Origin of the sequence: Micromonospora sp. URMC 106, from assembly GCF_051386395.1 — a bacterium.
GTDB lineage: Bacteria > Actinomycetota > Actinomycetes > Mycobacteriales > Micromonosporaceae > Micromonospora.
The window spans coordinates 56,632-101,497 of sequence record NZ_JBPQTP010000009.1 but is presented as its reverse complement, the minus strand read 5'-3'; the positions used below and the strand labels follow the sequence as shown (position 1 = coordinate 101,497).

At 69.2% G+C, this 44,866-nt stretch carries 46 protein-coding genes and 2 pseudogenes (1 of these 48 cut by a window edge); 27 read left to right on the top strand and 21 right to left on the bottom strand.

Translation table 11 applies throughout. The features are described from left to right. Positions 1 to 187: 187 nt before the first annotated feature. The 3 genes and pseudogenes from ACSNOB_RS05130 to ACSNOB_RS05120 form a co-directional block, all read right to left on the bottom strand. Positions 188 to 400, bottom strand: coding sequence for a helix-hairpin-helix domain-containing protein (locus ACSNOB_RS05130; RefSeq protein ID WP_436685399.1), 213 nt, complete (start codon positions 398 to 400; stop codon positions 188 to 190). 811 nt (positions 401 to 1,211) lie between these two features. Next, positions 1,212 to 1,531, bottom strand: a pseudogene (locus tag ACSNOB_RS05125) (PrgI family protein); the annotation flags it as partial. A gap of 567 nt (positions 1,532 to 2,098) precedes the next feature. Beyond that, positions 2,099 to 2,791, bottom strand: a complete 693-nt coding sequence (locus ACSNOB_RS05120; RefSeq protein ID WP_436685397.1) for a hypothetical protein — start codon at positions 2,789 to 2,791, stop codon at positions 2,099 to 2,101. Between the two features lie 738 nt (positions 2,792 to 3,529). On the opposite strand from ACSNOB_RS05120, the gene ACSNOB_RS05115 reads away from it, so the two are divergent. Both ACSNOB_RS05115 and ACSNOB_RS05110 read left to right on the top strand, forming a co-directional pair. Then, positions 3,530 to 4,480 carry a hypothetical protein gene (locus ACSNOB_RS05115; RefSeq protein ID WP_436685396.1) on the top strand — a complete coding sequence of 317 codons (951 nt, stop codon included), beginning with the start codon at positions 3,530 to 3,532 and terminating at the stop codon, positions 4,478 to 4,480. 368 nt (positions 4,481 to 4,848) lie between these two features. After that, complete coding sequence (locus tag ACSNOB_RS05110; protein ID WP_436685395.1) at positions 4,849 to 5,223, top strand: hypothetical protein; 375 nt, start codon at positions 4,849 to 4,851, stop codon at positions 5,221 to 5,223. Positions 5,224 to 5,572: 349 nt separating this feature from the next. Here ACSNOB_RS05110 and ACSNOB_RS05105 read toward each other — a convergent pair whose 3' ends face one another. Next, positions 5,573 to 6,229: a TetR/AcrR family transcriptional regulator gene (locus tag ACSNOB_RS05105; protein WP_436685393.1), complete on the bottom strand. Its 657-nt coding sequence runs from the start codon at positions 6,227 to 6,229 to the stop codon at positions 5,573 to 5,575. 69 nt (positions 6,230 to 6,298) lie between these two features. Here ACSNOB_RS05105 and ACSNOB_RS05100 point away from each other — a divergent pair, with 69 nt between their 5' ends. Beyond that, positions 6,299 to 6,706: a RidA family protein gene (locus ACSNOB_RS05100; protein WP_436685392.1), complete on the top strand. Its 408-nt coding sequence runs from the start codon at positions 6,299 to 6,301 to the stop codon at positions 6,704 to 6,706. 201 nt (positions 6,707 to 6,907) lie between these two features. Here ACSNOB_RS05100 and ACSNOB_RS05095 read toward each other — a convergent pair whose 3' ends face one another. Further along, on the bottom strand, positions 6,908 to 7,879 hold the full coding sequence (locus ACSNOB_RS05095; RefSeq protein ID WP_436685391.1) for an ABC transporter permease subunit: 972 nt from the start codon (positions 7,877 to 7,879) through the stop codon (positions 6,908 to 6,910). Between ACSNOB_RS05095 and ACSNOB_RS05090 the strand changes: the two genes are divergently transcribed. The 8 genes and pseudogenes from ACSNOB_RS05090 to ACSNOB_RS05055 all read left to right on the top strand — a co-directional run bounded on the left by ACSNOB_RS05090 (position 7,878) and on the right by ACSNOB_RS05055 (position 14,306). Beyond that, a complete protein-coding gene (locus ACSNOB_RS05090; protein ID WP_436685412.1) occupies positions 7,878 to 8,546 on the top strand; it encodes a response regulator in 669 nt (222 codons plus the stop codon). The genes ACSNOB_RS05095 and ACSNOB_RS05090 overlap by 2 nt on opposite strands. 323 nt (positions 8,547 to 8,869) lie before the next feature. Beyond that, entirely contained in the window at positions 8,870 to 9,049 is a 180-nt protein-coding gene (gene rpmF / locus ACSNOB_RS05085) for a 50S ribosomal protein L32 (protein ID WP_436685389.1), read from the top strand. Next, entirely contained in the window at positions 9,046 to 10,272 is a 1,227-nt protein-coding gene (locus ACSNOB_RS05080; protein WP_436685387.1) for a GTP-binding protein, read from the top strand. The genes rpmF and ACSNOB_RS05080 overlap by 4 nt, the downstream gene beginning before the upstream one ends. A 2-nt stretch (positions 10,273 to 10,274) precedes the next feature. Further along, entirely contained in the window at positions 10,275 to 10,982 is a 708-nt protein-coding gene (locus tag ACSNOB_RS05075; protein ID WP_436685411.1) for a class I SAM-dependent methyltransferase, read from the top strand. Between the two features lie 227 nt (positions 10,983 to 11,209). Next, a complete protein-coding gene (locus ACSNOB_RS05070) occupies positions 11,210 to 11,416 on the top strand; it encodes a hypothetical protein (protein ID WP_436685386.1) in 207 nt (68 codons plus the stop codon). A 292-nt stretch (positions 11,417 to 11,708) separates the two neighbouring features. Then, a complete protein-coding gene (locus ACSNOB_RS05065; protein WP_254341126.1) occupies positions 11,709 to 11,966 on the top strand; it encodes a hypothetical protein in 258 nt (85 codons plus the stop codon). Between the two features lie 633 nt (positions 11,967 to 12,599). Continuing rightward, positions 12,600 to 13,403 carry a hypothetical protein gene (locus tag ACSNOB_RS05060; protein WP_436685384.1) on the top strand — a complete coding sequence of 268 codons (804 nt, stop codon included), beginning with the start codon at positions 12,600 to 12,602 and terminating at the stop codon, positions 13,401 to 13,403. A 142-nt stretch (positions 13,404 to 13,545) separates the two neighbouring features. Beyond that, positions 13,546 to 14,306 (top strand): annotated as a pseudogene (locus ACSNOB_RS05055) (transposase family protein). Between the two features lie 31 nt (positions 14,307 to 14,337). Here ACSNOB_RS05055 and ACSNOB_RS05050 read toward each other — a convergent pair. Next, positions 14,338 to 15,075: a TetR/AcrR family transcriptional regulator gene (locus tag ACSNOB_RS05050; RefSeq protein WP_436685383.1), complete on the bottom strand. Its 738-nt coding sequence runs from the start codon at positions 15,073 to 15,075 to the stop codon at positions 14,338 to 14,340. Positions 15,076 to 15,171: 96 nt separating this feature from the next. Between ACSNOB_RS05050 and ACSNOB_RS05045 the strand changes: the two genes are divergently transcribed. The 3 genes from ACSNOB_RS05045 (at position 15,172) to ACSNOB_RS05035 (ending at position 16,735) form a co-directional block, all read left to right on the top strand. Then, positions 15,172 to 15,402, top strand: coding sequence for a hypothetical protein (locus ACSNOB_RS05045; protein WP_436685382.1), 231 nt, complete (start codon positions 15,172 to 15,174; stop codon positions 15,400 to 15,402). Between the two features lie 170 nt (positions 15,403 to 15,572). Further along, complete coding sequence (locus ACSNOB_RS05040; RefSeq protein ID WP_436685381.1) at positions 15,573 to 15,992, top strand: hypothetical protein; 420 nt, start codon at positions 15,573 to 15,575, stop codon at positions 15,990 to 15,992. Between the two features lie 248 nt (positions 15,993 to 16,240). Beyond that, positions 16,241 to 16,735 carry a transposase gene (locus tag ACSNOB_RS05035; protein WP_436685380.1) on the top strand — a complete coding sequence of 165 codons (495 nt, stop codon included), beginning with the start codon at positions 16,241 to 16,243 and terminating at the stop codon, positions 16,733 to 16,735. Positions 16,736 to 16,801: 66 nt separating this feature from the next. Here the strand turns inward: ACSNOB_RS05035 and aztA are convergent, their stop codons facing one another. Beyond that, positions 16,802 to 17,464, bottom strand: coding sequence for a zinc ABC transporter ATP-binding protein AztA (aztA, locus tag ACSNOB_RS05030; RefSeq protein ID WP_436685379.1), 663 nt, complete (start codon positions 17,462 to 17,464; stop codon positions 16,802 to 16,804). 47 nt (positions 17,465 to 17,511) lie between these two features. Here aztA and aztB point away from each other — a divergent pair, with 47 nt between their 5' ends. The 3 genes from aztB to aztC are packed head-to-tail and all read left to right on the top strand — an operon-like array spanning position 17,512 to position 20,476. Next, on the top strand, positions 17,512 to 18,378 hold the full coding sequence (gene aztB / locus ACSNOB_RS05025; protein ID WP_436685410.1) for a zinc ABC transporter permease AztB: 867 nt from the start codon (positions 17,512 to 17,514) through the stop codon (positions 18,376 to 18,378). After that, a complete protein-coding gene (locus ACSNOB_RS05020; protein ID WP_436685378.1) occupies positions 18,375 to 19,565 on the top strand; it encodes a hypothetical protein in 1,191 nt (396 codons plus the stop codon). The genes aztB and ACSNOB_RS05020 overlap by 4 nt, the downstream gene beginning before the upstream one ends. Then, on the top strand, positions 19,562 to 20,476 hold the full coding sequence (gene aztC, locus ACSNOB_RS05015; RefSeq protein ID WP_436685377.1) for a zinc ABC transporter substrate-binding protein AztC: 915 nt from the start codon (positions 19,562 to 19,564) through the stop codon (positions 20,474 to 20,476). Before ACSNOB_RS05020 ends, aztC begins: the two co-directional genes overlap by 4 nt. Positions 20,477 to 20,529: 53 nt before the next feature. On the opposite strand, the gene ACSNOB_RS05010 is transcribed toward aztC, so the two are convergent. After that, the gene (locus ACSNOB_RS05010) at positions 20,530 to 20,700 is read right to left on the bottom strand and encodes a hypothetical protein (RefSeq protein WP_436685376.1); all 171 of its coding nucleotides are present in this window, start codon (positions 20,698 to 20,700) and stop codon (positions 20,530 to 20,532) included. Between ACSNOB_RS05010 and aztD the strand changes: the two genes are divergently transcribed. Beyond that, complete coding sequence (gene aztD, locus ACSNOB_RS05005) at positions 20,693 to 21,736, top strand: zinc metallochaperone AztD (RefSeq protein WP_436685375.1); 1,044 nt, start codon at positions 20,693 to 20,695, stop codon at positions 21,734 to 21,736. The genes ACSNOB_RS05010 and aztD overlap by 8 nt on opposite strands. Here aztD and ACSNOB_RS05000 read toward each other — a convergent pair. From ACSNOB_RS05000 to ACSNOB_RS04990, 3 genes are all read right to left on the bottom strand, one after another. After that, positions 21,711 to 22,178 carry an integrase core domain-containing protein gene (locus tag ACSNOB_RS05000; protein WP_436685408.1) on the bottom strand — a complete coding sequence of 156 codons (468 nt, stop codon included), beginning with the start codon at positions 22,176 to 22,178 and terminating at the stop codon, positions 21,711 to 21,713. The genes aztD and ACSNOB_RS05000 overlap by 26 nt on opposite strands. A 141-nt stretch (positions 22,179 to 22,319) precedes the next feature. Further along, a complete protein-coding gene (locus ACSNOB_RS04995) occupies positions 22,320 to 23,591 on the bottom strand; it encodes an MFS transporter (protein WP_436685374.1) in 1,272 nt (423 codons plus the stop codon). Positions 23,592 to 23,671: 80 nt separating this feature from the next. Then, complete coding sequence (locus ACSNOB_RS04990; RefSeq protein ID WP_436685373.1) at positions 23,672 to 25,060, bottom strand: MFS transporter; 1,389 nt, start codon at positions 25,058 to 25,060, stop codon at positions 23,672 to 23,674. Positions 25,061 to 25,147: 87 nt separating this feature from the next. On the opposite strand from ACSNOB_RS04990, the gene ACSNOB_RS04985 reads away from it, so the two are divergent. Next, positions 25,148 to 25,756, top strand: a complete 609-nt coding sequence (locus ACSNOB_RS04985; protein WP_436685372.1) for a TetR/AcrR family transcriptional regulator — start codon at positions 25,148 to 25,150, stop codon at positions 25,754 to 25,756. Between the two features lie 91 nt (positions 25,757 to 25,847). Here the strand turns inward: ACSNOB_RS04985 and ACSNOB_RS04980 are convergent, their stop codons facing one another. The 3 genes from ACSNOB_RS04980 to ACSNOB_RS04970 form a co-directional block, all read right to left on the bottom strand. Next, on the bottom strand, positions 25,848 to 26,168 hold the full coding sequence (locus ACSNOB_RS04980) for a hypothetical protein (protein WP_436685371.1): 321 nt from the start codon (positions 26,166 to 26,168) through the stop codon (positions 25,848 to 25,850). Between the two features lie 632 nt (positions 26,169 to 26,800). Beyond that, positions 26,801 to 28,057 carry an MFS transporter gene (locus ACSNOB_RS04975; protein WP_436685370.1) on the bottom strand — a complete coding sequence of 419 codons (1,257 nt, stop codon included), beginning with the start codon at positions 28,055 to 28,057 and terminating at the stop codon, positions 26,801 to 26,803. A 56-nt stretch (positions 28,058 to 28,113) separates the two neighbouring features. Next, positions 28,114 to 28,608: a cupin domain-containing protein gene (locus ACSNOB_RS04970; RefSeq protein WP_436685369.1), complete on the bottom strand. Its 495-nt coding sequence runs from the start codon at positions 28,606 to 28,608 to the stop codon at positions 28,114 to 28,116. A 111-nt stretch (positions 28,609 to 28,719) separates the two neighbouring features. On the opposite strand from ACSNOB_RS04970, the gene ACSNOB_RS04965 reads away from it, so the two are divergent. Further along, entirely contained in the window at positions 28,720 to 29,607 is an 888-nt protein-coding gene (locus ACSNOB_RS04965) for a LysR family transcriptional regulator (protein ID WP_436685368.1), read from the top strand. A gap of 223 nt (positions 29,608 to 29,830) precedes the next feature. Here ACSNOB_RS04965 and ACSNOB_RS04960 read toward each other — a convergent pair whose 3' ends face one another. The 4 genes from ACSNOB_RS04960 to ACSNOB_RS04945 form a co-directional block, all read right to left on the bottom strand. After that, the gene (locus ACSNOB_RS04960) at positions 29,831 to 30,811 is read right to left on the bottom strand and encodes an MBL fold metallo-hydrolase (RefSeq protein ID WP_436685367.1); all 981 of its coding nucleotides are present in this window, start codon (positions 30,809 to 30,811) and stop codon (positions 29,831 to 29,833) included. Next, positions 30,808 to 33,615: a hypothetical protein gene (locus ACSNOB_RS04955; RefSeq protein ID WP_436685366.1), complete on the bottom strand. Its 2,808-nt coding sequence runs from the start codon at positions 33,613 to 33,615 to the stop codon at positions 30,808 to 30,810. The genes ACSNOB_RS04960 and ACSNOB_RS04955 overlap by 4 nt, the downstream gene beginning before the upstream one ends. A gap of 773 nt (positions 33,616 to 34,388) precedes the next feature. Then, positions 34,389 to 34,931: an alpha/beta hydrolase gene (locus ACSNOB_RS04950; protein WP_436685365.1), complete on the bottom strand. Its 543-nt coding sequence runs from the start codon at positions 34,929 to 34,931 to the stop codon at positions 34,389 to 34,391. 449 nt (positions 34,932 to 35,380) lie between these two features. Next, positions 35,381 to 35,977: a CGNR zinc finger domain-containing protein gene (locus tag ACSNOB_RS04945; protein ID WP_436685364.1), complete on the bottom strand. Its 597-nt coding sequence runs from the start codon at positions 35,975 to 35,977 to the stop codon at positions 35,381 to 35,383. A 63-nt stretch (positions 35,978 to 36,040) separates the two neighbouring features. Between ACSNOB_RS04945 and ACSNOB_RS04940 the strand changes: the two genes are divergently transcribed. Both ACSNOB_RS04940 and ACSNOB_RS04935 read left to right on the top strand, forming a co-directional pair. Next, positions 36,041 to 36,781, top strand: a complete 741-nt coding sequence (locus tag ACSNOB_RS04940; protein WP_436685363.1) for a metallophosphoesterase — start codon at positions 36,041 to 36,043, stop codon at positions 36,779 to 36,781. Beyond that, entirely contained in the window at positions 36,781 to 37,368 is a 588-nt protein-coding gene (locus ACSNOB_RS04935; RefSeq protein WP_436685362.1) for a LysE family translocator, read from the top strand. Before ACSNOB_RS04940 ends, ACSNOB_RS04935 begins: the two co-directional genes overlap by 1 nt. A 77-nt stretch (positions 37,369 to 37,445) precedes the next feature. Here the strand turns inward: ACSNOB_RS04935 and ACSNOB_RS04930 are convergent, their stop codons facing one another. After that, the gene (locus ACSNOB_RS04930; protein ID WP_436685361.1) at positions 37,446 to 37,763 is read right to left on the bottom strand and encodes a hypothetical protein; all 318 of its coding nucleotides are present in this window, start codon (positions 37,761 to 37,763) and stop codon (positions 37,446 to 37,448) included. A 205-nt stretch (positions 37,764 to 37,968) separates the two neighbouring features. Here ACSNOB_RS04930 and ACSNOB_RS04925 point away from each other — a divergent pair, with 205 nt between their 5' ends. Together ACSNOB_RS04925 and ACSNOB_RS04920 are read left to right on the top strand one after the other, a co-directional pair. Beyond that, a complete protein-coding gene (locus ACSNOB_RS04925; RefSeq protein ID WP_436685360.1) occupies positions 37,969 to 38,343 on the top strand; it encodes an SCP2 sterol-binding domain-containing protein in 375 nt (124 codons plus the stop codon). Continuing rightward, on the top strand, positions 38,340 to 40,343 hold the full coding sequence (locus ACSNOB_RS04920) for an amylo-alpha-1,6-glucosidase (protein WP_436685359.1): 2,004 nt from the start codon (positions 38,340 to 38,342) through the stop codon (positions 40,341 to 40,343). Before ACSNOB_RS04925 ends, ACSNOB_RS04920 begins: the two co-directional genes overlap by 4 nt. A 134-nt stretch (positions 40,344 to 40,477) precedes the next feature. Here ACSNOB_RS04920 and ACSNOB_RS04915 read toward each other — a convergent pair whose 3' ends face one another. Then, on the bottom strand, positions 40,478 to 41,104 hold the full coding sequence (locus ACSNOB_RS04915; RefSeq protein ID WP_436685358.1) for a TetR/AcrR family transcriptional regulator C-terminal domain-containing protein: 627 nt from the start codon (positions 41,102 to 41,104) through the stop codon (positions 40,478 to 40,480). 128 nt (positions 41,105 to 41,232) lie between these two features. After that, positions 41,233 to 41,571 (bottom strand): hypothetical protein, encoded by a 339-nt coding sequence (locus tag ACSNOB_RS04910; RefSeq protein WP_436685357.1) that lies wholly within the window; start codon positions 41,569 to 41,571, stop codon positions 41,233 to 41,235. A gap of 906 nt (positions 41,572 to 42,477) precedes the next feature. Between ACSNOB_RS04910 and ACSNOB_RS04905 the strand changes: the two genes are divergently transcribed. The 3 genes in view from ACSNOB_RS04905 to ACSNOB_RS04895 are tightly spaced (each overlapping or abutting the next) and all read left to right on the top strand, a layout consistent with a single transcriptional unit that may run on beyond the window. Next, entirely contained in the window at positions 42,478 to 43,311 is an 834-nt protein-coding gene (locus tag ACSNOB_RS04905; protein WP_436685356.1) for a CPBP family intramembrane glutamic endopeptidase, read from the top strand. Next, positions 43,311 to 44,465, top strand: coding sequence for a sensor histidine kinase (locus tag ACSNOB_RS04900; protein WP_436685355.1), 1,155 nt, complete (start codon positions 43,311 to 43,313; stop codon positions 44,463 to 44,465). The genes ACSNOB_RS04905 and ACSNOB_RS04900 overlap by 1 nt, the downstream gene beginning before the upstream one ends. Then, positions 44,462 to 44,866 carry the 5' portion of a response regulator gene (locus ACSNOB_RS04895; RefSeq protein WP_436685354.1) on the top strand. The gene runs 255 nt beyond the window's last position, so the window shows 405 of its 660 coding nt (coding positions 1-405); its start codon is at positions 44,462 to 44,464; the stop codon falls past the right edge of the window. The genes ACSNOB_RS04900 and ACSNOB_RS04895 overlap by 4 nt, the downstream gene beginning before the upstream one ends.

Sequence of the window (44,866 nt, the reverse complement as noted above, 5' to 3'; positions counted from 1 at the left end):
CCCCCCCCCCCCCCCCCCCCCCCCCCCCCCCCCCCACGCCGAGGTATCACAACCCTCTCTGAGGTGGAGGGGTGTCGGTGCCACCGAGGTAATCATCGAGCCGCGGAACCGGGGCGGCGTCGGAGAGCTTGGTGTTGAGAGGCAGCACGGAGGCTTCAGTGCCCGGCTGGCATTTGGCCCATTGCCGTCAATCGGCAAAGGTTAGGCCATGCTCGGCCAGCGCGGTGGCCAGGATGCTGACCGCCTTCGGCCCGACCCCGTGCAGGGACAGTAGGTCGCTGCGGCTGTGGGCGGCCACTTGCGCAAGCGTCGTTATGCCGGCTTCGAGCAAGGCGCCGTTAGCTGGTCGCCCGATCGGCGGCAGGTCACCGATCTGCGCGGGCACATCGCGAGTACTCACGCCATCACGATAGTTCAGTCGGGTCCACCGATCCGCGAACCCGACATCACCACGCCTCGTCACGAGCATGGTGCCCCGACCGGCGGCATGAGCGTGCACCGGATCTGCGCGCCGCTCTCTCATGCAGCTCGTGAGCCGGACCGACAGGTCCAAGCTCGACCTGTACGGCAGGGACGTCCAGGTTCAGGGCGCCGCGGAGGCCAGGCGTCGCGGTGGCAGTATCTAATGATCCCGGCCGTCAGTTTTCTGGCGGCGTTCTCGCGCGGGTGGTTCAGGCTACGAGCAGGCGGAGGCCGAGCTCTGCGCCCCGCGCAGCGACCCGTGGCTGGGCGGCCCGCGCTGCGCGACGCGTTGTCGGCGCCGGAACCAGCCGGCGACGTCTCGGACACCGCGTCAACCGAAGTGCCGGCGTCAACGGCAGTGCCCGGCTCGACCGCGGCCGGTGTGGCCGCAGGGGGGCGCGGCTGCGGGGATGCGCCACCGCTGACCGATCGCGGGATGAACGCTTCGGCGGCGGCCGGTACGCGTCACCGGCCCGGCTTCGCTCCTTGACGACCACAGGGGCGACGGCCGGCCCGGACGCGTCAGCCGCCGCTGCCGGAAGCGAGGTGCCCGTGGTGGCGGTGGCAGCGCGACCGGCGTCGGTGAGCCGCCACAGCGTGGCACCGTCGCCGGTACGCAACCGCTCGGCCTGCCCGGAGCCCTCCCACGCCCGCAGCTTCGATGTGGTGGAGTAGCCCAATCCGGCCTGCTCGGCGACCACGGCAGCGGTGGCGTCGCCGGGCCTTCCGCTATAACAGGGTGGCCTGGCGTCGGTGGTTGACAGCGCGCGAGGGCTCCGTGAGTGGCGCGCGGCGGCGAGCAGCCACATGTCCAGGGACAGCCCGTCGCGGCGGCCGGCCGTAATACCGAAGACGATCCCGGCGAAGATGACGGCAGCGCCGACGATCACCGGCACTGGCACCACGTGCAGCACCCGTCAGGCACCGTAGACAGCGACAGCGACAGCGGCGACGGCAAGGATGGCCAGCTGCCGAAACGTCAGCCCGTAGAGACCTTGTCGGGGGCATCGACGTCGGCGGGAACCCGTGCCCTGCAGGGCCCGTCAGTCAAGGGTTTCTCCGAACTCATTGATGACCATTTACCCCTTCCATTCTCTGAACGGTCAGCGCCTCACCGTGTTGATCACCATGCGCACGTGCACGGGGCTGTGGTTCTTGGGTGAGGTCGATGGGAGGCGTCGGGTCACGGTGCGTCAGGAGTGGACGGATCGTGGTGTGTCACCGCCGTTGGATCGCCTCGCGGTTGATGAGCTGGTCGCCGCGCGGGCGTTGGTGGACGCCATCGGTGCGTCGCGCACAAACGGCGATAGTGGAACAGCGCCCGAACAGGAGCAGGACTGGCGTACGTTGCGCTACCCCCTGCACGGGAGTGGGCGGTACGGGTGCGTCTTCCCGCTCGTACACACCGGGCGGGTGGAGGCGTGGCAGCCCGCCAGCGCCCAAGCGTAGCCAGGGGAATTGGCCTGCGTGGCGACGGTGAGCCTCGCCGGGCACGGCTCGCAGCCATGACTCAACAAACTTGCCCGCCCGGCCCTAATTCACAACAGCACCGTCGGGGGTAAACGGCCACTTTCGCCTCGAGCGGTGAGTCGAGCACGGTGCGGCCTCCGTCGGCCTTGGCCGCGGCCCAGGGACTTCATTCGGCGGCGATTTGAAAAACGTCGCGGCAAAGCGGGCGGGATTGCGCACGCACAACGCCGGCGAGGGCGGGCGGCCAGATTGTTCGGAGAGACCACATGGCGTTCTGCAGGACGGCTGGGCTCAGGTCGCGACAATGAGACAGGTTCGCGGCGGTCACGTCCACAGCGATCTCGTCAAGGGCGCCAGCAAGCTCGCCGGTGATCGCGGTGATGCGGTCTTGGGTACTGGCTAGGCTACTGTCGCGTACCCGCACATACCACGGCTCCCGGCCGTGCAGCCGCTTCATCGCATCGGCGAGGTCGTCGAGCACACGACTGGCCGTGCGCAGCCCGCCGTCGCCCAGCAGCTCCCGATCCCGGACGCTGATGTAACCGCGGTACTGCTCGTGCCTGCGCAAACGACCGCATCGCCCGGTGTACACCTGCCGACGCGCCCTGTCGATCCGGTGGGCGAGGTCGTGTGCCTGCTCGCGGGCGGCGTCCAGTTGTCGGCTGACGTGGTATGTCGTGCCTCGCCCGAGCACGGTGGCCAGCGCACGCATTTCATGCCGCACCGACGCCAGGTCGAGAAGCAGACGGGCTGGGTCATTGCGAGCCAGCACGCACTGAACCCGCCCTGGCAGGCGCTCGGGTATCGACGATGGTGACGGTGCTCCGATGAAGGCGCTGCTGTTGTAGACCGGCTGCATGAAGGGGGGCAGAGGGGACGCGCGCCGCACTTGTTGCTGTCCCCTAGGTGGTCGCATACGCCGCTGCCACCGGCTGCGGTTGTCCGGCTGACTCATCGCGCAAACTCCCTCGGCTCGCAACACGATCGTATCGCCGATCCGAGATTGGTCTCAGGCGATCGGACGGCTGGCATTCGGTCCCTACGTGTCCGCATCCCGACAGCGCGGCCGCACGCTGATCGATGCCCGCCGGTCGGTGGTGGGAACGACCCCGCATTCGTAACACCAGGTGGAGGCGGGGCCAGCACCGGGTGGGATGCGGGACGGCGACGGCGGTGTGGTCGTCGGAGGGCCAGCGACGACAACATCGCCGGTCCGCCGTGGTGAGCGAGGCGGTTGGACTCGTTGGCGCCCGTTGCGCGACCGGGGCAGCAGGGCGCGAAGCCGACTGGCGAGGCGCATCGGTCGTCGCTGGCCCTGACCGCCTTTCGATAGTTCGGGGCAGAGCCACTCGTTGATCGCGACGACGTGGAGGGTGGCCTGGTAGCGCACGGCGAGCTTGTCGGATCTGGTGCCCCAGCTCGGTGGCGTTTGAGCTGGTTGATGCCGCATTCCATGGCGTGACGCTGCCGGTGGACGATGGGGTCGAAGGTCGGTGGCCGGCCGCGGAGCTGGCGACGCGTATGCCCGTGTACGGCGTGACGCTTCTCTGCCCGGTCCGGGGCGTGCCCCGTTGGTCGATGTGGCTAGCATCGCCTCGTGATCGAGGAGTTGATCGGCAAGGTGTCCGTCGGGGACGACGACGCGATCGAGGAGCTGTCCATCATCGCGGATACCGATCCGGGAAGGCTGACGCCGTACCTCGACTCCCTGCTCGAGCGGGACGTGTTGTGGCCGGGGAAGTTGTACCGCGCGGCGGACGCCGACGTGGTCCGCCGGGTCATCGAGCGCATCGACGGCGGCCGGACGCCGGACCGGCTCAACCAGCTGCTGATCATCCTGGCGCACACCGCCCACCCGATGGCCGAGGGCGCCATGCGTCGCTGGTCGACACATCCGCCAGCCGGCGCGGACAAGTTGTACGTCGGCGCGCTGACCTACGCGCGGGAGGGCGGCTGGACGGTCGGCCCGGACGGCCGCCGGCGAGACCTGTGCGGCAGTACCGCGTACCGATGGGTCATGCGTGAGACATCGCGACGCGCGGACGGTTCCACGTGTCCATGGTGCGCGTCGCCGCTGTGGACCGCCGCGGACCTCGACACCACGGACTCCGCCGTCGGCGCCGCGCTGATGCACACGGGCTGGTCCGGCCGGCTGGTGATCGAGACATGTCATTTCTGCGCCTGCTACACGACGCTGTACAGCCAGGTCACGCCGGCAGGTGACACCGTCTGGTGGACCGGCAACACCCGCCCGAGCTACCTCGGTTCCGCCGAGGCGGAGGATCCGCCGGCGCTGGTGCCGGTCCTCGGTGAGGCCCGGCAGAGCCCTTATCAGGCCAGCGCCTGGGATCGGGGCGGCTCGACGCTGGGCGGCCGGCCCGACTGGATCCAGGACGCCGAGCACGCCGACTGCCCTGGCTGCGGACAACCGATGGACTACGTGGGTCTGATCGGCGGCGCGGACCTGAACGACTACGGCGAGGGTGCCTACTATCTGCACCTGCACCAGCCGTGCGGGTTCGCCGCGGTGAACTACCAGCAGAGCTGACCGCCGGGGCGCTGCGTGGTGCACTGCTCGCACGTACACCATGGCACTGCCGCGTGCGAGTCAGATCCAGCCTTTTGTCCTGGCCGACCTGGCCTGGGGTTTCGTCCTCCAAGGGGCAAGGAGATTGGGCGCATGGCGCATCCGGAGGATTCCCCCGAGAGTCAGCCGGGTCGGGAGCCGTCCGGGAGGGGACTGTCCGCGTCTCGGGCCTCCGGCCGTTGGATGGCACGATGCGTGTTGTGAGCTGGCACTTGCTGGTGACGTCCCTGCATGCCGCGGTCGCGGACGGTCGGCTTGGGTGGGCAGCCGGGGTTGAGTCGTCCCTTGGTCTGCCCGAGGAGCCACCGTCGCTCCGTGGGTTGCCGACGGTGGCGCAGGTCCTGTCCGCGTTCAGGGAGGCCGGCTGTCACGGCGTGCCGTGGTTCCAGGTTGCCGGGCATGACCTGACCCGCGTTCTTCCGGGCTGTCCGGATCCGGCCTCATGCGCGGCGATGGGTGGCCTGGACCTGGGCGAGGTCAGCCTGGGCGTCGATGGTGCCGACGGTGATGAGCCAGTGGAGCTGGGCCAGGCTGTGACCGACATCGGGTTCCGAAAGCCGTCCGGCAGTGCGGTGTTGGCCGCAGTGGTGGCGCTGGCGTCGCGGGCCGGGCCGCTGCTGGTGTTCGATGACAGCGGCGAGCAGGTGTTTTTGGTGTCGCCGGGGGAGGATTCGACGCATCTGGCCGCGTATTGGCCGTGGTAGCCACAGCGTAGAGACGCCCTGCTTCCGGCTCACCGGGTCACGGAAGCAGCTCCACCGCCAGGACGTGCCCGGCATCGCCCGCCGCCGGTGGTTCACAGGAGCCCCGCCAACCTTCCGAATGCCGTAGCGGCAGAAGCCGCCCCGCCGCCGCAGACTCAGCGGATCTTGCGAAAGCATTCTGGACTGCCAGGGATCTCATCAAGGCAGCGCCGTCAGGTCCCGTGAACACCGCAAAATCAGATGTCCTCTTCTGCCGCCAAGCGAGCGCGCCGGTCTGGTGGACCGATATCGCTCTTCGTGTACGCGTGCCGGAGACGTTGAAAGACGCATGGTGATGGCGAAGAGCGGGTCAGGTGTTGGCGGGGGGTGGCTGGCAGGCCCGGGCCGGTTCGTGGTGTGGGTCGGGATGCCATCCGAGCTCGACTGACCGGCGGCAGGTGTCCGGGTCGTCGCCGCAACTGACGAACAGGGCGGTGAGCATGGGTGCGCCGTGGTCGAGTGCTTGGTGCGGTAGGGGACCGGTGGCCACCAGGGACACCAGTCCGTGGCCGATGGCCCAGCTCTGGGTGGCCAGGGCCAGGGCGTCGACGTCGTGACGGAACCGTCCGATGTCCTTGGCCCGCTCGATGGTGCGTACCAGGCAGTTCAGCGTTTCGTCTGCGGCTGCGGGGTCTTCCAGGTCGAAGCCGGCGTCGAACATGACCCGGTAGAGGTCGGGGTTGACCAGGGCGTTGGACAGGTATGCGGCACCTAGGGCGGCAAGGTCTCGTACCGGGTCTGCTGAGAGCGGGACCGTCTCGAGCTTGGCGGCCAAGCGGGTGAACCCCTCCTGACGCATCGCCTGCCACAAGCCGTTCATCCCGCCGAAGTAGGTGTAGACAGCCATCGTCGACACGCCGGTACCCGCGACGATCGAGCGCAGGGTGACTGGCTCCCGGGCTCGCAGCATCTGCGCGGCCCGCTCGATCAGGCGGGTGCGGACCGCGGGGTCTTTTGTTCTGACCATGGCGCCACAATACATAGCAATGCTATGTTTAGCGCGTCGATCTTATGTCTTCGCTGTGAGGAGTGCTTCGTGGCCGTGGAACTGGTCAACCCGGACGGGCTGCCGAAACCCGAGGTGTACCGGCAGTTGTCGATTGCTACCGGATCGAGGCTGGTGTTCCTGGCGGGGCAGGTGGCTCGTGACGCTGAGGGGAACCCGGTCGGCGAGGGGGATCTGGCCGCCCAGGTCGAGCAGGCGTACCTCAACATCGCCACCGCCCTGGCTGGCATCGGCGGCTCGTTCGACGATGTGGCGAAGCTGACCGTCTACGTCGTCGACTGGTCCCCTGACAAGATGCCGTTGCTGGGTGAGGGCGTGGCCAGGGCGGCCGCGAAGCTGGGGGTTGACCCGGTCAAGCCGATCACTTTGCTGGGAGTCGCCGCGCTGGGTGAGCCCGACCTGCTGGTCGAGGTGGAGGCCACCGCCGTCATCGACTGACCACCTGCCCTCACCCGGCAAGCATGCATCGTCCCCAATGCCGGAAGCGGCGACGCAGCTGGCAGATCACCGCATCGACTGCGGACGGGGGTTTACCGGGCAGGCGGTGAGCGGTACTCGGACGGTCGCGCAGGCCCGCGTCCGCTTCGGCCCGCCACCTGTAGCCGGTCGCCCGTGAGTCGCCGAGTTCTTGACCACGACCTAGCTGGCACGGCGCAGGATGCGCCACAGGCCGACGGCCGCGAGCAGTGCGCTGAGGCCGAGATACAGCGTCAGTTCGATCCATTGGAACGGCCAGAAGCGTTGGTTGGGCTGGTAGGCGACGTCGACGTGGAGGTTGAGTTTGCCGAGGCATACGGCGGTGTCACCGAATGTGCCGGCGGCACCGGTCTTCGGGGCGTTGTCGAGGCACTGGTTGAAGGCGGCGTCGGAGAGTTGCCGACCGTCGGGTGTCAGGAGCTTGCTGGTGTCTGTGACCCAGGCGTCTGGTATCTCTATTCCGCCGATGATGGGCCCGCCGGTGATGCTGCCCAGCGTCCGGGCTTGGTTGATGGCGTCGGCGCTCATCGCTACGGTGACGCGTTTGGCGGGCATGTAGTGCGGTCGCAGCAGGTTCGGTACGGCGAGCTGCACCGCGATCACGGCCAGGAACACGATCGCCATCGCTGGTAGGGTGCGGCGTACCAACAGCCCGGTGACGGCGCCGAAGACGAAGCCGAAGGCGGCGTACCCGATGGGCGCGATACCGCGTGCGCCGAACAGGATCGCGCTGAACCGGTCGCCGGCCACCTGGTCGACCGGGCCCGCCGCCCAGGTCGACAGCGCGCTGAGGGTACCGGCGACGGCCATGCTGGCAAGTCCGAGCACCGTCAGCTTGACCGCGAGCCACCGGCGGCGGGTCACGCTTTGGTTCCACGCCAGCCGATGGGTGCCGGTCTCCAGTTCCCGGGCGACGAGGGGCGCGCCCCAGAACGCACCGATGAGCGCGGGTACCAGACCGAAACCGGCGGCGAGGAACAGCATCGTCTGCCCGTACCGGCTCGGAAGCTGGGATGTCTCGCGCACGGCGCGGATGTCCCCGCCGAGGCGAACCAGGTAGATCGCGGCCAGGACCAACAGGATCGCTCCGACGAGCGCCTGGATACGGAACTGCCGCAGGCTCATCCGGATCATCGCGGCACCACCGCAGACGATCCGCGTACTGCTTGCCGACGACCAGGCGATGATCCGTGGGGGCCTGCGGCTCATCCTCGAAGACCAGCCGGACATCAGCGTCATCGCCGAGGCGTCGGACGGTGTCGACGCGATCGCGCTGGCCCGCCAACTGCGTCCGGACGTCTGCCTGGTGGACATCCGGATGCCCCGGCTCGACGGCATCGAGGTGACCCGGGCGCTGGCCGGGCCGGGCGTACGCCACCCGATGCGGGTCATCGTGGTCACCACGTTCGACCTCGACGAGTACGTGTACGGGGCGCTGCGCGGCGGTGCGGTCGGCTTCATCCTCAAGGACGCTGGCCCAGCCCTGCTCGTCGAGGCGGTACGCGCGGCCCACAACGGTGATGCGCTGGTCTCCCCGTCGGTCACCGTGAGGCTACTGCGCCACCTGACCGCATCGGCGCCGGAGTCCGGCAAGTCGCTGCCGTCGTTGTCGGTTCGGGAGATCGAGGTGGTTCGGGAGATCGCGCGCGGCCGGACCAACCTGGAGATCGGGGCCGAACTGTTCATCTCCCTGAGTACCGTCAAGAGTCACGTGTCGACGATCCAGACGAAGCTCAGCCTGCGCAACCGCGTCGAGATCGCCGCATGGGCCTGGGAGAACCGGATCGTCGAAACAACGTGAAGGGTAGCCCGGCAAGTAGCAGCATCAGTCCGCCAACGCCGGGAGTGACCACGAGTTCGGCCGAGCCCCCGGTTCTCCGGTGGGTCTACCCGCGTGCCGGGGCCCCTTGCTCGTGGTCGGCTCTGTCTGCCAGCAGCGAGCGATGCAAGAAGCGGTGCCCGACTGGGTCGATGCCAGCCGCTGGACCTTCCCGCCCTTGACGACTCGGGCGAGGAATCCGAGTCCTCATCCTGCACGGGGGTCGGTGGATGGCGAGGGATCGTTAGAAAACGAAAACCAATGCCGTTAAGCTGTGGCCTCGACCCCTCGACGAAGGAGATCTCGTGGCCGTACCGAAGCGGAAGATGTCGCGGTCGAACACCCGGCACCGGCGGGCGCAGTGGAAGGCGAGCGTGCCGCAGCTGACGCCGTGCCCGTGTCCGCGCAAGGAGATGGTGCTTCCGCACCGCGCCTGCGCCCACTGCGGTCTGTACAAGGGCCGTCAGGTGGTGGACCAGCTGTGACGGGTCGGTTGCCGGTGACCGTGCTGTCCGGGTTCCTCGGCGCGGGCAAGATGAGTCTGCTCAACCATGTGCTGGCCAATCGGGACGGGCTGCGGGTGGCGGTGATCGTCAACGACATGAGCGAGGTCAACATCGACGCCGCGCTGCTCCGCGACGGCGGGGCGTTGTCGCGCACGGATGAGCGGCTGGTCGAGCTGACCAACGGCTGCATCTGCTGCACGCTGCGCGACGACCTGCTCGACGAGGTGACCCGGCTGGCCCGGCAGGGCCGCTTCGACTATCTGCTGATCGAGTCCAGCGGCATCTCCGAGCCGATGCCGGTCGCCGCGACGTTCGCCTTCGGCATCGAGGACGGGCAGGTGCTCGACGACCTGGCCCGGTTGGACACCACCGTCACGGTGGTCGACGCGGCGGGCCTGCTGGCGATGATCGAGGCGGGCGAGAGCCTCGAGGCGCACGGGTTGGCCGCGTACGAGAGCGACGACCGGAGCGTGGCCGATCTGCTGGTCGACCAGATCGAGTTCGCCGATGTGCTGGTGGTCAACAAGACCGACCTGATCGGCGCGGACGCCCTGGCGGTGGTAGAGGCGCTGCTGACCCGCCTCAACCCGGCCGCCCGACAGGTCCGGGCCGTGCACGGCCGGGTCGATCCGGTGGAGATCCTGCACACCGGCCGCTTCGACCTCAAGCGGGCGGAGACCGCGCCGGGCTGGGTGCAGGAGCTCAACGGCGGGCACGTGCCGGAGACGGAGGAGTATGGCATCTCCAGCATCGTGTTCCGCGACCACCGGCCGTTGCACCCCCAGCGACTGTGGGACCTGCTCACCGCCGGCCTGGACGGCTACGGGGTCGTACGATCGAAGGGCTTCCTGTGGCTGGCCAGCCGCCCGGACGTCCAGGCGCTGTGGTCACAGGCCGGCCCGTCGGGACGGTGCGACCCGGTCGGGGTGTCAACCGTAGTGTCGGGGGAGTGGCCAGAGGACCCCGACGAGCGGGCCGAGGTGGAGTCCCGCTGGCATCCGGTCTTCGGTGACCGACAGCAGGAGATCGTCTTCATCGGCGTGCACCTCGACAGCGACGGCCTGCGGGCGGCCCTCACGGCCTGCCTGCTCACCGACGTGGAGATCGCCGCCGGGGAGGGCGCCTGGCGGGCGCTGCCCGACCCGTTCCCCGACTGGGACCTCGGCGACCTGCACGACCATGCCGAGCCGGTCCCGGCGTGACGATGCCAAGCGTCCTCAACCTCGAAGACGTCGCGCGGTGGCGTCGCGACTGGGAGACGATGATGCGCCACTACCAGCCCGGCCGCGAAGAACTCCTCGCTGCCGGTCTCACCGCCGCTGAACAGGTCCACGGGCGCCCGCCAGGGCGGGTGCTCGACGTCGGTGGTGGGCCGGGCACCACCGCCGAGGCGGTCCTGCGGCGGTGGCCCGACGCGCGCGTCACCGTGCTGGACATCGACCCGGCCCTGCTGGCCCTGACCGACACCGCCCTACCGCAGGTGCGAACGGTCCGGGCCGACATCGGCTCACCCGGCTGGCTCACACCGGCCGGCGGTCCGTACGACGTGGTGCTGGCCCTGATGACCCTGCACTATCTGCCTGAGGGGCGGGTCCGTGACTGGTACGCCGAGGTCCGGCATCTGCTCGTCCCGGGTGGGGTGCTTCTGGTAGCCGATGCCATGCCGGACGCCCCCGCACCACGGCGGAGCAGCGGGACCGATCGCTGGACCGCATGGTGGGCCGCCCTGGCCGAGGAATTGGTGATGGCACCGCTGCTACGCGAGCGGACGACAGCGCTCAATGGCCTGTACGCGGCGGAGTTCGTGGCACCGGCGGACTGGCACCGCGAGGCGGCCCGGTGTGCCGGGTTTACCGACACGACGATGCCCCACCAGCGCGCCGGTCATGCCCTGATGGTGGTCCGCCGATGAGCATTGCGTCACTGCGGGGTGTCCGCGTGACCATCGCCTACTGCGGCGGCCACCGCTGCCGCGCGCTACGCCACCGCACCTTGCCGTAAGCACCCGACAGGCCGGACTGCCTCGCCTGAATGCGACGATGAGGGCTCGCGGTTTTGCGGCCTTGGTCGCCGAGGCGGTGGTGGTCGCCGGGCGGCGCTGGTGCCCGCGGCGGCGTCGGCTGCCGAGAAGGTGGTGCTGTGTCCAAGGGGCACACCGACGCGGCCGGTTGCTCGTCGGCGACTGCGTCGTCTGGCGGGACGAGCGGCGCCGGCACGCTGGTGGTGGCCACCGCGGGTGAGCCGGACACCCTCAACCCGGTGTTGAACTACGGCCCCGTCCGGCCCGCACCGGGTGAGGTCGTGGACGCCGGGGACCGGCTCGTGCTCGCGGCCAACGAGAAGTAGGGGGACGGCAAACCGAAGAACTCGGGTGTGGTGGTGGCGTTCGTCGCCGACGATAACGTGCGCGCGCAGCGGACGCGGGCCGGTGAGTCTGACGCGGCCGAGCTGGCGCCGAAACTCCGCCGACTCCAGGTACTCCACTGTCCCCGCCGGTCTCTGCGGCGCGGGCTGGGCCGCCGCCACTGCGGCCAGGCGTCGCAACCTGGCGCTGGCCACTTCACTCCGGACGCCTGGCGCTCCCTGGTCACGAGCCTGCGGCGGCACGGGCTCGACTGAGTGCCCTACCCTCCCGGGCATGTCTCTCGTCTCACCGCAGCAGCTCGCCCAGGAGCGCGTCGTCAGCGCGGACGCCATCCTCGGCGGTCAGGTCGACCTGCGGGCGTACCCGCACCGGCACCTCGTGGTCACCGCCAAGCACTCCTGGGGACGCAGCGGGTTCCGGCCGCTCATGGAGGCGGTCGAGCACCTGTCCAACTACGGCTGGGAGCTGGTCAACGTGACCAGCGTCGGCGACGGCCACCACCTGTACGCGGCCATGCGCCGCACGGCCTGAACCGCGAATCTCGGACAGTAGGAGGAGACAGGTGCCGCCTGCACGGTAGTCCTAGCGGGTCACGTCCTGCGGGGTGGAGAGCCCTGAGTCTCTGCTCGTCCGTTCAGTGTCGGGGGTTGGGGTTTGCAGTCATGGGTTGGTGAGTGTCGTTGCGGCGTGGGTGATTTTTGCCATCGGGGTGGGTGAGGTAGTCGTTGTCGGGGGCGGTACGGCGAAGCCGAGGACTTCCCGCCACCGTCGGCGCGGACTCCGGTGGCCACGACGATGGCCCGGCACACACCCCGCGTGTCGAGGCGGGCCTCGCAGTAGGTCGTGTCGAGCCGGTACGACGGCAAGCGTGGTCATGCTGCGAATCCGGCAGCGACCGTGAACCCGGCCCGGCTGCCGTGTAGCACCGGCACCTCAAACCCCGTTCGCCCTGGCGGCCGACACCATGAGGCGTACCGGGTTCGCGTCGGTGCCTACGCACAGCGGCGCCATTCGCGTACAAATGTGGCGAGAGGAGCGCGCTGTGCGGAAGAAGTTGCCAACGATCGGAAGCGAGGTGGCATCGGTGCTGCGCTGCCGGCCCTTTATGCTCTGCCTGCCTCCCGACCGCGAGGCCCTTTTCCGCTGTCATGAGGTGACTCGGCTATGCAGACACGACGTTTTGCCGCCACCATGCTCGCCGTGGCCATTGGCGTGGGACTCGGTGTCACCGGCTGCGGGCCGGCTACCTCGAAGGACGACAGTGGCGGCCCGCTGCCCACCTGCAGTCCCACCAATGCGAACGCGGCGGGACGGCAGGCCGAGGGGAAAGCGGAACTGACCTCCGCCGCCGGGTGGGTCACCGAGCAGACCGTTCGCGTCGCCACCGAGGATACGGAAACCACCGGCGGGGCAGTAACCCATGCACAGGAGCGCAGCGGGTCGGTGCACTTCAAATTCCGCAAGACTGACCGGACGATCCTCATCACGGTGTTCGGGGACGACGTCTACTTCAACATGCACAACGTCCCGGGGATCAGCTTCGGGACGAGCTACACGCTGTCCAGGTCTCAGGTGCCGGTGGGCAGCCGCCTTGACTTCGCGCCGGAAGACCCTGGCAACGTCAGCCGGCTCGTCAATGCGGTAGTGGTTGCACGCCGTGACGGCGCAGGCAAGGCCAGAGGGAAGAGTGGCTTCGCCGGTGAGCTCGACCTGATGGCCACCCCACACGCCGATGAGGCCCTCTGCCGGAAGTACGGCCGCAAGGTCCATGCCGTTCCGTTCACCGCGGCCACGGACGACCGGGGCCGACTGGTCGAGTTCGCCATCCAGATGAACGCCCTCGGACCCGAACTGGGCACCGCGCGCACGACCTGGCATCAGGTCGACGGACAAACCAGCCCACTAAAGCCAAGAAACATCGAACCGGCTGGCGACGTACTCGCCCTGCTCAAGGCGCTAGAGAGCTAGCGCCGTAAAGACTACTGAGCCTTTTTCCAAGATGATCTTGCAGCTCAGGGCGGGTGCGGCGAGCCCCGGGATCCATGAGAGGGAGGCTCCAGGTAAGACAGCAGTCGACCAAGATCCGACGCCCCGACCGGGAGCCTCGCCTGTGCTGTCTTACCCCTCCACGATCTCGCTGTCCAGCCGAACTCTGAACCTGACCTTATCCGCCAGCACTGTAACGAGCATCGATCCCGGTGGCGGCGTCTCGGTCCGGGCCGACAGGCACTGCTCGCCCTGGCCCACCTGCGCAACGGTGACCCCTACACCCGGCTCGCCGCCGGATTCGCCGTCGGTGTCGCCACTGCCTGGCGCTACGTGCAGGAAGCGATCATGCTGCTCGCAGCGGTCGCCGAGGATCTGGCCACGGTGATGCGGCGCGTCCGGCAACTGGCGTACGCGATCCTGGACGGCACGCTGATTCCGATCGACCGCGTGGCAGAGCAGAAGCCGTACTACTCCGGCAAGCACAAGAGGCATGGCGTGAACGTGCAGGTCATCGCCGCAGGCCGGCTCGTGTGGGCCTCACCAGCACTGCCGGGCTCAACCCACGACCTCACCGCCGCCCGCATCCACGGCATCATCGACGCGCTGACCAGCGCGGACGTGATGACCTTCGCCGACAAGGGATACCAGGGCGCTCGAGGCAACGTGCGCACGCCGTTCAAGCGGCGCCGCTTCCGGCCGAAGCTTTCGCGCCGGCAGAAGGCGGTCAACCGAGCGCACGCGAGGATCCGTGCTCGTGGCGAACGCGCCATCGCCACGCTCAAGACCTGGAAGATCCTGGCCAAGCTGCGCTGCTGCCCGCGCCGCGCCACGGCGATCGTGCAGGCCATCCTCGTCCTGCACCACGTCGCAGTCGAGCGCTAGCCAGAACCAAGAAGCTGAGCGGTGCCCGTGGTCATTCCGGCGTCCCTGTCCGTGCTGCTGTCAGGAGAATGCCGTTGAGGCCCTCCTCGAACAGCAGGTTGTCGTCCCATTGGGCGCCGTCGAGATGGCCAGAGGCGTTGAGAGTCGGATAGGCGTTGGCGTTCGCGGCGACATAGGCGCGGGCTGCGGCTCTCGCGTCAGGGTCCGCGGTCTGGTGCCACGTGGCTTCCGTGAGTGCGGCGCCGATGACGTAGTTGGCCAGCATTCGCGTGGCCACCGCAAGCTGGAGTCCGCGACAGCCGCCGCGCACCAGCGCCGATTGCAGGAACTCGGTACGGGCTAGAACGTTGGGCCCGAGCATCGGACGTCCGACCAGCCTTGGTGCCCAGGGATGGCCCAGCATGGCGCCGCGCCAGCCTCGGACGAGGACGCGGATGTCCTCTAGCCAGTTGTCACTCACGTCCGGGATTGGCACGTCGCCGAAGATCCGGTCAACGGCCAGGTCCAGGACGTCGTCCTTCGTCCTCACGTGCCAGTACAACGCGGTCGCTGTCACGTCGAGCTGCTGGGCAAGGCAGCGCATTGTCAGCCCCTCGATGCCGTGCTCGTCCAGCAAGGTCACCGCTGTGTCCACGATGCGCTCGAGGGTCAGCGGCGGTTTGCGCCGTGCACGCGAGGGCTCCGCACGTAGCCAAATCGGCGGTGGAATGCGGCTGTCCCGTCGCCCTGCCGAGGTTGTGATCGGCGCACCTGGCTCTGCGGTGGTCATGGAACCAACTCTAGTCCGGTGGACAGGCAACTTAACATCGGTAAGCTAGTCGAACGTACGAAGGTTGGCCTTGACGGTCGGCAAGGAGATCAGCCCATGCCTCTGCTGCGAGTCCACCTCGACAGCGACCGGAGCACTGCCCGTCGCGTCCTGCAACTGCATCAAGAGGGCAAGATCCATCACGAGTCGCGAGAAGCGGTTCGGGAACAGGTGTGGCGCCAGGGCCGCACCCCGGCCGGTGACCCGATCTTCGTCGGCATCACGAACGGCCGTCGCAACGTGCAACTGCTCTACGACGTCGAGGTCTACTCCGACACAGTCCCTTGAGCACCCGCCAAGCTCGTGCCAAGCAGACGGTGATGAAACGTCATAAAGGCCACCTGGGCTGGTGGAAGACGGAGGATGAAAACGGCTCACTGATTCAACGCCAAGGCCACTGAGGGCCACCGCAGGGACTCTGGTGGAACCAGGCACGACTGCCGGCGGTCCAACCTGACATGCGCGCGGTCGTCTCCCTCAGTTCCGTCCTGTTAGGCCTGTTCGTCGGCGCTCTCGTACTGCGTGCCGGCTGGGAGCTGCCGGTGCAGACCTCCTGCTCAGGTGACGTGTGCACGTCCCAGTCGTGGATCGACGTCGACTGGGACCGCGTCAACTGGGAACTGAAGCCAACCAGAATCGCCTGCTTCGAAGCCAACCCGGCCAGCCACGACGTCCTGATCGGGCCCGGCGACGTATGCGTACGGTCCCGCGGCGGCGACGTCATCGAACACCAGGCCACCTATGAAGAACTACGTGGAGAGATCCAGCAACGGCGCACCCGGGCACTTGCGTTCGCCGGCGTCGCGATCACGCTGCCAGCGATCCTCGTCGAGGTGTGGTGGCGGGGTCGCCGCAGGCCGGCACCGACGGCACACTGACTCCACGCTCCCCGCCCAGATCGCGGCTACCTGTTAGCTGGTGGTGCGACCGCAGCCCGGCCAGGCCTGGTCGAGGTGACCGGTGGGGTCGCCTCCATCGCGGCTGCCCACCGCAGGTTGGTGTGGCTCTCGTCTGGCGTGCGCCCCGCCGGTCACCGCGGCGGAGAGAGGCTCAAGAGGGGACTGCCCGGCTCAAGGTAGCGCTGCCCTCCCCGTCGACGAACACCGTCGGATCGAGGGAGGACGCGATGGCCCAGGTCATCATCGGCGTGGACCGGATAAGCGTTCCGTCATCATCGAATCATCAACGGAGAAGGCGCTCGTGCAGGGCCGGTTCGGCACCGACCGCGACGGCTACCAGGCTATGCTCGCCGCCGGCCGCCAGCACAAGGACCGCCTGTGGGCGGTCGAGGGCTGCAACGGCACAGCAGGCCCGCGCCCTGCTGGCCACCGTGCGCCCGCGAGACGTGGTCGGCAAGACCCGCCGCCGGCTGGCCTCCGAGCTGATCGACGAACTCGTCGTCATCGGCAAGAAGATCAAAGTCGCGAAACAGGAGCTCACCGATCTGGTCGACAGCACCGGAAGCCGGCTGATCGACCTGACCGGCATCGGCCCGTCCGGCGCCGCCCACCTGCTCGTCGACATCGCACGGTTCACCAGCCGCGCCCACTTCGCCTCGTGGCACGGCACCGCACCGATCGGCGCCTCGTCCGGCGACCAGAACCGGCACCGGCGCCTGTAGAACCGGGAACCGGCGCATCATCCGGGCACTGTGAGCATTGCTCCGCTTTGTGCGACTGGTGCGTCTTCAGCGCTCATCCGTGTTGCCGGACAGCAGGGTGTCGGAACTGGGCCTGGCGCTCTCGAGGTGGATGACGCGTTCGGCGAGCGCGGCCTCGGCGGGGTCGTGGCTGGCGATGACCACGGCCGCGCCGGTGGCGACGCGCTCGGCGACCAACTCGTGGACTCGTTGCCGGCTCTGTGTGTCGAGGGCGGCGGTCGGCTCGTCCAGGACGTAGATGTCGGCGTCCTGGACGAGCGCCTGCGCGATCAGTGTGCGCTGGCGCTGACCGCCGGAGAGTTCGCGGAGCCGCTGGCGGGCCAGGTGGGCGATGTCCAGCCGATGCATGATCTTCGCCACGTAGGCACGGTCGTCACGGTTCGGCCGGCGAAGCAGCGTGAACCGCCCGATCTGCACGCATTCGGCGACGGTCAGCGGCAGGGCGTCGATGTCGCTGGTGCGCTGCGGCAACAGAGCGAGGCGGGTGTCCGGGCGCCGGACGATGCGGCCTCGGGTGGGTTGTGTGACGCCCGCGAGTAGGTGGAGCAGCGTGCTCTTGCCGCTGCCGTTCGCGCCGGTCAGGGCCACCAGGGACCCGGACTCGACGCTCAGGTTCACGTCGTGCAGGACGGGCACATCAGCGTAGCGGAAAGCCACATGCTCGGCGGCCAGGAGAACGGAGCTCAACATATCCCCTTAACGGTAACGATTATCATTTGACTATAGTGGGTCGGGTGATGTCGTCCCTGGTCGAGCCGTTCACCGTGTCCTTCGTCGTTCGTGCCCTCGTTGGTGGCGTGCTGTTGGCTGCGGCGTGCGCGCTGGTCGGCGTGTGGGTGATTGCCCGGGGGATGACCTTCCTCGGTGAGGCGATGAGCCATGGCATGCTGCCGGGCGTGGCGATCGCCTCGATCGTCGGCGGGAACCTCGTCGTGGGGGCCACCGCCAGCGCTTTCGCCATGGCGGCCGGTGTCAACGCCCTGCGGCACAGCCGGGAGTTCGGGCGGGACACCAGCATCGGGCTGCTGTTCGTCGGGATGCTCTCGGTCGGGGTCATCGTCGTGTCGCACTCACGGTCGTTCGCGACCGACCTGACGGCGTTCCTGTTCGGCGACGTGCTCGCGATCCAGCGGCCCGACCTGCTGATGCTGGGTGTCGCCGTGGCCGTGGTCGCGGCGGTCACCGCCGTGTGCTACCGGCCGTTCCTGGCGTTGACCTTCGACCCGCGCAAGGCCCGGACGCTGGGCCTGCGGCCGGGTCTGGCCAACGCGGCGATGCTGGCGCTGCTGACCGTCACGATGGCGGTCGCTTTCAGCGTGGTCGGCACCCTGCTCGCCTTCGGCATGCTGATCGCGCCGTCGGCGGCGGCCATGCTCGTGGCGCGCCGGCTGCCCGCGGTGATGCTGGTCAGCTTCGTGATCGGCTCGGCCGCCGCCGTGATCGGCCTGTGGATTTCCTGGTACGCCGCGACCGCCGCCGGCGCCACGATCGCCGCCGTCGCCGTGCTGATCTTCTTCGTGATCCTCGGGGCGCGCCGGGTCACGACCGTGCTGGGTCGACCCCGCCCGCCGCTCGCCAACCCCTCACTGAAAGGAAACTCGTGATCGCCACCAATGCCAGGCGCCTCGCCGGTGCCGCCGCCCTCAGCGTCACGCTCGCTGTCAGCGGGTGCGGCTCGTCGGGTGACCCGCCGGACGTCGAGGAGACGCCCCACGGCTACGTCGCCGGTGCCGAGGAGTTGGCCGAGCCGCAGCCGGCCATCGCCTATGCGACCCGCGGGGCCCGGCGGCTGCACCTGCTCGACCTGACCTCCGGGTCGGAGAAGAAAGTGGGCCTGTCGCTCGGTGCGGAGCGCATCACCGAGGACGGTCGTTTCGTCTACGCCGGGGACGGTGACCGGGGAATCGAGATCGTCGACGCCGGAGTCTGGACCGTCGACCACGCCGACCACGTCCACTACTACCGGGCTCCGGCCCGTTCGGTCGGCACGCTCACCCTCGACGCACCGGTCGCCACGGTCGCCGGCCACGAGGCCCACACCACCATCGGTACGGCCGACGGGAAGGTCACCGTGCTCGACCGGCGGGAACTCGAAGCCGGCCGGGTCGCGAGGCTGACCACGATCGACTCCCGCAGCTCCACCGCGCTGGCCGTGCCGTACGCGGATCAGCTCCTCGTGGCCGTCGGCGGCGATCCGACTCGGCCGGCGGACCGCATCGTCGCGATGGACGAGCGCGGCGAACCGACCGGCGCTCTGGAGGTACCGTGCGCCGCGCCGCGCGGCTGGGCCGTCCTGCGCGGCGGTGCCGTCATCGCCTGCGAGGGCAGCCTCGTCCGCGTCAAGCTCGAGGGCGAGAAGCTCACCGCGAAGACCCTGCCCAGTCCACGGACTCCCGTCCCGGCGGAACCATTCGGGTACCGGCCGCGGAGCAACGAGGCGGCGGTCGCCGATCGTGGCGGGATCTGGTCGGTGAACGCCGCCAAGGCGACCCTGCGATACCTCCCGGTGCAGGGCCGGGAGCTGGTGGCGGCGGCGTCACCGGCGGACGGGAGCACGGTGCTCGCCCTCGACCGGTCCGGCGCGTTGGTCAGCTACGACCTGGAGACCGGGAAGGTGCTGGCGCAGAAGTCGGTGCCGGCCTCGAGTTTGACGCTGGACGCCGACCGTGCCTACCTGGCTGAGCCGGCCGCCCGGATCATCCACGAGATCGACTATCGCGACGGGCTGCGTACCGCCCGCACGCTGCGGGTCGCCGGGCGACCGGATTTGGCTGTGGAGGTCGGTCGATGAGGGCATCGAAGCTTCTGGCAGCGCTGGTCGGCGCTGCCGTGCTGCTGGTCGGGGGCGCCGCCTGCGCCTCGCCGCAGCGCACGCGCATCGTGGTGACCACGAACATCCTCGGGAACGTCGTCGCGGAGGTCGTCGGCGACCAGGCCGAGGTCAGCGTGCTGATGAAGCCGAACGCCGACCCGCACTCGTTCGCCATCTCGGCGCGGGAGGCGCATGCCATGCAGGCGGCCGACCTGGTCGTCTACAACGGTCTCGGCCTGGAGGAGGGCGTGCTGCACCACGTGGCGGCGGCGAAGTCCGAGGGCGTCCGCACCGTCGAGGTGGGCGCGCGGATCGATCCGATGGAGTACCGGGACGGCGACGCCGCCGGCCATCCGGATCCGCACTTCTGGACCGACCCCGGGCGCGTCGTCACCGCGGTGCGACTGCTCGCCGAGGAGATCATCACCCACGTCGACGGGGTCGACGCCGACGTAGTCCGTCAGCGCGCCGAGTCGTACGCCAATGACGTGAGCGAACTGGACGCGCAGCTGGCCGAGCGTTTCGCCGGGATCCCGGCGGAGCGGCGGGTCCTGGTCACCAACCACCACGTCTTCGGCTACCTCGCCGACCGCTACGACCTCCGCGTCGTCGGCGCCATCATCCCGAGTGGAACGACCCTGGCCTCGCCGAGCGCCGCCGACCTCGCCTCGCTGGTCACCGCCATCAAGACGCACCGGGTGCGGGCCATCTTCGCCGATACCGCGCAACCCGCACGCCTCGCCGACGTCCTCGCCGCCGAGGCCGGCATCACGGTACGCGTCATCGGGCTGCACTCCGAGTCGCTCAGCGACGCCGACGGCGACGCCGCCAGCTACCTGGACATGATGCGCTTCAACACCGAGGCCATCATCGGCGGCCTGAGCGGCTGACCCCCAGTCACACCCGCACGGGCACCGCCATGTATGTTTATTGAAAACGATTGTCAGATCCATTTTGGGAGGGATGCAGTGAACCGAAACACACGAAACGGGCTGGCCGCGCTGGTGGCAGCCTCGCTGGCGCTCACCGCCTGCGGTTCCGAGGCGACGAACGAGACCGGATCCCCCTCCGCGTCGTCGACCACCGCTTCGGTGAAGGAACCGGTGGTGATCACCTACGACGGCGGCATCCACGTGCTCGACGGCGAGACCCTCAAGGTGGCGCACACCGTCGCCCTGGACGGGTTCAACCGGGTCAACCCGGCCGGCGACGACACCGGAGTGATCGTCTCCACCGAGGCCGGCTTCCAGGTGCTCGACGCCGCCGCCGGCCGGATGACCGACATCACCTGGCCCGGCGCGAAGCCCGGCCACGTCGTGCTGCACGGCGGCCGCACCATCCTGTTCACCGACGGCACGGGCGAGGTGCACAGCTTCGCCTCCAAGGACCTCGCCGACGGCAAGCCCAGCGGACGGCAGTACAAGACGGCGCAGGCGCACCACGGCGTGGCGGTCGAGCTGGGCGACGGCACCCTCGTGGTCACCCTCGGCACCGAGGAATCGCGCTCCGGCGCGATCGCCCTCGACAAGGACGGCAAGGAGATCGCCCGCAGCGAGGAGTGCCCCGGCGTCCACGGTGAGGCCGTCGCCCAGGGCGAGGTCGTCGGGCTCGGCTGCGAGGACGGCATGTTGCTGTTCAAGAACGGCGCCTTCGTCAAGGTCAAGAGCGACCGGGCGTACAGCCGCATCGGTAATCAGGCCGGCAGCGAGGCCTCGCCGATCCTGCTCGGCGATTACAAGATCGAACCCGACGCCGAGTTGGAGAACCCGGGGCAGTTCGCGCTCATCGACACCGCCACCAACTCGCTCAAGGTCGTGCCGATGCCCGAGGGCGTCAGCTACAGCTTCCGCTCGCTGGGCCGCGGCCCCAAGGGTGAGGGCCTGATCCTCGGCACCGACGGCAAGCTGCATGTCATCGACCCCGCCACCGGTGCCATCACCAACGCGTGGCCCGTCGTCGGCGCCTGGAAGGAGCCGATGAAGTGGCAGGAGCCCCGCCCGGCCCTGTTCGTCCGCGATGACACCGCCTACGTCACCGAGCCCGCCACCAGGAAGGTGCACCGACTCAACCTCACCACCGGCAAGATCGTCGGCTCGGTGGAACTGCCCGCGGTCCCCAACGAGATCAGCGGAACGCTGTCTGCCCACTGAGCACCAGATGGAAGGAGCCCGGACTGCGGAAACGCGGTTCGGGTCCTTCCCTTCTCCGGGCCTGGCGGGTGTGACGGCCCCGAACGGTTGGCGCCGACGCTGCTCGCCGTTCCCTCGCGCTGTCGTTCGCGGTCAGCGGGCGCGGTAACTGCCACCGGCGAAGGTGCGGGTGGGGCGACCAGTGCCTCGACCGCCCACGAGCCGTCGGGCTGAGGCTATGAACGTTGGTTGCCGGTTGGTGATCCGCTGCTGCCGGTAGGCGTCGGAGGTGAGCCAGTCCAGGGAGCCGTGGGGTCTGTAGGTGTTGTACTCGATGCGCCAGTCTGGCCAGTATCTGGACCTCGAGAAGGGTGTCGAACTGCTCGCAGGTGAGGAACTCGTCGCGGAAGCGGCCGTTGAACGATTCGCGGATTCCGTTCTGCCACGGTGATGCGGGGTCGATGTAGGCGGGGCGACGCCGGTGTAGCGCACCAGTCGGTCAACGCTCGTGCGGTCAGTTCGGGGCCGTTGTCCATGCGGAGGTGCTCCGGCCGCCGACCGAGCCGGGCGATCAGCTCACCGACGAAGAGGGCTGGCTGATGTGTCACTGCTGGGTGTTCGAGGGCACCGGATGGCGGTCCGGAACGGAAGCGGCGAGGCCCGGTATCCGTCTGCCGACAACCACATAGATGACAACGCTGGCCAGGGCAAACGAGCCGACGCCGAGGAACATGGTGGTGGCTCCGTAAGCAGCAAGGAGCAGCCCGCCGGTGAAGGGGCCGATGAAGACACCGATCTGGGCGAAGGTCTGGGCACCGAAGTAGGCACCACGGCTCTCTTCCGGCGCGATGCGGTCGATGATGGCGAACTCGGCCGGGTAGATGAGGATCTCGCCCAGCGAGAACACCACCATCGCAGCGACGAACTGCCAGAGCCCGTCCGCCACGGCGAAGCCCGCCATGCCGGTGACGGTCAGCAGACCTCCGACGGTGATCGACGTGACGGGATTGCGTTTCTCCATGAACCGGGAGACGAACACCTGCAGGACCACCACGGTTATCGCGTTGGCAGCGAGCACGTACCCCAGGATGGTGACGCCGTCGGTGAACCCGACGGACAGGTGCTGGGCGAGTAGGGACGAGATCCGGCCGTGCACAGCCTCCAGCAGTAGTCCGGCGAGGACGAGGAACAGCAGCCTGCGGTCGACCGCCACGATCCGCGCGCTGCCTGCCAGTCCTCGCAGCGCACTGCCGAAGTGTTGCTTCGCCGCGTCACTGGTGGCCGTCGCGGCGGTGGCGGCGGCAGGAGCCAGCAGCAGAACCACGGCTAGGCCGATCAGGTAGATGCCGTATCCCAGAGCGCCGACGAGGAACGCGAGCCGTCCGCCGGCCAGACCGACCGCCGCGCCGGCGACCGGTCCGACAGCGTAGCCGATGTTGGTGGCCACGTACTGGTAGGAGAACGTCTTCGCCCGGCGTTCCCGTGGGAGCAGGTCGCTGAGCAGGGCTTTGCCCACCGGGGCGAAGACTCCGCTGCTCAACGCCAACGTCGCGTTGCAGGCGAAGACCGTCGTCGCGCTGTCGGCGATGTAGAGGCCGATGAAGGAGCCGATCACACCGACCAGGGAGACCAGCAGCAGCCGGGCACGCCCGAGGACATCCGACAACGAACCACCGACGAACCCGGCGAAGATCGAGAAGAACACCGACGAGCCGATGATGAACCCGATCAGACCCGGTGGGAGGCCGACGCCCGTGCGCAGGAACACGGCCAGGAACGGGATGGTGACGGAGTTGGCGAGGCTCATGATGCCGGCGCCGATTATCAGCACCCGAGCGAGTACCGACAAGGGCACGGCGGTCGTGGTGGGGGTCATCGCGCTGTCGTAGCCCTTCCAGGTTTCGGATATCTCGGTGTCATGCCGCAGCGTCGTAGTCGTCGAGGAACCGGTGCTGGTCAGCTCTGCGGCGCCGGGCGGCCGGGGGTCAGCAGACCGGCGATGACGGCGGCGCCGGCTGCGGCTAGCGCCGCCACGAGGAATCCGTCGCGGAAGCCGTCGAGGCTGTCGCCCACGAGGCTGACGGCGGCGACGCTGGAGACGACGGCGGCGCCCACCGAGGCGCCGAACTCGTGGAAGGTACTCACGATGCCCGAGGCGATGCCGGCTTCCTGCGGGGCGACCTGTCCCAGGGCGGTGGCCGAGGCGATGACGAACAGGGCGCCGGTCCCCGCGCCGGCTACCGCGATACCGACGGTGACGGCGACCGGCTGCATCGTCAGGGCGGGGACCGCCATGCCGGCCGCTGTGATCAGCAATGCCACAACGGCGAGCGAGCGGGCCCCGAACCGGGCGATGATCCGTCCGGTCAGGTTCGCGCCCAGCATCGTCGCCACCGCGACCGGCAGGAACAGCAGCCCGGTGCGCAGGGCGCCGTAGCCGCGGGTTTGCTGGAAGTAGAAGGTGCCGAGGAAGAAGACGGCCACCATCAGTGCCGTCGCCATCAGGATGAGGAACGCCCCAGTCGTGACTGGGCGCCGGGCCAGCAGAGAGACGTCCATCAACGGAGAACGTCCGCGCTTCTGCCAGGCCGCGAACGCCGCGTAGCCGACCACGGCGAGCAGCACGAGCCCGCCGGTGACGGCGGTCAGCCAGCCATCGTCGCCAGCACGAACAAGCGCGTAGATCAGGACGGCCGACGAGCCGGTGACCAGCACCGCGCCCAGAGCGTCCAACCGCGGTCGCGGTTGCATCCCTGTGGTGGCAGGCAGCATGACGGCGAGCGCGACGGCGATCAGCAGACCGATGGGGACGTTGATGAAGAACACCCAGGGCCAGCCAGGGCCGGCCGTAATCAGGCCGCCGAGAAGAACGCCCAACGCTGCGCCGCCGCCGCCGAGCGCGGCCCACACCCCGAGAGCCCTGTTGCGCTCGTCGCCGGAGAACAGATTCACCACCAGCGACAGCGCCGCCGGCGACAGCAGCGCCGCGCCGACGCCCTGCGCGATGCGGCCGCCCACCACCATGTCAGCGGAGCCGGCCAGGCCGGTCACCAAGGACGCCCCGGTGAAGACCAGCAAGCCGGTCAACACCACCCGCTTGGCGCCGACCAGATCGGCGATGCGTCCGCCGAGCAGCATCAGCCCACCGAAGGTGAGGGTGTAGGCGCTCACCGTCCACGTCACCACGGCCCGGCTCAGTCCGAGGTCGGTCTCCATGTGCGGCAGTGCGATCGCGACCACGGTGACGTCCAGGATGAGCATCAGCTGGGCGATACCGAGGAAGGCGAGGATCCGCCAGCGCAGCGGATGCTGTGTTGTCTTCTCGTGTATGTCGTGCGTGGTCATGACACCCTCCACGGAACTCGTATACGACCGTACGACTTGCAACGGAGAGGCTAACTCGTACATTCCCGTACGAGCTAAAGTGGTGGCATGGTTCCTGCCGACACGCGTCCTCGACGGCGCGCCGATGCCGAGCGCAGCATCGCGCGCATCGTGTCCGCCGCCCGCGACTGCCTCAGCCGCGATCCGGACGCGACCGTCGAGGACATCGCGAAGGCCGCCGGTGTGGGCCGGATGACCGTCTACGGACACTTCCGGACCCGGCCCGAGCTGGTGGAGGCAGCCCTGACCGATGCCTTGCAGGCCGGCGAGCAGAGGCTCGTCGGTGTCGACCTGGACGGTGACGCCCGGCAGGCGATGAACCGGCTGCTGGCATCCAGCTGGTCACTGGTCGCCGAGTCCGCTGCGCTGCTGACCGCGGCGCAGGCGGTCCTGCCCGCCGGGCGCCTGCGCGAACTGCACACCGGCGCGGCCGACCGGCTGGAGCAACTCGTCCGCCGCGGCCAGCAACAGGGCGTGTTTCGGACCGATCTGCCGATCACCTGGCTGGTCAACGCGGTGCACTACCTGCTCAACGGCGCTGCCGAGGAGACCCGCCTCGGCCGTCTCGACCCTTCGAGCGCCGCGAACGTCGTCACTGCCACGGTGCAGTCGCTTCTCGCGACACCACCAGCGAACGACACGCAGCCGCAACCCTGAGGCCGCTACGGCAGTGGCCGGCGTCGTCAGCGTGGCGCCTCCTTGCAGTCTGCAGCTGCGGTGGCAACTTTCTGCGGGTGACTGCTGAAGGTCAGCCGTGGTGACGGGTGTGTTCGCCGGCCGGGGTGCAGTGGGACGGACCGGGCTGCGGTGCGTCGTCCCCAGCGCCGCGCAGTGCGGGACCGATCACCAGGGTTGACCCGGCGAGCATGGCCGCGAACAGCAGCACCGCGACGCCAAGCGCCCGCCGCGTGTCGAACCGACGCCGCAGTCGTATCAGCATCGGTGCCATCGTGGCCAGCCCGAGCACGGCGAACGCGGTGCCACCGAGCCCGGCCAGCAATGCTGTGCCGGCGAGCAGACCGACGTGATGCAACAGGTGCGGAGCCAAGCCCATCGCCGCCCCGAGCACCGCGCCGACGCTCCACCGTCCGGCGCGGCGCCGCGCTTTCCGTGGCACCCGCCGACGAGGCGTCACGGAAGTACCGCCTCAGTGCCGGGCGGGTAGTGCCATACCAGCCGCGGCTCCGGCTCGCCGCGGGGATTGCGGTAGGTGTCGTAGCGCACCGGCCCGTCGCGGTGCAAGCCCACAGCGGTGCCGATCGTATCCACGTACGCCTCCGACCAAGGGAGCACGGTCCGGGACACGGGGGAGCAGGTGTTCGCCACGCTGGCTAACCGCCGGCGCGGCAGCTGCTCGCTCCACCGCCGATCGCGGTCGTCCGCCCAGGCGTGTGCACCCGGGCGCCGGGCTGCACGGAGAAGGCCCGCCTATACCCGGGAAGTAGGGGGTCAGGTTCCGGCCGGCCCGCGACTGCAGGTACACCCCGTCCTGCTCGCGGAAGGCGAGGTGCAGGTCGGGTGCCGCAGATCGCGCTGGTGGTGATCGTACGATCGAATCTGTCGTGATATGGATCTTGGGTGCCGGAACATCCTCGAGGCTAATGCCCTCGATCCCGTGCCATGTCAATGCCTTCACGTACTCACTTCTCGGGCAGGGAAGTCCCTCGGTTCGGGCGACCGATGGCACCGACCAGGCGCTCCTCAGGACAGTCTCCTCATCGCCAGTGCGGCGGCCGCGAGGGGAAAGAGTGCCACCACAAGCATGGACAGCGCGGGTCCGCTCTGGTGTGCCAGCGCCGCCGCCAACGCTGACCCGGCGGCACCGCCCACGAAGCAGGTGAGGTTGAGCAGGCCGAGGCCCGATCCGCGCAGCGACGGGGGCAACTTTGCGGACAGCAGTCCGGTCAGGGTTACCTGGGTGACGGCGAACGCGGCAAGGACCGCCCACGCAGCGATCACCGCGGTCCAGGCAGCCCCGCTCGCGGCGCTGAAGAGGGCGAGGCCGGCGGCCGCGGCGCACCCGGCCAGCAGCCGGCGTTGGGCCCGGCTGTCGAGGCGCCCGATGATCCGCGACAGCGCAGCGCCCAGCGCGGCACCGGGCAGCAGGACCACCCCGACGGTGAGGGCGTCCCAGCCGTGCGCGTTCGTCAGCAACTGTGGCGCCGCGTACATGGTGGCGAACAGCCCGCCGAAGGTGCCGACGCCGATGGTGGTGGCGGTCCAGAACGTGCTGTCGGCCACGATCTGCCGCGCGAGGAAACCGGAGGGGTGACGCGCCGACCAGCGGGTCAGCAGAACCGTGGCGGCGCAGGCCATCATGGCGAGGGCGCAGACCACGGCCCAGTGCAGATGCAGCGTGCCCGCCTGGATCAACACGACGATTGGGCACACCACGATGGTGACCAGGAGCGCGCCGACCACGTCGAATCGTCGTCGGGCAGTGACGCGCTCCGCCAAAGGCAGGCAGAAGGGCACCGCAGCCACCGACAGTAGGGGGAGGATCAGGGCGAGACGCCAGGACCACCAGGCGGTGACGACACCACCGGCCAGCGTGGCCGTCGCGGCGAATGCCGCGATCACCATGCCGTAGGTGGCCAGTACCCGAGGTCGGTACGCCGGCGAGACGGCGGCCAGCAGGGCGCCGGCACTTGCGGCCGCAGCACCGGAGCCGGCGGCAAGCAGCAGCCGACCGGCGACGACAACGCCCAGTTCGGGCGCCCACAGACAGGCGAGGGCGCCGATCACCAGCAACAGCGAGCCGGCGCGAAGCACGGGACGGATGCCGTACGTGTCCGCCAGCCGCCCTGCTACCGCCGTGCCGAGGCCGAGTGCCAGCGCGTGGGCGGTGAGCACCCAGGCGACCGCATCCGGCGCCGCACCCAGTGCCGCGCCGACGCGGGGCAGGGCCACCCCGGCGGCGGTGACGCCGAACACGACAGGGCCGAAGAGCAGACCCACCCGTAGCGCGGTCGAACGCGCCGTCGTCTGCACGTGTGCCATCACTCGCGGGGCGGTCACGGCTGTCCCGCCGTGCGGCGGGACAGCCAAGCCGCAGGGTCCTGGAAGTGCACGTCATAGTGATCCTGCATCGGCAGCAGAGACGCGAACGGCTCGTCCCCGCCTTGGATTCGACCGAGTGCGCGGAAATACTCGAAGCGGTCGACACCGGGTGTGAGCACGATGAACAGGTCGACGCCCGTTCCTGGTGCGGCGCCGAAGGCATGCACCAGGTTCGGCGGGACGAGGACGACACCGCCGGCCTCGACACGGACCATCGTCCGGTCGAGCAGGAACTCCGCGACGCCCTCGACAACGTAGAACAACTCCGCCGACAACGCATGGTGGTGCGGGCGGGCGCCGTCGGCGCCGGCACCCAGCGTCAGGCGATTCGCGCCCAGCACGCCGCCGGTGTGTACGGCGTCGGCGAGCAGGTGAAATCCGCCCGTCGGCAGGGCGACGTACTCGGCCGTGCCGGGCCGCACCACCAACGCCTCGTTCGGATAAGCCATGGCTGCTCCTCTCAGATGCTGCTCCCATTCGACGGCCGGAAGATCGTTCGAACCAGTACGAGCTAGCGTCGGCAGCGATCACCGATCGCGATCGACCAAGAGGTGGACGAGGTGGAACTGCGTCAGCTGCAGTACTTCGTGACTGTCGCGGAGGAGGGCGGCTTCGGCCGTGCCGCACAGCGGCTCAACATCGTGCAGTCCGCCGTCAGCCAGCAGGTGCGCCGCCTGGAGCGCGGGCTCGGCGTGCCGTTGTTCGACCGCTCCTCCCGCCACGTGCGGCTGACCGCGGCCGGCGAGCGTCTCCTGCCCGAGGCGCGAGCCGTCCTGACGGCGGCCGACCGGACCCGCCGCATCGCCGCCGACATCGCTGCCGGGCACGACGGTGTCCTGCGGCTGGGTGTCGTCCACGGGCCCGGCGACCGCATCTACCGGCTCCTCGCCGAACTGGCCACGTCGGCGCCCGGGCTGCAGGTCCAGCCGCACCGGCTCTCCGCAGCGGACCGGCTCGCCGCTGTCCGGTCCGGCGACCTCGATGCGGCGCTGGTCCGGGCCGCCCGGCCGGTGGCCGGACTGGAGTTGCTGCACGCCTGGAGTGATCCGCTCTACGCGGCGGTACCGGCAGAGCACCCTCTGCCGTCCGGGCGGGATCTACATCTGGCGGATCTGGCCGGCCTGCCGTTGCGGCTGGCTTCCCGCGACGCCAACGCGCTGTTCCACGACTTGATCGTTGATGCTTTCCGCCGCACAGGAACAGAGCCGTTGCTCGGGCCGTCGTTCACCACCCTGCAACAGACGCTGACCGCGATTGCCGCCGGGCCGCCGTCCTGGACGGTCTTCTACGACGTCAACGGGCTGCCGTCGATCCCACGGGTGGCCATCCACCGGCTGGCGGACCTGACGGTGACCACGTCACTGGTCGTGCCGGCCGGGCCACCCAGCCCCGCCGTTCGCCAGTTGCTGCAGGCACTCCACCGCACCGCGCCCGACGTCGGCGCCTGACGGTACGGCGCGAGTCAGCGCAGCACGTGATGTCAACGCCAGCACGAGACGCCCGTCAGCCGCCTGCGGCAGCGGCACCGCCGCCAGAGCAGTACGTAGCCGGTCGACATCCAACCGTCCACACGTCAGAGCGATTAGCGAGGCGTCGAGTTCACGCGTGCCGTTGAGGCGGTGGAGCTGGTCGCGCCTCCACTGGCAATCTCGGTGACGTGTCGACGTTGGATTAGCGGTGCTGGTGCTGCTCAGGCAGATGGCTTGCCGGGTGGACCCACAGCAGGACGTTGTCGGGACGCGCGGTGCCCGTCTGCTTCCACTCCCGCCGGAAGAACGCGAGGATTTCCGGGTCCGAATGGCGCAGGCTGAAGTGGATGAGGACGAACAGCGTTCGTGGGTGCGCCTCGACCACGGGGCGTAGCTGGCTCCAGACCGTGTGCCCGACGCGATCCGCGCGTTCCAGTTGGGCATCGTCGAGAAAAGTGCATTCGGTGATGACGACCGGGTAGTCGAGCAGCCATGGGTTGCGCTGGAACACTTTGACATGTGTATCGCCGAGGAAGGCGAACAGCGGTCGGAAGATCTCCATGTCGACTTCGGCACCCTCGGCCCGTTTGCGTGCCATGATCCGGCCGAACTCGCCACCCCGACCCTCGCCAACCAGCTGGCGCCGCAGTTCGTCGTACTCCGGTCGGAGCGTCTTGCTCCGCTGGGCGAAGGCATATCCCACGCAGGGCACCTTGTGCTCGCACTCGACCACCCGCACCTGGTGCCCCCTGCGCCCGAAGGTGAACTCGTCGTCGTGCCGCACCCCGTGCAGCCGGTGGCCCTTCGCCAGGGCGGGCTCGAACGCCGCACCGTGGTTCAGCTCGGCGCTCGCACGGAGGTAGGACTCCACGTACGGCACCGCCTGCGCGGGCAGGTAGATGTCCACGCCGGCGGGATTCGTGGCCAGGTAGTCGAGGTCCTTGGCGTGATCGTGATGGGTGTGGGTCAGGAAGACTGTGTCCACCTGTCGTCCCTCGCACAGCCCTGCGTCGAGACTGCACCGCAGTTCCGGGATGTGGAAGAAGGTCTTGTCGTTAGCGCGGGAGTAGCCGGTGAGGGTCAGGCTGGTGCCGGGTATCCGCCAGGTCTTCCACTGCCGGAACGGGTGTCCTCGCTCCAGACGCGCCGGATGGTCGGCCGGCGTCAGGTCGGGTTCGGTCATTGCTCGGTTGTCCTCGTGTGGTTGTTCAGGCGGCGTTGTAGCGCCTCGATATCTGCCACGATCTGGCGGGATCCCTCGACCTCATCGTCGTCGATGGATCCTGCGCCCCGGTTCGAGGGCTGCCGGATTTCCCATTCGTCGAGGCGGAGGCGAGCGATGGCGTGCTCGTGGAGGACCGTGAGGAGGGACTGGCCGGAGGGCTCGACGGACAGTTCGCCGTCGTCGCCGCGCCGGTGCCATGGGACGCCGAACACGGTGCTACGGCCGACCGCGAGCTCACTCAGGCGGTAACAGTGGACCAGGCCGCCGTGGCGAACCACGTAGTGGCCGTGGTGGTGCAGTGCGACGAGCGGGACGAGGTCTGGGTTCCAGGCGAAGATCCGCCGCTGGGCCGGCCATGTCATCGCCGACGGCCTCAGAGCCGGTCCACCCGCTTCGAGCGGCACGCCCAGCCCCCACGGCAGGCTGGTCACGTCACCGGGGACCGCGTCGTGCGGATCTGCGTCGGTGAGCACGAAGAACTCGTCCGGGAACGCGACGCCGTAACACTCGGCCAGCACCTCACGCGGGCTCGAACCGGTGGCGTACAGGGCCCACGCCAGCCGGGCCATCGACCGGTAGTCGTCGAGGGACGCCTGGTCCCGGAGCCGGGCCAGCGTGCGGTCGGACACCGGTGTGGTGAACGGGGCGGTCAGCTCGGAGCGAACCACGCCCGGCGCTCCGGCCGGCAGCAGCGCCGCGACCCGGTGCAGCGCGGCGCGGTGCGCGGGAAGCGTGTCGACGTCACGGTGCTGCGGTGCGAGCCGCCGCAGTGCCTCCAGCCGGTCGACGACCGTCGCGTGGTAGTCGTGCAACACCGCCAGCAGCGACGGGCCGAGCTGTTCGATCCGCCCGGCGTCATCAGACGGGTCGGTGCCGAAGATCGTCGGCTCGCCGCGGGTGAGTTCCGTGAGCCGGTAGCACAGCACAAGGCCGCCGTACTCGGTGCGGTGGTCGCGCAACGGCAGCACCGGAACCAACCGGCGGTCGCGTTCGAAGACCCTGCGGTCGTTGTAGTCGTCGATGCTGCTGCCGGACGGCGGCACAGGACCGCCCCGGTCGGCCGGCAGCGCGAGTCGCCACACGTGACACCGCAGATCCTCGGGCAAGTGCCCGGGTAGCGGCAGGTGATCGGCGAGCGTGAAGAACTCGTCCGGGAACGGCGCGCCGTAGCATTCGGCAAGCACCTCGCGACGGTCCTTTCCGATCGAATACAGCGCCCAAGCCAGGTCGGCCATCGACCGATACTCACGCCGGAAGGCAGCTGCCCGCAGCCGGTCGACATCCTCGCTGGTGGGCTGGGGGCGACCCTCGGCCGGTGCGCCGGCCGAGCACGGGGCGCCCCGCTCGGCGCATACGTCGACCCCGCCCGCGTTGAGCAGCCGGCCGATCAGATCCTCGACCGGTTGCCGGGCGATCGATCCGGCCAGCCCCAGTTCACGCCTACGTACAGCGGCGGCGTGCAGTGCCGTGTGCCCCTGCAGGTCGACGGCGTTGATGTCCACACCGGCGGCGAGCAGTCGGGGAAGGAGCAGCTCGTGGTCGAGGTGGGGCAGCAGGTGCAACAACGTCTGGCCGGATCCGTCACGCACCAGCGGGTCGGCGCCGGCGTCGAGGAGCGCACACACGCCGGCGGTGTCGCGGTGAACCGCCCGCTCCATCAGCTCCGCGCCGCCATCACGCGTTGCCGCGGGCGCGGCGGGCCGGCCGGACAGGTCACCAGCGCCGGCAGGCCGCGTCGGGAACAGCGCCTGGGTGACCGCCGGGTGCAGCTCATCCGGCCCGACAAGCCCGAACCGCAGCAGGTCGAAATCGATCGGGTGGCGATACTCGGGGGCGGTGAGCAGGCGGGACTCCCCGGCTCCGGCACTACGCCGCCGCGCCGTGACCTGGCCGCCGTCGCCGAACGTCAGCTCGATATCGGTGCCGGCCTGGCCCTCGTCGCGGCATTCGACCCAGATCGTCCGGGCCGGGCACGTGCGCCGCTCCGACAGGCCGGGGTCGAACACGCCACTGTCGAGCACCCGTCGGGCATCGGCCACCAGCCGCTCGACCGCGACCCACGGGCGCTGCGGCCATCGGTCCTGTTGCCCGTCGGCGAGCGTGATCCCGCACGCGGCGAGGGCCTCGCCGGTGCGGCCCTCGTCCCAGAGCAGGGTCAGCCACTCCGTCATGGCGACCGGGTCGTCCGGACGCGGCCTGGCGGGGACGGTATCCAGGAGGCGGCCGTCGACGCCGTGGAACGGAATTCGGTCCGGCCCGCCACCGCAGAGGCCGCGCAGCTCGCTGGTGTACCGGACGTCCCAGTACGCCCGCGGCAGGTGGTATGTTCCCGGAACGCGGTCCGGCAGGTCCGTCTCGTCCGCCCGTCGAGTCTGCACCCACAGCTGCAGCCGGCCTGGCTGGTTCCTTACCGTACTGACCATGAGGTTCGCGCCGCCGCCGGCCGGATAGCGGCGCAGCAGGCCGGACCCGATGGGCGCGCCGTCCGCGTTCAGTTCTCGAGGCACGGTCCAGCGCAGCAGGTCCGGCGCGACGTGCCGCAGGTCGTCGATCACCTGGTCGGCCGTCTCGCGGCCGTGCAACCGCGTGATCGCGGCGACGTCGACGTCTAGGTCGACCCGGGCTGCGGCGCAGGCGCCCGCCACGTCCCCGGCGAGCCGCCGCACGGTGGCGGCCTCGACCATCTCCGCCGGGACGTCGCGCGGACGCGTCCGCCGATACATCTCCAGCACGTCCAGTCGCTGCCCGCGAACCATCGCCACTCGCGAGACGGTAACAGGCCTCGATACGCCGTTGAAGGATCATGCGTGTAGCAGGGCTCTGGGGATGTGAGCGGTCGTGGCGTCTGGGGTAGGTGTCGATGTGCTGCCAGCAGAGTTGCCAGGCGCATGGTCTGTCATTTCGGCCTCGCTGCCGATGAGGGCGGCCTTGTTGAGGGCGTGCGCGGCGTCGGGCATGCCGTGTTCGTCGCTTCTGGAGGGCGGTGTCCGCTGCGTCGATGATCTCTTTGATGCGGGGGCGATCGCAGGGCAGTTCGCTGTGCTGCGGCAGGTGGGCGGTGGTCGTGTTCGGGGCGTGGGCGCCGGGGAGCGGGAAGTGTCGTGCTGCGGCGGCGAGGGTGGCGTGAGGCATGGCTAGTGCGGTGTCCACCGGTGTTCGCGGCCGGGCTGCCCGTCGTAGGTCCACAGCGGCCAGCCGTCCGGGGCAGAGACGGCGTGGACGTAGCCGCCGTGGTGGCGGTGCGTGCCCCGACCACCACAGGTCTACTCCGGGCGTCGGCCCTGGGGTGGCGACCCGGTCAGTGGTGATCAGGGTGCCATCGAGGTTGACGTGGCTGTAGCCGGCGGCGCTTTCGCGGCCAGCAGCGCATCGTGCGAGAGGCACTGACGAACATCGCCCGCCACGCCCCACACGCCAACGGCGTCACCGTCGCCGCCGACCAGCACCCACCGGCGTCACGCTACTCTGCCCGGTCGGGGGTCAGCGGCGACTGCCCGACGAGGAGATCCGCTTCTAGGTGCCGGCAGCCGTGCGGCTACGGCTGGCTCGGCCAACCAATCGCGTCGAGGAACTCCTCTACGGCGAGTACAACCTGACTGAGCACTGCGATCGACTCGGTGAGCGGGCCGGGTACGTACATTCCGTGATCGGCGCCTTCCACCTCCAGCAGGTGGGGTGACAGCCGGCGGGCCAGGCCACTGTCCCAAACTTTGTCGGCAGTGCCACCCACGAGCAGGAACGGCGCGGTCGCACGGCCCAACGCATCAGCCACCCACGGCAGGGTGAGCAAGGGCGTGAGCCACACGGCGGGCAAGTTTCTTTCGGCGGCAATCGCTGCCGCGTTCGTGCCGAGCGACTTGCCGATCAACAGTGGGCGACCGCCAATGGCGTCGACCAACGGATCGATCTCACCGCGGACCCAGCTCTCGATCTCCGGCTGATCAGGCTTCGGAAACTCCTGGGACCACGAGTGTCGATGTACCGTCGCGCCCCGTTGTTCCGCCACGTCGCCGGCGTACATCAGCAGGGGAGCGCCCGGTCCGAACATACCGCCGGGAATCACGACAGCGTCAGTCATGCGACGACCCTACCTAACTTGATCTTCAACCTGTTTGGGCTTAGGCGTGGTTCGCAGGTCGTCGTCAGGGCCCAAGAACCTTGATCACGGTCGTCTTTGCCAGCGCCGGACGGACCCACAAGTGCGGTCATCCGGCCCTGTGGCACCCGCATCGACAGGCCGTCCAACACTGCGGCACCGTTGTAGCCGAAGCGCGCGTCGGTGCTGCATCCGCGGGCAGAGCGGAGATGGGGACCGGCGTGTATCGGCGGCCGGCTCCGGCTGGCCCCTTCGATCTGTCACGCGGTGCTGCGCCTGGCGATCCGCCTTCTGTTCAAGCGACGGGGGCATGAAGCCTCCAACGATCGGAGGCCGAAGTGCCGACAACCTCCGGCCGCTCTAGACCTGGCGGGACGCGCGGCGCGAGCCGAATGCCCGGTCGCACTGCTGTCACCGTCCGAGCGGAGAGGTCAATCTTCACGCGCCGCCGACAACTGCCGTTCGTAGTGCCGGGCCGCCCTGGCGCGGTTACTGCATGAGGGTTTGCAGAACTCCTGTCGTCCGTGCCCTTTGATGAAGTAGCGCACACAACGTGGCGCGGTGCAGGCGCGCAGGTCGGCGCGGCGCGGGCCGGTGAGCAGGTCGATGGTGGCGCGGGCGAGCCCCGCGAGCGTCGCCTCGTGTGGCTTCGCCCCGAACGGCGGGAGCAGGTGCGATGACGGGATGGTGTCCCAAGTCAGTACGGGAATGACCGGAGCCAGGGCGGCATAGGCGTTGATCGTGGCCACCGCGTCCGGCAGTGGCATCAGGCGGTGTGCGTCGGCACGGCTGGCCGGGCCGGGTTCGACCGCGCGGGCGAAGAGCGCCCGGGTCGCCGCGCGTACCTCGACGACCCGGTTGAGCAGGCCCGCCGTGGCCGGGACATCGGGCATGCCGACACGGGAAAGGAACGCGGCGAGCCCGTCGGTGGATGTCAGCTCGTCGAGGACGCCGCCGTTGCCGTCATGGCGGATAGTGCTGGCGAGGTCGAGCGCGAGCGACGTGTCCTCAGACCTGGGCTTGATCACATCTCCCACGATACGCTAGCGTCTCTAACGCCAAAACCATGTTTTAACGTTAGGAAGTTACTGGTGCTGCTCCTCGCCCAGATCAGTGACCTGCACCTCGACGGCTCCGAGCGAGCCTCCACACGGGCAGCTGACACCGTCGCCTACCTCAAGCACCTCCCACAGCCCGTCGACGCGCTGTTGATCACCGGGGACATCGCCGACACCGCCGCCCCCGCCGAGTACGACGAAGCCAGGAGCCTGCTCGCTGACTTCCCGGCTCCGGTGCTGTGGGCGCCCGGCAACCATGACGCTCGACCGGAATACCGCAAGGCCCTACTCGGACTGCCGCCGTCGCAGAGCCCCATCAACTCGCTCCACGTAGTCAAGGGCGTCGCGGTCCTGATGTGCGACTCCACCGTCCCCGGCAGCGACGACGGCCTGCTCGACGACGAGACGACGGCGTGGATCGACGAGACCCTGGACGGGCTCTCAGACATCCCGGCCATGCTCGCCTTCCACCACCCACCCGCCGCGATGCATCACCCGTTGCCCGACGCCTACCGCCTTCAGCGCGAAGACGAACTGGCCCGGCTGTTAGCCGCACACTCGAACGTTAAGGCCCTGATCACAGGTCACGCACACACGGCCGCGGCAGCGACGTTCGCGGGCCTGCCCGTGCTGGTCGGACCTGCAGTGACCTGGACCCTCCGGCTGCCTTGGGAAGGCCAGAAGACCGCTGACCGCGACGCGCCGCCCGGGTACGCGTATCACGTTCTGAGCGACGACGGCACGCTGACCAGCCACTTCCGCGTGCTCGCCTGATGGTCGCCGGGTTCCTGGTCGCGATCTTTCCTCTGATCGCGACCCCCGGAGCCAGCCTCGCGCTGCTCACCCAGAACATCGCACCGCACGGCCCACGCCGGGCGATCCCGGTGATCGCCGGCACGGTCACCGGGATCTACACACACGCACTGTTCGCCATCCTCGGCCTGTCCGCCGCGGTCATGCACTCCAGCCAGGCATTCTTCGTGGTGCGCATAGCAGGCGCCCTCTACCTGCTGTTCCTGGGGATCTGGACCTGGCGCACGCCCCGACCGAGCCCGTCAGGGAGCGGCCCGCCGCGGCCCGCGTACCGGCAGGCCTTACTGAGCAACGTGCTCAACCCGAAGGCCGCGTCCATCTATCTGACGCTGGTCCCGCAGTTCGTCGACCCACATCAAGCGCTCAGTCCGCAGATCGCCGTACTCGCCACGGCACACGCACTGCTCATCACCGCATGGCTGGTTGGATGGACCGCGATCCTCGTCCGGGCCGGCCGCACACTGCAATCCACGACGTGGGCGGTCGCAATTCGACGCGCTGCCGCCGCCGTCCTCGTATACCTCGGGATTCGCACCCTGGCGGCGTGAGTCGGGGCAGGTGTATCACCCGACCACTATGGCCACTACGTATTCTGCCCGCTCGGAACGGGCGGCGGTTCCCTTCCCTATGCACCGGGTGGCAGGCCCCCTACGTCGGCCGGAACCCGCATCTGCATCGAGAGAGCGCAGCTCTCTATGGCATCCCGCCGTCCGCGCCTGTCAAGATCACCGAAAGCGAGAGGTAGTCGAGCGTCACCAGCGCTCTTCTGCGCGGCGACCACGATCGCCGCATTTAGCGCGAGGAACACCGCCACGAGGGGGATGGCCACGCCGACGGCGTCGCTGAAGCCGAGCAGGAACACTCCGCCCAGGATGAGCAGCAGTACCACCGTGACCACGACGGCGGCGGCCGTGCCGTGCGAGAAGTGGGTGCGGCCGAGCACGGGGCAGCCGCAGGAGGCTGGTGTGGCTGATCCCCGAGGGGAGGTGGTCCGCCCTGGACGGGGAGGTTCATTCCTTTCGGGTGGTGCTGGCCTCACCCTGATTAGAGGCAAGCTCGTTTGCACCTGCGTAAAGGGGGTCTTCCCGGGCGCCCGTCCGCTAGACCGATTCGCCCGTTGTGGGGATGTCAACCGGAGGAGATAGCGGATGCCTGATCCGATCGAGGAGTTCTTCACCGGGGTTGGACACCGGACCCATGATCAGTACCGTCAGGTCGAGGGCACAGTTCGCTTGGATCTGGTTTGGGGTCATCAGCAGGTAGACCACTGGTTCTTTCGGATCAGCCATGGCCGGATCCACGTGAGCCGGGACGACCGCGACGCCGAGTGTGTGATCCGCGCGGATCGGGAGTGGTTCGAGCGGGTCGTCCGTGGTGAGGAGGATCTGCGATCGGCGTGGCTTCGCCACCGGTTGGCGCTCGTGGGCAGCCTGTACTGGTTGGAGATGTTCCAGAAGTTGCTTCCCGGGCCGGCTGGGGCGCGTGATCCGCGGGTGCTGGTGAACAGTGGGAGGCGCTCGTGAACGGCGGCGATTCGGTCCGGATCCTGAACGGCAACACTTTTGTGGTCAGCGATGGTTGCGGCGACATCGACGCGTCTCCCAGCATCCCGACCGGGCTGTTCGCTTTCGATACCCGCTACCTGTCGAAGTGGCAGTTGACCCTCAACGGAGAGAAGCTCCAGGCGCTGGCCGTGGATGACGTGCATTATTTTGAGAGCCGCTTCTTCCTGGTTCCGCCGGGGGCGAGTCACTACATCGACGCCAAGATGTCGATCATCAGGCAGCGGTCGATCGGCAACAGCTTCGATGAGGAGGTGAGGATCCTCAACCACACTCGCGAACCGGTCGACCTCAAACTGCGGGTAGAGGCAGCCAGCGACTTCGCCGATGTGTTCGAGATCAAGGATGTGCGGCAGAAGAAGGGGCGGACCTACGTACTGGTCGAGGACGGTCGCCTTCGGATGGGGTACGAGCGGGAGACTTTCCGGCGCGAGACGGTCGTTTCGGCCACGGTCCCGGCCGAGGTCGACGAGCAGGGCATGACCTTCGACGTCCATCTCGAGGGGCACGGGGAGTGGACCGTGTGCCTGCATGTACACACTCTCGGCGCGGATGGCCGCGACATCCGCTCCAGCCTGCTAGGCCAGCCCGGGCCCTCCCGGCCTCGGCTCGAGTACGAGTTCGATGAATGGCTCGCGAGCGCCCCCCGCCTCAGTGCGGACAGCGAGGCCCTGCAGCGGACGTACCGGCGCAGTCTTGTCGACCTCGCCGCGCTTCGGATGGTGCCGCTGGCGTTCGGCGGACCGAGTGTGCCGGCGGCTGGACTGCCCTGGTTCATGACCATCTTCGGTCGGGACAGCATCTTCACCAGCCTGCAGGCACTGCCGTTCGCCCCGGAACTCGCCCTGACAACGCTGCGGACCATGGCGTCGATGCAGGGCGGCAGGCTCGATGACTTCCGGGACGAGGAACCGGGAAAGGTGATGCACGAGTGGCGCTACGGCGAGTCGGCGGCGTTCGAGGAGTTGCCCTTCACCTCCTACTACGGCGCCGCCGACTCGACGCCGCTGTTCGTGATCCTGCTCGATGAGTACGAACGCTGGACCGGCGACGCCGAGGCGGCCCGCAGGCTGGAACCCGAAGCGCGCGCGGCGCTGGAGTGGATCGACACATACGGCGACCTGCTGGGTAACGGCTACGTCTGGTACCAGCGCCGCAACGAGCAGAGCGGCCTGGAAAACCAGTGCTGGAAAGACTCGTGGGACTCGATCTCCCACCGTGACGGCACGCTACTGAAAACGCCGCGCGCCACATGCGAGATCCAGGGTTACGCGTACGACGCAAAGAAACGTGGTGCCCGCCTGGCGCGGGAAGTCTGGAAAGACCCCACGTACGCCGACCAGTTGGAGCGGGAGGCCGCAGCCCTCAAGGAACGCTTCAACCGCGACTTTTGGGTCTCCGACGGAGAATACTACGCACTGGCTCTGGACTGCGACGGCAGGCCGGCGGACGTCTTGTCCTCAAACATTGGGCACCTGCTGTGGAGCGGAATCGTCGAACCCGACCGGGCTCCGATGGTGGCGCGGCACCTACTCGGTTCTCGCCTGTTCTCCGGCTGGGGCGTTCGCACCCTCGCGGAAGGGGAGGAACGGTACAACCCGGTGGGATACCACGTCGGAACCGTGTGGCCTTTCGACAACTCGTTCATCGCGTGGGGGTTGTGGAGGTACGGCTTCCGGAAGGAAGCGGGCCGGATTGCCGAAGGCATGATTGAGGCCGCCGAGTACTTCGATGGCCGCCTCCCCGAAGCGTTCGGCGGATACCGAAGGGAACTCACCAAGTATCCCGTCGAATACCCAACCGCATGCAGTCCGCAGGCATGGTCCACCGGAACTCCGCTGCTGTTGCTGCGGACGATGCTAGGCCTGCAACCCGACGGGGAACAGTTGGTGACCGACCCGGCAATACCGGACCGGCTGGGCAGGGTGGAGCTGACCGGCGTTCACGGGCGGCGGAAGTGAGCGATTGCGCCGACGCGGCACGCCTCGCCGGCTCGCAGGCGTGAAAGCGCAGCACAGGTGTGGCTGAGCCACTCGATGCCCAGCCGAGGCCGTCCGGGGAGTGCTGGCTGGCCCGCCTACCCGCCACCGGCGGTTCACCGCTCACGTCCGATGAGCGGCGTGAGCCCGTCCAGCATGAGCCGCAGGCCCAGCTCGAAGATCCGGTCGAGGTCGAGGTCGAGGGCGTAGCCGTCGACGGCGAAACTCGCCATGAGCCCGGCGAAGGCCGGGTACCGGCCGGTGGCGGCGATCTGGCTCATGGCAGGTCCCTGCTGCCGCATCCACTCGTCCTCGGACAGGCCGGTGGTGGCCTGGGCGTGCGCCTCCCGCTCGAGGTTCACGGCCAGGCCCTGCACGTAGCTGTACAGCAGCACCTGCAGGTCGAGGGTGGTGGCCGCGTCGAAGCCGGCGGCCCTCAGCCCGGCGAGGATCTGCTCGCCGTGCGCGAGAAGGTTCGGCAGCGGCAGTGGCCGGGTGAGCGGGCTCAGGTGGGCCAGCCAGGGATGGCGTCGGTGCAGCGTCCACAGCGTCCGCACCGCCTCCTCCACGCGACCCCGCCAGCTCTCGGTGTCCTGCGCCGTGGGCGGCAGCTCTCCGAACGCCGCGTCGGCCATCAGCATGACGAGGTCGTCCTTGCTGGTCACGTGCCGGTAGGCCGACATGGTCGACGCGCCGAGCCGCGCGGCGATCCCGCGCATCAACCGCACGATGACCGACTGCACCGCATCGGCGAACCTTGGCAGCTACAACGACAAGGCCGAGGACATTCACGGCTGACGCCCTGACCTTGATCGGCACGGCCTCGACCATCGGGTGGGTGGCGTCGAATACGCCACCCACCCGACCAGCGTCAGCGCGGCATCGCGGCGTACTCGGCGGCCAGGTAAGACCGGTAGCTGATCACCGCGGGGATCGTCACGTTCAACTTCCCCGCCGCCGTGGTCAACATCTGCTCATACCCCAGCAGCGCGCCGGTTGCGACGTCAACGATCACGGTGTACTGGGCAGGCAGGCCATGAGCGTCGGACAGGATTGCAAACGCCTCCCCGGGACGCCCGGCCCGGTCGGTGACGGTTCCGGCCGCTGTGATCCCCGGAAGGTCGGCCAGCAGCCTGAGCGCTGCCGCGCGTTGCGCCGGGTTCAACAGCCGCACACCGGCAAGCTCGGCGACATCCTCCAGATACTGCACCGGCGCCTCAGGCGCGGACGCGCCCGCCCTCAGCCATTGACGCAGCGCCCCGGCGTCCGTCGGCACCGCGCCCGGAAGCGGCTGTAGAAACCTCCAGCGGCGAAATCGCGCACCTCCTGCGACGCATCCTGACCAGGTCACTGGGGCGCATCTGCAGGTCGGCACCCAGCTCGGTCTGGCCGTGCACGTCCTGATAGCCCACGGGAATCCGGAGGTCACCGGCGGTTGGCGCGGCGGCCATCGCCGCTGCCGACCTGCGCGCCACCTCGCCGACGGGGCTCGCTCGGGACGCCGCACCCTGTACCGGGGGACTGCACAGCGCTGTGTAGCGCCATGACCTGTTCGTCCGGGGAGAGTCTGCCCTGCAGCGTCCCGCCGGGTCGTTGGTCTACCGTGCGGCCCCGCGCTGGCGGCCGGCGACCGCTGACGATGACCTGGTGCGCGACCTCAGCCGAGCGTTGTCGCAGAGGCTTCAGGCCGAGTGCCGCCAGCGTTGCCGCCCAGGCGTTTGCCCCGCCCGGCATGGCCAGGAGCGCCGGCAGGGGACAGCCGTCCGAGCCGGGCACCGTGGCCTTCGCACGGTAGGGCGGCCGGGCAATCACGGTGATGCACGCCGCTGGGTGCCGAGCGGCGAAGGCCCGTCGACCAGGTTGGGCGACTGCCGCCTCCATGCTGATGTCTGCGTAGCGTCTGGGGTGGTTCGGGTCGCTGGCGGCCGGGCCACCGGGCGAAGGCCCCGCTGAGACCTCTCTACGCCTGCCGTCTGGCTCTGCACAGCATCACGCTTGTCCCCCGCGAGAGCTACCCGCAAGTGTCCACCGCACGGTGACGATTCCCGGTCCGCGAATCCATAGCGTTCCAGGTGGACCGCGGCACCCCGGCCGCGCACCTCTAGAAGGAACCATCATGCGTGTGATGAAGCAGATCTTGGCCGTCGTGGCGGTCAGTCTCGTCGGCAGCCTGGCCCTCGCGACGGTGAAGAACAACCCCTGGCTCACCCTGGCCCTCGGGATGGCGACCGCCGTGGCCGCGCTCCTCGTGTACAGGTGGGTGGTGCGCCGTACCGAACGACGTGAGGTCACGGAGCTGGCCCGGGCCGGGGCCGGCACCCGGATCGCCCGAGGGACGTTGATCGGGTTCGCCATGTTCGCCGCCGTCATCGTCAACATCGCCTTGCTGGGCGGCTACCACGTGCACGGCCTGGGCTCGGTGACCGGCGTGGTGGGGCTGTTCGGGTTCATGGCCGCCGTGGCCGTGACCGAGGAGTTGCTCTACCGGGGCCTGCTGTTCCGTCTCGTCGAGGAACGCCTCGGGACCTGGCTCTCGCTGCTGCTGACCGGCGTGCTGTTCGGCCTGATCCACCTGCTCAACCCGGACGCCAGCCTGTGGGGCGCGACCGCCATCGCGGTCGAGGCGGGCTTCATGCTCGCCGCCTGCTACGCGGCCACACGCAACCTCTGGGTGCCGATCGGGCTGCACTTCGGCTGGAACTTCGCCGCCGGGGGGATCTTCAGCGTCGTGGTCTCCGGAAACGGCGAGTCGAAGGGGCTGCTGGACGCCACGATGTCGGGCCCGACGCTGCTCAGCGGCGGCGACTTCGGGCCGGAGGGTAGCCTGTGTACGGTGCTGGCGGGGCTGGTATTGACCGTGGTGTTTCTGCGGCTGGCCCATCGCCGCGGCCGCATCGTCCCGCGTCGCCGCGCGGTCGACGCGCCGGCTGCAGGCGTTACCGTCTCCTGATGGTCGACCTACGGATGCTCCCGGACCTGTGGCGGCGCTGGCCCGTCACGGCCCGGGATATCCCGCTGGCGCTGCTGATCGCCCTCGCCTCCGCGGTGCCGGTACTGCACGACCGCGGTACGCAACTCGGCAACCTGCCCGGCCGTCCGTTCGACGAGCTGGCCGTGGTGGCGATCGCCCTGGAGTGCCTCCCGCTCGCCATCCGCCGGCGCTGGCCCGGGATCTGCCTCGCCCTGGTGTCACTCGGCTTCACCATCGACCAGGTGCGCGCCTACCACACGGTCGCGGGCATCGCGTTGGTCGTCGCGTTGCTGAGCGCTGGAGTCCACCTGGAACGTCGTCGGCGCACCACCCTGGTCCTGGGCTCCGCCGCGTACGTCGCACTGGCCGTCGCCCTGCACCGGCAGGGGTCGACGGAGGGCGTGGGTGGTTTCCTCACCTTCTACCTGGCGTTGGCCCTCGCCTGGGGAGCCGGGGCCTGGCTGCGGCAGACCCGGGCCGCCGAGGCCGAGCGCCGCCACCACGCCGCCGCGGCCGCCCGCGCCACCGAACGCGCCCGCATCGCCGGTGAACTGCACGACGTCGTGACCCATCACGTGACGGCGATGGTCGTGCAGGCCGAGGCGGCGCGCTACCTGACGGCCAACCCGGACAGCCTCGACACCACCCTTACCGCCATCACCGACACCGGCCGGCGGGCCATCACCGACCTGCGGATTCTGCTCGACCTGCTCAACCCCGACCACGACGCCGAGCCGCGCGTGCCGTCCGTCGGCGAGCTGCACGCCCTGATCGAGCAGACCCGGCAGGCCGGGCAGCCGGTGGAGCTCACCCAGGAGGGCAACCGGGCGGCAACGACAGGCGGCGCGGAGGCCGCCGCCTACCGAGTCGTGCAGGAGGCGCTGACGAACGCCCTGAAGTACGCCCACGGCAGCCGCACCGCCGTGCACGTTCGCCACGGGGAGAAGGAGATCACGGTGGAGATCAGCACCGACGGCTCGGGCGCGCACGCCGCAAGCCCAGGTGGGAGCGGACGCGGCCTGGCCGGGCTGCGCGAACGCGTCACCGTGCTCGGCGGCGAGTTCAGCGCGGAAAGCCGGGAGGATGACGGCTTTGTCGTCCGGGCACGCATCCCCACCGGGAGCGCGTCGTGACCGCGCCGATCCGGGTGCTGGTCTGCGACGACCAGGCGCTGATCCGTACCGGCTTCGCGACGATCATCGGCGCTCAACCCGACCTGGAGGTGGTGGGCGAGTGCGGGAACGGGCGCGAGGCGGTCGACCTCGCCGGCCGGCTGTGCCCGGACGTGGTGGTGATGGACGTACGGATGCCGGTACTCGACGGCATCGAGGCGACCCGCCTGCTGGCTGGCGTCGGGGCGGCCCACCCGGTCAAGGTGCTCGTGGTGACGACGTTCAACCTCGACGAGTACGTCTACGAGGCATTGCGCGCCGGAGCGAGCGGCTTCCTGCTCAAGGACGCCCCGCCGGGGCAGCTGCTGCACGGCATCCGCACCGTCGCCAGCGGGGCCGCGCTGCTGGCGCCCGAGGTGACC

Coding starts and splice junctions, on each gene's coding strand:
- ACSNOB_RS05120 (WP_436685397.1), bottom strand. CDS start 2,791: ATGCAGCCGGTCTACAACAGCAGCGCCTTCATCGGAGCACCGTCACCA.
- ACSNOB_RS05105 (WP_436685393.1), bottom strand. CDS start 6,229: ATGGTCAGAACAAAAGACCCCGCGGTCCGCACCCGCCTGATCGAGCGG.
- ACSNOB_RS05095 (WP_436685391.1), bottom strand. CDS start 7,879: ATGATCCGGATGAGCCTGCGGCAGTTCCGTATCCAGGCGCTCGTCGGA.
- ACSNOB_RS05075 (WP_436685411.1), top strand. CDS start 10,275: ATGCCAAGCGTCCTCAACCTCGAAGACGTCGCGCGGTGGCGTCGCGAC.
- ACSNOB_RS05065 (WP_254341126.1), top strand. CDS start 11,709: ATGTCTCTCGTCTCACCGCAGCAGCTCGCCCAGGAGCGCGTCGTCAGC.
- ACSNOB_RS05060 (WP_436685384.1), top strand. CDS start 12,600: ATGCAGACACGACGTTTTGCCGCCACCATGCTCGCCGTGGCCATTGGC.
- ACSNOB_RS05050 (WP_436685383.1), bottom strand. CDS start 15,075: ATGACCACCGCAGAGCCAGGTGCGCCGATCACAACCTCGGCAGGGCGA.
- ACSNOB_RS05045 (WP_436685382.1), top strand. CDS start 15,172: ATGCCTCTGCTGCGAGTCCACCTCGACAGCGACCGGAGCACTGCCCGT.
- ACSNOB_RS05040 (WP_436685381.1), top strand. CDS start 15,573: ATGCGCGCGGTCGTCTCCCTCAGTTCCGTCCTGTTAGGCCTGTTCGTC.
- ACSNOB_RS05035 (WP_436685380.1), top strand. CDS start 16,241: ATGGCCCAGGTCATCATCGGCGTGGACCGGATAAGCGTTCCGTCATCA.
- aztA (WP_436685379.1), bottom strand. CDS start 17,464: ATGTTGAGCTCCGTTCTCCTGGCCGCCGAGCATGTGGCTTTCCGCTAC.
- aztB (WP_436685410.1), top strand. CDS start 17,512: ATGTCGTCCCTGGTCGAGCCGTTCACCGTGTCCTTCGTCGTTCGTGCC.
- aztC (WP_436685377.1), top strand. CDS start 19,562: ATGAGGGCATCGAAGCTTCTGGCAGCGCTGGTCGGCGCTGCCGTGCTG.
- ACSNOB_RS04995 (WP_436685374.1), bottom strand. CDS start 23,591: ATGACCCCCACCACGACCGCCGTGCCCTTGTCGGTACTCGCTCGGGTG.
- ACSNOB_RS04990 (WP_436685373.1), bottom strand. CDS start 25,060: ATGACCACGCACGACATACACGAGAAGACAACACAGCATCCGCTGCGC.
- ACSNOB_RS04985 (WP_436685372.1), top strand. CDS start 25,148: ATGGTTCCTGCCGACACGCGTCCTCGACGGCGCGCCGATGCCGAGCGC.
- ACSNOB_RS04970 (WP_436685369.1), bottom strand. CDS start 28,608: ATGGCTTATCCGAACGAGGCGTTGGTGGTGCGGCCCGGCACGGCCGAG.
- ACSNOB_RS04960 (WP_436685367.1), bottom strand. CDS start 30,811: ATGACCGAACCCGACCTGACGCCGGCCGACCATCCGGCGCGTCTGGAG.
- ACSNOB_RS04950 (WP_436685365.1), bottom strand. CDS start 34,931: ATGACTGACGCTGTCGTGATTCCCGGCGGTATGTTCGGACCGGGCGCT.
- ACSNOB_RS04935 (WP_436685362.1), top strand. CDS start 36,781: ATGGTCGCCGGGTTCCTGGTCGCGATCTTTCCTCTGATCGCGACCCCC.
- ACSNOB_RS04925 (WP_436685360.1), top strand. CDS start 37,969: ATGCCTGATCCGATCGAGGAGTTCTTCACCGGGGTTGGACACCGGACC.
- ACSNOB_RS04905 (WP_436685356.1), top strand. CDS start 42,478: ATGCGTGTGATGAAGCAGATCTTGGCCGTCGTGGCGGTCAGTCTCGTC.
- ACSNOB_RS04900 (WP_436685355.1), top strand. CDS start 43,311: ATGGTCGACCTACGGATGCTCCCGGACCTGTGGCGGCGCTGGCCCGTC.